The sequence below is a fragment of the Corynebacterium sp. CCUG 65737 genome (assembly GCF_024454115.1).
GTDB classification, from domain to species: domain Bacteria; phylum Actinomycetota; class Actinomycetes; order Mycobacteriales; family Mycobacteriaceae; genus Corynebacterium; species Corynebacterium genitalium.
The window spans coordinates 224,141-280,112 of sequence record NZ_JAGPZB010000001.1; the positions used below are offsets into that span (position 1 = coordinate 224,141).

General features: G+C 63.2%; 60 protein-coding genes and 1 pseudogene (2 of these 61 cut by a window edge). 52 read left to right on the forward strand and 9 right to left on the reverse strand.

The window, feature by feature from the left end; genetic code table 11:
• The 20 genes and pseudogenes from rpsH to eccB form a co-directional block, all read left to right on the forward strand.
• Positions 1-153, forward strand: partial view of a 30S ribosomal protein S8 gene (rpsH, locus tag KBX17_RS01185; protein ID WP_005286671.1) — the end only. 246 nt of this gene lie to the left of the window's left edge; 153 of the gene's 399 nt are visible here — the last part of the coding sequence; its start codon lies beyond the left edge, outside the window; its stop codon occupies positions 151-153.
• Between the two features lie 17 nt (positions 154-170).
• Positions 171-707, forward strand: a complete 537-nt coding sequence (gene rplF, locus KBX17_RS01190) for a 50S ribosomal protein L6 (protein WP_255994423.1) — start codon at positions 171-173, stop codon at positions 705-707.
• Between the two features lie 3 nt (positions 708-710).
• Positions 711-1,115, forward strand: coding sequence for a 50S ribosomal protein L18 (gene rplR / locus KBX17_RS01195; RefSeq protein WP_005286666.1), 405 nt, complete (start codon positions 711-713; stop codon positions 1,113-1,115).
• A 46-nt stretch (positions 1,116-1,161) separates the two neighbouring features.
• Positions 1,162-1,884, forward strand: a complete 723-nt coding sequence (gene rpsE, locus KBX17_RS01200; protein ID WP_005286663.1) for a 30S ribosomal protein S5 — start codon at positions 1,162-1,164, stop codon at positions 1,882-1,884.
• 6 nt (positions 1,885-1,890) lie between these two features.
• Positions 1,891-2,076 (forward strand): 50S ribosomal protein L30, encoded by a 186-nt coding sequence (gene rpmD, locus KBX17_RS01205; RefSeq protein ID WP_005286661.1) that lies wholly within the window; start codon positions 1,891-1,893, stop codon positions 2,074-2,076.
• Positions 2,077-2,078: 2 nt separating this feature from the next.
• A pseudogene (rplO, locus tag KBX17_RS01210) lies at positions 2,079-2,522 on the forward strand (50S ribosomal protein L15); the annotation flags it as partial.
• Positions 2,523-2,969: 447 nt separating this feature from the next.
• Positions 2,970-4,298: a preprotein translocase subunit SecY gene (gene secY / locus KBX17_RS01215; protein WP_005286656.1), complete on the forward strand. Its 1,329-nt coding sequence runs from the start codon at positions 2,970-2,972 to the stop codon at positions 4,296-4,298.
• A complete protein-coding gene (locus tag KBX17_RS01220; RefSeq protein WP_256002255.1) occupies positions 4,298-4,843 on the forward strand; it encodes an adenylate kinase in 546 nt (181 codons plus the stop codon). Before secY ends, KBX17_RS01220 begins: the two co-directional genes overlap by 1 nt.
• On the forward strand, positions 4,844-5,641 hold the full coding sequence (gene map / locus KBX17_RS01225; protein ID WP_256002257.1) for a type I methionyl aminopeptidase: 798 nt from the start codon (positions 4,844-4,846) through the stop codon (positions 5,639-5,641). It begins immediately after the preceding gene.
• A 79-nt stretch (positions 5,642-5,720) separates the two neighbouring features.
• On the forward strand, positions 5,721-6,131 hold the full coding sequence (locus tag KBX17_RS01230; protein ID WP_256002258.1) for a hypothetical protein: 411 nt from the start codon (positions 5,721-5,723) through the stop codon (positions 6,129-6,131).
• Between the two features lie 94 nt (positions 6,132-6,225).
• A complete protein-coding gene (locus KBX17_RS01235; RefSeq protein ID WP_256002260.1) occupies positions 6,226-6,987 on the forward strand; it encodes a L,D-transpeptidase in 762 nt (253 codons plus the stop codon).
• Positions 6,988-7,166: 179 nt separating this feature from the next.
• A complete protein-coding gene (gene infA, locus KBX17_RS01240; RefSeq protein ID WP_040423423.1) occupies positions 7,167-7,385 on the forward strand; it encodes a translation initiation factor IF-1 in 219 nt (72 codons plus the stop codon).
• A 180-nt stretch (positions 7,386-7,565) separates the two neighbouring features.
• On the forward strand, positions 7,566-7,934 hold the full coding sequence (rpsM, locus tag KBX17_RS01245) for a 30S ribosomal protein S13 (protein WP_005286639.1): 369 nt from the start codon (positions 7,566-7,568) through the stop codon (positions 7,932-7,934).
• A gap of 3 nt (positions 7,935-7,937) precedes the next feature.
• A complete protein-coding gene (gene rpsK, locus KBX17_RS01250; protein ID WP_040423422.1) occupies positions 7,938-8,342 on the forward strand; it encodes a 30S ribosomal protein S11 in 405 nt (134 codons plus the stop codon).
• A gap of 29 nt (positions 8,343-8,371) precedes the next feature.
• Positions 8,372-8,977, forward strand: coding sequence for a 30S ribosomal protein S4 (rpsD, locus tag KBX17_RS01255; protein WP_005286633.1), 606 nt, complete (start codon positions 8,372-8,374; stop codon positions 8,975-8,977).
• Between the two features lie 45 nt (positions 8,978-9,022).
• Entirely contained in the window at positions 9,023-10,036 is a 1,014-nt protein-coding gene (locus KBX17_RS01260) for a DNA-directed RNA polymerase subunit alpha (RefSeq protein ID WP_005286632.1), read from the forward strand.
• Between the two features lie 52 nt (positions 10,037-10,088).
• The gene (gene rplQ / locus KBX17_RS01265; RefSeq protein ID WP_256018130.1) at positions 10,089-10,733 is read left to right on the forward strand and encodes a 50S ribosomal protein L17; all 645 of its coding nucleotides are present in this window, start codon (positions 10,089-10,091) and stop codon (positions 10,731-10,733) included.
• 344 nt (positions 10,734-11,077) lie between these two features.
• Positions 11,078-11,989 carry a tRNA pseudouridine(38-40) synthase TruA gene (gene truA / locus KBX17_RS01270; protein ID WP_256018132.1) on the forward strand — a complete coding sequence of 304 codons (912 nt, stop codon included), beginning with the start codon at positions 11,078-11,080 and terminating at the stop codon, positions 11,987-11,989.
• Between the two features lie 36 nt (positions 11,990-12,025).
• A complete protein-coding gene (locus KBX17_RS01275; RefSeq protein WP_256018134.1) occupies positions 12,026-14,263 on the forward strand; it encodes a DUF6541 family protein in 2,238 nt (745 codons plus the stop codon).
• A 41-nt stretch (positions 14,264-14,304) separates the two neighbouring features.
• Entirely contained in the window at positions 14,305-15,612 is a 1,308-nt protein-coding gene (eccB, locus tag KBX17_RS01280) for a type VII secretion protein EccB (RefSeq protein WP_256018135.1), read from the forward strand.
• A gap of 16 nt (positions 15,613-15,628) precedes the next feature.
• On the opposite strand, the gene KBX17_RS01285 is transcribed toward eccB, so the two are convergent.
• The 4 genes from KBX17_RS01285 to eccD form a co-directional block, all read right to left on the reverse strand.
• Complete coding sequence (locus tag KBX17_RS01285; protein ID WP_256018137.1) at positions 15,629-15,862, reverse strand: hypothetical protein; 234 nt, start codon at positions 15,860-15,862, stop codon at positions 15,629-15,631.
• Between the two features lie 72 nt (positions 15,863-15,934).
• Entirely contained in the window at positions 15,935-16,444 is a 510-nt protein-coding gene (locus tag KBX17_RS01290) for a hypothetical protein (protein WP_256018139.1), read from the reverse strand.
• A 59-nt stretch (positions 16,445-16,503) separates the two neighbouring features.
• Positions 16,504-17,721, reverse strand: a complete 1,218-nt coding sequence (gene mycP, locus KBX17_RS01295) for a type VII secretion-associated serine protease mycosin (protein WP_256018141.1) — start codon at positions 17,719-17,721, stop codon at positions 16,504-16,506.
• The gene (gene eccD, locus KBX17_RS01300) at positions 17,721-19,043 is read right to left on the reverse strand and encodes a type VII secretion integral membrane protein EccD (protein ID WP_256018144.1); all 1,323 of its coding nucleotides are present in this window, start codon (positions 19,041-19,043) and stop codon (positions 17,721-17,723) included. Before eccD ends, mycP begins: the two co-directional genes overlap by 1 nt.
• 164 nt (positions 19,044-19,207) lie before the next feature.
• On the opposite strand from eccD, the gene eccCa reads away from it, so the two are divergent.
• From eccCa to KBX17_RS01350, 10 genes are all read left to right on the forward strand, one after another.
• A complete protein-coding gene (eccCa, locus tag KBX17_RS01305; protein ID WP_256018145.1) occupies positions 19,208-22,840 on the forward strand; it encodes a type VII secretion protein EccCa in 3,633 nt (1,210 codons plus the stop codon).
• On the forward strand, positions 22,837-23,853 hold the full coding sequence (locus tag KBX17_RS01310) for a type VII secretion-associated protein (protein ID WP_005286600.1): 1,017 nt from the start codon (positions 22,837-22,839) through the stop codon (positions 23,851-23,853). Before eccCa ends, KBX17_RS01310 begins: the two co-directional genes overlap by 4 nt.
• Before the next feature lie 205 nt (positions 23,854-24,058).
• Entirely contained in the window at positions 24,059-24,376 is a 318-nt protein-coding gene (locus KBX17_RS01315) for a WXG100 family type VII secretion target (protein ID WP_005286596.1), read from the forward strand.
• 38 nt (positions 24,377-24,414) lie between these two features.
• Complete coding sequence (locus KBX17_RS01320; protein ID WP_256018147.1) at positions 24,415-24,702, forward strand: WXG100 family type VII secretion target; 288 nt, start codon at positions 24,415-24,417, stop codon at positions 24,700-24,702.
• A 344-nt stretch (positions 24,703-25,046) separates the two neighbouring features.
• Positions 25,047-25,490, forward strand: coding sequence for a 50S ribosomal protein L13 (gene rplM, locus KBX17_RS01325; protein ID WP_005286590.1), 444 nt, complete (start codon positions 25,047-25,049; stop codon positions 25,488-25,490).
• Positions 25,490-26,056, forward strand: coding sequence for a 30S ribosomal protein S9 (gene rpsI / locus KBX17_RS01330; RefSeq protein WP_256018148.1), 567 nt, complete (start codon positions 25,490-25,492; stop codon positions 26,054-26,056). Before rplM ends, rpsI begins: the two co-directional genes overlap by 1 nt.
• Before the next feature lie 106 nt (positions 26,057-26,162).
• Positions 26,163-27,506 (forward strand): phosphoglucosamine mutase, encoded by a 1,344-nt coding sequence (gene glmM / locus KBX17_RS01335; RefSeq protein WP_256018150.1) that lies wholly within the window; start codon positions 26,163-26,165, stop codon positions 27,504-27,506.
• Positions 27,507-27,637: 131 nt separating this feature from the next.
• Positions 27,638-27,958: a hypothetical protein gene (locus KBX17_RS01340; protein WP_256018152.1), complete on the forward strand. Its 321-nt coding sequence runs from the start codon at positions 27,638-27,640 to the stop codon at positions 27,956-27,958.
• Positions 27,951-29,615, forward strand: coding sequence for a hypothetical protein (locus tag KBX17_RS01345; RefSeq protein WP_256018154.1), 1,665 nt, complete (start codon positions 27,951-27,953; stop codon positions 29,613-29,615). Before KBX17_RS01340 ends, KBX17_RS01345 begins: the two co-directional genes overlap by 8 nt.
• Entirely contained in the window at positions 29,615-29,869 is a 255-nt protein-coding gene (locus tag KBX17_RS01350) for a hypothetical protein (protein WP_005286575.1), read from the forward strand. The genes KBX17_RS01345 and KBX17_RS01350 overlap by 1 nt, the downstream gene beginning before the upstream one ends.
• Before the next feature lie 33 nt (positions 29,870-29,902).
• Here KBX17_RS01350 and KBX17_RS01355 read toward each other — a convergent pair whose 3' ends face one another.
• Complete coding sequence (locus tag KBX17_RS01355) at positions 29,903-30,754, reverse strand: dienelactone hydrolase family protein (RefSeq protein ID WP_256018155.1); 852 nt, start codon at positions 30,752-30,754, stop codon at positions 29,903-29,905.
• Positions 30,755-30,841: 87 nt separating this feature from the next.
• Between KBX17_RS01355 and glmS the strand changes: the two genes are divergently transcribed.
• The 11 genes from glmS to groL all read left to right on the forward strand — a co-directional run bounded on the left by glmS (position 30,842) and on the right by groL (position 40,602).
• Entirely contained in the window at positions 30,842-32,704 is a 1,863-nt protein-coding gene (glmS, locus tag KBX17_RS01360; RefSeq protein WP_256018302.1) for a glutamine--fructose-6-phosphate transaminase (isomerizing), read from the forward strand.
• 9 nt (positions 32,705-32,713) lie between these two features.
• Entirely contained in the window at positions 32,714-33,373 is a 660-nt protein-coding gene (locus tag KBX17_RS01365; protein WP_255998060.1) for a hypothetical protein, read from the forward strand.
• A 175-nt stretch (positions 33,374-33,548) separates the two neighbouring features.
• On the forward strand, positions 33,549-34,676 hold the full coding sequence (gene alr, locus KBX17_RS01370; RefSeq protein WP_256002281.1) for an alanine racemase: 1,128 nt from the start codon (positions 33,549-33,551) through the stop codon (positions 34,674-34,676).
• The gene (gene tsaE, locus KBX17_RS01375) at positions 34,660-35,139 is read left to right on the forward strand and encodes a tRNA (adenosine(37)-N6)-threonylcarbamoyltransferase complex ATPase subunit type 1 TsaE (RefSeq protein ID WP_256018157.1); all 480 of its coding nucleotides are present in this window, start codon (positions 34,660-34,662) and stop codon (positions 35,137-35,139) included. The genes alr and tsaE overlap by 17 nt, the downstream gene beginning before the upstream one ends.
• Before the next feature lie 10 nt (positions 35,140-35,149).
• Positions 35,150-35,686, forward strand: a complete 537-nt coding sequence (locus KBX17_RS01380; RefSeq protein ID WP_255994442.1) for a hypothetical protein — start codon at positions 35,150-35,152, stop codon at positions 35,684-35,686.
• Entirely contained in the window at positions 35,687-36,373 is a 687-nt protein-coding gene (tsaB, locus tag KBX17_RS01385; protein WP_256018159.1) for a tRNA (adenosine(37)-N6)-threonylcarbamoyltransferase complex dimerization subunit type 1 TsaB, read from the forward strand.
• Positions 36,374-36,859, forward strand: coding sequence for a ribosomal protein S18-alanine N-acetyltransferase (gene rimI, locus KBX17_RS01390; RefSeq protein WP_256018160.1), 486 nt, complete (start codon positions 36,374-36,376; stop codon positions 36,857-36,859).
• Positions 36,856-37,908: a tRNA (adenosine(37)-N6)-threonylcarbamoyltransferase complex transferase subunit TsaD gene (gene tsaD / locus KBX17_RS01395; protein WP_256018162.1), complete on the forward strand. Its 1,053-nt coding sequence runs from the start codon at positions 36,856-36,858 to the stop codon at positions 37,906-37,908. The genes rimI and tsaD overlap by 4 nt, the downstream gene beginning before the upstream one ends.
• Before the next feature lie 105 nt (positions 37,909-38,013).
• Positions 38,014-38,463, forward strand: a complete 450-nt coding sequence (locus KBX17_RS01400; protein WP_005286548.1) for a hypothetical protein — start codon at positions 38,014-38,016, stop codon at positions 38,461-38,463.
• Between the two features lie 209 nt (positions 38,464-38,672).
• Positions 38,673-38,975, forward strand: coding sequence for a co-chaperone GroES (gene groES, locus KBX17_RS01405; protein ID WP_040423912.1), 303 nt, complete (start codon positions 38,673-38,675; stop codon positions 38,973-38,975).
• Positions 38,976-38,994: 19 nt separating this feature from the next.
• On the forward strand, positions 38,995-40,602 hold the full coding sequence (gene groL, locus KBX17_RS01410) for a chaperonin GroEL (protein ID WP_256018163.1): 1,608 nt from the start codon (positions 38,995-38,997) through the stop codon (positions 40,600-40,602).
• Positions 40,603-40,679: 77 nt separating this feature from the next.
• Here the strand turns inward: groL and KBX17_RS01415 are convergent, their stop codons facing one another.
• The gene (locus KBX17_RS01415) at positions 40,680-40,994 is read right to left on the reverse strand and encodes a WhiB family transcriptional regulator (RefSeq protein WP_040423419.1); all 315 of its coding nucleotides are present in this window, start codon (positions 40,992-40,994) and stop codon (positions 40,680-40,682) included.
• Positions 40,995-41,240: 246 nt separating this feature from the next.
• On the opposite strand from KBX17_RS01415, the gene KBX17_RS01420 reads away from it, so the two are divergent.
• On the forward strand, positions 41,241-41,852 hold the full coding sequence (locus tag KBX17_RS01420) for a sigma-70 family RNA polymerase sigma factor (RefSeq protein ID WP_256018165.1): 612 nt from the start codon (positions 41,241-41,243) through the stop codon (positions 41,850-41,852).
• Positions 41,853-41,854: 2 nt separating this feature from the next.
• Positions 41,855-42,799, forward strand: a complete 945-nt coding sequence (locus tag KBX17_RS01425; RefSeq protein WP_005286535.1) for a hypothetical protein — start codon at positions 41,855-41,857, stop codon at positions 42,797-42,799.
• Positions 42,800-42,821: 22 nt separating this feature from the next.
• Here the strand turns inward: KBX17_RS01425 and KBX17_RS01430 are convergent, their stop codons facing one another.
• Positions 42,822-43,193, reverse strand: coding sequence for a DUF5319 domain-containing protein (locus KBX17_RS01430; protein WP_040423417.1), 372 nt, complete (start codon positions 43,191-43,193; stop codon positions 42,822-42,824).
• Between the two features lie 114 nt (positions 43,194-43,307).
• Between KBX17_RS01430 and guaB the strand changes: the two genes are divergently transcribed.
• The 5 genes from guaB to KBX17_RS01455 all read left to right on the forward strand — a co-directional run bounded on the left by guaB (position 43,308) and on the right by KBX17_RS01455 (position 48,938).
• Positions 43,308-44,840, forward strand: a complete 1,533-nt coding sequence (gene guaB, locus KBX17_RS01435) for an IMP dehydrogenase (protein WP_256018167.1) — start codon at positions 43,308-43,310, stop codon at positions 44,838-44,840.
• A gap of 36 nt (positions 44,841-44,876) precedes the next feature.
• Entirely contained in the window at positions 44,877-46,115 is a 1,239-nt protein-coding gene (locus KBX17_RS01440) for a GuaB3 family IMP dehydrogenase-related protein (protein WP_256018168.1), read from the forward strand.
• A 266-nt stretch (positions 46,116-46,381) separates the two neighbouring features.
• Positions 46,382-47,260, forward strand: coding sequence for a metal ABC transporter substrate-binding protein (locus KBX17_RS01445; RefSeq protein ID WP_256018307.1), 879 nt, complete (start codon positions 46,382-46,384; stop codon positions 47,258-47,260).
• A gap of 8 nt (positions 47,261-47,268) precedes the next feature.
• A complete protein-coding gene (locus tag KBX17_RS01450) occupies positions 47,269-48,042 on the forward strand; it encodes a metal ABC transporter ATP-binding protein (protein WP_256018170.1) in 774 nt (257 codons plus the stop codon).
• Complete coding sequence (locus KBX17_RS01455; protein WP_256018171.1) at positions 48,039-48,938, forward strand: metal ABC transporter permease; 900 nt, start codon at positions 48,039-48,041, stop codon at positions 48,936-48,938. The genes KBX17_RS01450 and KBX17_RS01455 overlap by 4 nt, the downstream gene beginning before the upstream one ends.
• On the opposite strand, the gene KBX17_RS01460 is transcribed toward KBX17_RS01455, so the two are convergent.
• On the reverse strand, positions 48,888-49,574 hold the full coding sequence (locus tag KBX17_RS01460; protein WP_256018173.1) for a metal-dependent transcriptional regulator: 687 nt from the start codon (positions 49,572-49,574) through the stop codon (positions 48,888-48,890). The two genes, KBX17_RS01455 and KBX17_RS01460, sit on opposite strands and share 51 nt — an antisense overlap.
• A 119-nt stretch (positions 49,575-49,693) precedes the next feature.
• Between KBX17_RS01460 and guaA the strand changes: the two genes are divergently transcribed.
• Positions 49,694-51,286: a glutamine-hydrolyzing GMP synthase gene (gene guaA, locus KBX17_RS01465; RefSeq protein ID WP_256018174.1), complete on the forward strand. Its 1,593-nt coding sequence runs from the start codon at positions 49,694-49,696 to the stop codon at positions 51,284-51,286.
• A gap of 134 nt (positions 51,287-51,420) precedes the next feature.
• Here the strand turns inward: guaA and KBX17_RS01470 are convergent, their stop codons facing one another.
• On the reverse strand, positions 51,421-52,572 hold the full coding sequence (locus KBX17_RS01470; protein ID WP_256018176.1) for a PspC domain-containing protein: 1,152 nt from the start codon (positions 52,570-52,572) through the stop codon (positions 51,421-51,423).
• A 112-nt stretch (positions 52,573-52,684) separates the two neighbouring features.
• Between KBX17_RS01470 and KBX17_RS01475 the strand changes: the two genes are divergently transcribed.
• The 3 genes from KBX17_RS01475 to KBX17_RS01485 form a co-directional block, all read left to right on the forward strand.
• Positions 52,685-53,911 carry an ATP-binding protein gene (locus tag KBX17_RS01475; protein ID WP_256018177.1) on the forward strand — a complete coding sequence of 409 codons (1,227 nt, stop codon included), beginning with the start codon at positions 52,685-52,687 and terminating at the stop codon, positions 53,909-53,911.
• A gap of 45 nt (positions 53,912-53,956) precedes the next feature.
• Entirely contained in the window at positions 53,957-54,619 is a 663-nt protein-coding gene (locus tag KBX17_RS01480) for a response regulator transcription factor (protein WP_256018179.1), read from the forward strand.
• A gap of 132 nt (positions 54,620-54,751) precedes the next feature.
• Positions 54,752-55,972: the 5' portion of an ATP-binding protein gene (locus KBX17_RS01485; RefSeq protein WP_256018181.1), read on the forward strand. The gene runs 171 nt beyond the window's last position; 1,221 of the gene's 1,392 nt are visible here — the first part of the coding sequence; it begins with the start codon at positions 54,752-54,754; the stop codon falls past the right edge of the window.

Sequence of the window (55,972 nt, forward strand, 5' to 3'; positions counted from 1 at the left end):
CCTGGTCTGCGCGTCTACGCGAAGTCCGGCGACCTGCCGCAGGTTCTCGGCGGCCTGGGCGTGGCCATCATCTCCACGTCCCAGGGTCTGCTGACGGACCGCCAGGCCCAGGAGAAGGGTGTAGGTGGGGAAGTCCTCGCCTACGTCTGGTAAGGGAGGTTTGTTAAAACATGTCTCGTGTAGGTAACGCACCCATCGCTATCCCCAGCGGCGTCGAAACCAAGATCGACGGCCAGCACGTCGAGGTCAAGGGCCCGAAGGGCACCCTGTCCGTGGACGTTCCGGAGCCGATCACCGCTGCTGTTGAAGACAACCAGATCGTGGTCTCCCGTCCGGACGACCACCGCACCAACCGCTCCCTCCACGGTCTGTCCCGCTCGCTGATCAACAACTGCGTTGTCGGCGTGACCGAGGGCTACAAGATCAACATGGAGATCTTCGGCGTCGGTTACCGCGTGCAGCAGAAGGGCAAGGACCTTGAGTTCTCCCTCGGCTACTCGCACCCGATTCTGATTCAGGCACCGGAAGGCGTCACCTTCGCTGTCGACGGCAACACCAAGTTCTCCATCGAAGGCATCAACAAGCAGCAGGTTGGCCAGATTGCCGCGAACATCCGCCGCCTCCGTAAGGATGACCCGTACAAGGGTAAGGGCATCCGCTACGAGGGTGAGCAGATTCGCCGCAAGGTCGGAAAGACGGGTAAGTAAACAATGAGCACTGAAGCAAACACTCAGAAGCGCACCCCGGTCGGCCGGGACATTGCTACCCGCCGCCGCGAAGCACGCGTCCGCCGCCACAACCGCATCCGCAAGACCCTGCGTGGCACCCCGGAGACCCCGCGTCTCGTCGTGCACCGCAGCTCCCGCCACATGCACGTCCAGGTCATCGACGACCTGGCAGGCCACACCCTGGTCTCCGCTTCCTCCATGGAAGAGGACGTGCGCGGCGTTGAGGGCGACAAGAAGGCCAAGGCAGCGAAGGTCGGCGAGCTGATCGCCGAGCGTGCCAAGGCAGCTGGCATCGACGAGGTCGTTTTCGACCGCGCCGGTTACAAGTACCACGGCCGCGTCGCAGCGCTTGCAGACGCAGCCCGCGAAGGTGGTTTGAAGTTCTAATGATCACCGCAGCAAAGTTCGCAAACATCAACGGAAGGATCGCGTAATGGCCGAGCGTGAACAGCGTGAAGGCGGAGCATCCGCCGAGGACCAGAACCAGAACGCTGCAGCAGACAACGCTGCAACGGACAACAACGACAACCGCGGTCGCGGCGACCGTAACGGCCGCGGTGACCGTAATGACCGAGGCGACCGCGGTGGCCGCGGCCGCCGTGACGACCGCCGCAACGATCGCGGTGGCCGCGACGACGAGCGCGACAAGTACATCGAGCGCGTCGTGACCATCAACCGTGTGGCCAAGACCGTCAAGGGTGGCCGCAACATGTCCTTCACCGCACTCGTGGTCGTCGGCGACGGCCAGGGCATGGTCGGTGTCGGCTACGGCAAGGCCAAGGAAGTTCCGGCCGCAATTCAGAAGGGTGCTGAAGAGGCTCGCAAGAACTTCTTCCGCGTCCCGATGATCGGCGGCACCATCCCTCACCCGGTCCAGGGCGAGGCCGCAGCGGGCATCGTCATGCTCCGCCCGGCAGCTCCCGGTACCGGTGTCATCGCCGGCGGCGCTGCCCGCCCGGTGCTCGAGTGCGCTGGTGTCCAGGACATCTTGGCCAAGTCCCTCGGTTCCGACAACGCCCTCAACGTGGTCCAGGCCACCGTTGCAGGCCTGAAGGAACTCGTCCGCCCCGAGGAAGTTGCCGCACGCCGCGGCAAGTCCATCGAGGAGGTCGCCCCGGCCCGTATGCTGCGTGCACGCGCAGGACAGGAGGCGTAACCCACCATGGCACTGAAGATCACTTTGAACCACGGTCTCGTCGGTGAGAAGCCGACGACCCGCAAGAACATTGAGGCTCTGGGTCTGCGCAAGATTGGCCACTCCGTGGTCAAGAAGGACAATGACGCTACTCGCGGCATGATCCTCAAGGTGCGCCACCTGGTCACCGTCGAAGAAGTAGCAGGGGAGTAAACATGGCTGAAGTAATCAAGCTCCATGATCTGCGCCCGGCTGAGGGTGCAAACAAGGCGAAGACCCGTGTCGGCCGCGGTGAGGCGTCCAAGGGCAAGACCGCTGGCCGCGGTACCAAGGGCACCAAGGCCCGCAAGCAGGTGTCGGCAGCATTCGAAGGTGGCCAGATGCCGCTTCACATGCGCCTGCCGAAGCTGAAGGGCTTCAAGAACCCGAACAAGGTCATCTACCAGGTTGTCAACGTTTCCGACCTGGCAAAGGCCTTCCCGGAGGGCGGCACCATCACCACCGCTGACATTGCTGACGCTGGCCTGGTTCGCAAGAACCAGCCGGTGAAGGTGCTCGGTGACGGTGAGATCAGCGTCAAGCTGAACATCACCGCCGAGAAGTTCTCCAAGTCCGCGTCGGAGAAGATCACTGCCGCTGGTGGCACCACCACCGAGGCAGTGTCCCGCGCCACGGCTGTCCAGACCGACGCCGCGGCTGATGCCGCTGACGCTCAGGGCGTCAAGGAGTCTGACCCGTTGACGGGCACGGCCTCCATGACAAGGCCGGCAGCAGACGAGGCTGACGAGGAGAACTAAACCCTCAAAAGCTCCACGTCCATCCCCGCGATGACGGATTCATTTCCGCCGTCGTGGGGATTTTTCATGCCGCGGGATCATTGTGGCGCCGGGGTCTTATCGCATGGTTCGCAGGCAGGGGAGTGCCACGGTCGCGGTGAGAAGCCCACAGAAAAGGCCTTGTACTAGTTGCCGTTTCATGGTTTGCCCGGCGCACCTGCTAGGGTGGACGAGTCAAATATGCCCCGGTGTGTGTGCCGGGTGCGAACCGTACGTAACTGTCCGCAATCTTCTCTGCTGCTGCCACGGCCAGAGGAGCCAGGAGGCCACGTGTCAGCCATTGTTCAAGCGTTCAAGGACGCCGATCTACGCAAGAAGATCCTGATCACCATTGCGCTGATTGTTCTGTACCGCATAGGTGCGCAGATCCCCACCCCGGGAGTCGACTACGCGATCATCGCGGAGCGTCTCTCCGCTCTGACGGAGAGCGGAGAGTCGAACATCTTCTCCGTGATCAGCTTGTTCTCGGGGGGCGCGCTGCTGCAGCTATCCATCTTCGCCATCGGCATTATGCCGTACATTACGGCGTCGATCATCACCCAGCTGCTGACAGTGGTCATTCCGCGCTTCGAGGAGCTGAAGAAGGAAGGCCAGGCCGGCCAGACCAAGATGACGCAGTACACGCGTTACCTCACGGTGGCGCTCGCACTGTTGCAGTCTGCCGGCATCGTGGCACTGGCGGACCGTGAGCAGCTCTTGGGTAGCGGCGTTCCGGTGCTGGTGGAGGATCGCACCATTTGGACGCTGATCATGATGGTCATTGTGATGACCTCCGGTGCGATCCTGATCATGTGGCTCGGCGAGATCATCACTGAAAAGGGTGTGGGTAACGGTATGTCCCTGCTTATCTTCGCCGGTATCGCCACCCGCCTTCCCACGGACGGTGCGTCCATCTACAGCCAGTCCGGACCGGTCGTGTTCGCAGTGGTCGTCGCGGCTGTGATTCTTCTCGTGGTCGGCATCGTGTTCATCGAGCAGGGCCAGCGCCGCATTCCGGTGCAGTACGCAAAGCGCATGGTGGGCCGCCGCCAGTACGGTGGTACCTCCACCTACCTGCCGCTGAAGGTCAACCAGGCCGGTGTGATCCCGGTGATCTTCGCCTCCTCGCTGATGTATGTCCCGGTTTTGATCACCCAGATTGTCAACTCCGACAAGCCGGTTCCGCCGGACAACTGGTGGATGTCCAACGTTATGGCGTGGTTGCAGAACCCGGGATCCTGGCAGTACATCCTGATCTACTTCACCCTGATCATCTTTTTCGCCTACTTCTACGTGTCTATCCAGTACGACCCGAACGAGCAGGCCGACAACATGAAGAAGTACGGCGGCTTCATCCCGGGCATTCGTCCGGGCCGCCCGACTGCGGAGTACCTGGCATTTGTGATGAATCGTCTGCTCTTCGTTGGTGCCATCTACCTCGGCCTGATCGCCATTCTTCCGAACATCGCTTTGGATCTGGGTGTCGGCGGTAGTGGCAACATGGGCATGTCCGCGTTCGGTGGTACGGCTATCCTGATTATGGTGTCCGTGGCACTGACCACGGTGAAGCAAATTGAATCCCAGCTACTGCAATCCAACTACGAAGGACTGTTGAAATAATGCGTCTCGTTCTCCTTGGCCCTCCCGGTGCCGGCAAAGGTACCCAAGCAGCAATTCTCTCCGAGAAGCTGAACATCCCCCACATCTCCACGGGCGATCTGTTCCGCGCGAACATCGGCGAAGGCACTCCGCTTGGCGTGGAGGCGAAGGAGTACATCGACGCGGGCAAGCTGGTGCCCACTGAGGTCACCGCGCGCATGGTCGAAGAACGTTTGGCCGAGCAGGACGCGGACAACGGCTGGCTTCTCGACGGCTTTCCTCGCACCGTCGAGCAAGCCGAGATCCTCGCTGAGCTACTTGACCGTCAGGGCCAACAGCTCGACGGTGTGATCAATTACCAGGTGGACGAGGATGTTGTCGTTGAGCGCATGCTCGCCCGCGGGCGCGCCGATGACAACGAGGAGACCATTCGCACCCGTCTGCAGGTCTACCGCGATGAGACCTCCCCGCTGATCGATCACTACGGTGACGCCTTGATCAACATTGATGCGGACGGTGAGGTCGAAGAGGTCAACGCCCGCACTATGGAGCGTCTGGGCCAGTAAATGCTGTTCGGCCGGAAGCGGGCGATCCCGGCGAAAACGCCGGGTGAGCTCGATGCGATGGAGGAGGCCGGCAAGATCGTCGGCATCGCGCTGCAAGAAGTGCGCAAGGCGGCAGTCGCAGGCTCTACCACGCTGGATCTAGACACTGTGGCGGAGCAGGTCATCCGCGACCACGGTGCCATTCCGACGTTCAAGGGATACAACGGTTTTCCTGGATCGATCTGCGCGTCCGTGAACGATGTCGTCGTCCACGGCATCCCGGGGAAGAACATCGTTCTGGCTGAAGGTGATCTCGTATCCATTGACTGCGGCGCGACATTCGACGGCTGGGTCGGTGACTCGGCGTGGAGCTTCGGGGTGGGGGAGCTGTCTGCGGACGTCGATAAGCTCAATCGCGCAACCGAGCAGGTACTTGAAGAAGGCCTGCAGGCGATGGTGCCGGGTAACAGGCTTACCGACGTCTCCCACGCGCTCGAGCAAGCCACCCGTCGTGCTGAACAGGAATTCGGTGTTGAATTGGGAATTCTCGCCGGTTACGGTGGCCACGGTATTGGCCGCGCGATGCACGAAGACCCGTACCTGGAAAATGAGGGTCGGCCTGGCCGCGGCCCGCTGATTCAGTCAGGGTCGGTCCTGGCGATTGAACCGATGCTCATTCTGGGGGGTGGGACCGATTCGGTCGTCCTGGAGGATGGCTGGACGGTCGTTACCGCTGATGGCTCACCGGCTGCTCACTGGGAGCACACTGTCGCTGCGACTGAAAACGGACCGCGAATTTTGACGCCGCGGACAGGGTAAAACCAGCAAAGTTATTCAACGTGAATACAATTTCGCGTTTATGTATGCGTTTAGTATGTCTAGGCGTTAAGCTTTTAGCATGTTCACTTCTTCCCGTAAACATCGCACTTTCGTCATTGCTGTCAGTACTGCCGCAGCCGTGTCTGCGGCACCCGCCGTTGCCGAGGCGGATGCCGCGTCAGCTCAGAGCTCTGGAGCCCAGATAAGCGCATCGATCGGCCGCGAAGGCTCTTCCAGCAACCTCGATGCCGTTGAAATCTTGGGGGCTGCTCGAGAGTTTGCGCGTGATCAGGCTTCCGCCATTGCCTCCGGCAACCCTGCAGTAGAGGGGCTGCTGCACGGGGCGATCGACAACATTGTTGAATTCATCCACCCGGGCTTGATCGGGGAGCCGGCCGAGGAGAACCCCACGCCAGTTCCACCCGAGCCGGAACGCCCGCTCACGCCTGAAGAGCGTGGTGGCAAGCCGATCTTCCAGATTTCGTGGTAGGCGACAAGCTTAATCACAGCCTTTCTGCGGCTCGCGGACAAGTATCTCTCCGTTGCACTTCACGTAGCTAATAGTTTCGGGTTATACTTTCCGCATGCAGAAACCATCCTTCCGTTCCGTGCGGGCCCTTGTGGCCGGCGTCGGCGTAGCAGCTGCTCTTGTCGCGGCTCCCGTTCCGGCGCAGGCTCAGCCCGCCCTCCCGCAGGTCAACGTATCCAGCTCTCCGTTCCTGCAGAATGCGGAAACGGCTCTCCAGGCAGCAGCCATGCAGATCAACCGTGATGCCCGCAACGCGGTGTGGGACACTCGCAATGCGTTGCGTAGCGCGGCCACCACAGTCTCCGGTGGCAACAGGGCACAGGAAAAGAAGCTTCACGACGGCATTGACCGCCTCGTCGATGCCATCGCCCCGGGGCTGATCGCCGAGAAGACCCCGAAGCCAAAACCTGCCCCGGCTCCCGCACCGAAGCCGGCTCCGGCGCCGCGCCCGGCCCCGGCTCCGCAGCCGGGTGGGTGTGCGCCGTCGGCACGCGCGTGCGTTGACTTGAAGAACCAGCGCACGTGGCTGCAGCGCGGCGGCAAGGTCAGCTACGGTCCGGTCCGCATGGGCTCCGGCAAGCCGGGCCATGAGACTCCGAAGGGATTCTTCTACGTCAACCGCAAGGTCAAGGACGAAATCTCTTGGGAGTTCAACAACGCCCCGATGCCGTTTGCTACCTACTTCACTTTCAACGGCATCGCGTTCCACCAGGGCGACCCGTCCATCAAGTCCCATGGTTGTGTCCGTATGTACCGCCAGGACGCGGAGCAATACTTCAACTCCCTGCAGATCGGTGACCAGGTCCACGTTTTCTAAACGAGTACCCGCACCCACGAGCTTGCTCCCCAACCATACGGTTGGGGATTTTGCTTTTATGCAGGTAGAAGGCTAAAGTTGTGCGATGGTGTGGGGCATGATTGCCACCGCACTATGTAGTAATGGTCGAAACGTCAGGTGACCAGCATATTTTCACTGTCACCAGGAAAGCGGAGTGTATGGCTAAAGAAGGCGCAATCGAGGTCGAGGGCCGCATTATCGAGCCCTTGAAGAACGCAATGTTCCGTGTCGAACTGGACAACGGGCACGAAGTTCTCGCCCACATCAGCGGCAAGATGCGCCAGCACTACATCCGCATCCTCCCCGAGGACCGTGTCGTTGTGGAGCTGTCTCCCTACGACCTGGAACGCGGGCGCATCACCTACCGCTACAAGTAAAACGAGAAGCCTCCTTATTCACGGCATGCCCCAAGGTGGGCATGTTTTCTCACCTCCGGCTGCGGTGGCTGGAGCCGCGTGAACCACGACCCAAGTGTCCGGCCGGACCGGACCCAAGCGTCGACTGACGTGGACGAATAGGGAGAAAACCACCGAAACAACCTGAAAGGCACGTCCAACATGGCACGTCTCGCTGGTGTGGACCTTCCGCGCAACAAGCGCATGGAGGTCGCACTGACCTACATTTACGGAATCGGGCCTGCCCGTTCCAAGGAACTGCTCGAAAAGACCGGCATTTCTCCCGACCTGCGCACCGACAACCTGACCGACGATCAGGTCGCAGCTCTTCGTGATGTCATTGAGAACTCGTGGAAGGTTGAGGGTGACCTCCGCCGCGAAGTTCAGGCTGACATCCGCCGCAAGATTGAGATTGGCTCCTACCAGGGCCTGCGCCACCGCCGTGGACTTCCCGTCCGTGGCCAGCGCACCAAGACCAACGCGCGTACCCGCAAGGGACCGAAGAAGACCATCGCAGGAAAGAAGAAGTAATACATGCCTCCGAAGACTCGTTCCACTACGCGTCGCTCTGGTCGCCGCGTAGCCAAGAAGAATGTGGCCGCAGGCCACGCGTACATCAAGTCCACCTTCAACAACACCATCGTGTCCATCACGGACCCGAACGGTGCTGTCATCTCCTGGGCCTCCTCCGGCCACGTCGGTTTCAAGGGCTCCCGTAAGTCCACGCCGTTCGCCGCACAGATGGCCGCAGAGTCCGCGGCCCGCAAGGCAATGGACCACGGCATGAAGAAGGTCGACGTTTTCGTCAAGGGCCCGGGCTCCGGCCGCGAGACCGCAATCCGTTCCATCCAGGCCGCCGGCCTGGAGGTGTCCTCGATCTCCGACGTGACGCCGCAGCCGTTCAACGGCTGCCGTCCGCCGAAGCGTCGTCGCGTTTAACAGGCTGAAAGGAAAAGAGGTAACTACACATGGCTCGTTACACCGGCCCTGCTACCCGTAAGTCCCGTCGCCTCCGCGTCGACCTCGTCGGCGGCGACATGTCCTTCGAGCGTCGCCCCTACCCTCCGGGGCAGGCTGGCCGCGCCCGCATCAAGGAGTCCGAGTACCTGCTCCAGCTGCAGGAGAAGCAGAAGGCACGCTTCACCTACGGTGTCATGGAGAAGCAATTCCGCCGCTACTACGAGGAGGCTAACCGCCTCCCGGGCAAGACCGGCGACAACCTGCTGGTGCTCCTGGAATCCCGTCTGGACAACGTTGTGTACCGTGCTGGTCTGGCGCGCACCCGCCGCCAGGCACGTCAGCTGGTTTCCCACGGCCACTTCACCGTCAACGGTGTGAAGACCAATGTGCCGTCCTACCAGGTGACCCAGTACGACATCATCGACGTCCGCGAAAAGTCCCGTAACATGCTCTGGTTCGAAGACGCCCAGGACAACCTGGTCGACTCCGTTGTCCCGGCCTGGCTGCAGGTCGTTCCGGAGACCCTGCGCATCCTCGTGCACCAGCTGCCCGAGCGCGCTCAGATTGACGTTCCGCTGCAAGAGCAGCTCATCGTCGAGCTTTACTCGAAGTAACCCCCTACCGGCGTCATATAGCGGTCGCCGAAAAAGGAGAAGTTCATGCTCATCTCACAGCGTCCTCAACTCACCGAGGAATACATCGACACCAACCGTTCGAAGTTCGTCATCGAACCGCTCGAGCCCGGTTTCGGCTACACCCTCGGTAACTCTCTGCGCCGTACGCTGCTGTCGTCCATCCCGGGCGCTGCAGTGACGTCCATCAAGATCGAGGGTGTGCTCCACGAGTTCACCACGATCAACGGCGTCAAAGAGAACGTCTCTGAGATCATCCTCAACATCAAGAACCTGGTGCTGTCCTCCGATTCCGATGAACCGGTGGTCATGTACCTGTCCGCACAGGGCCCGACCGACGTCACTGCCGCAGATATTGATCTGCCTGCCGACGTCACCGTGCACAACCCGGACCTGCACATCGCTTCTCTGAACGAGAGCGCACGCCTGGACATGGAGCTCGTTGTCGAGCGTGGCCGCGGTTACGTCCCGGCTATGACCAACTCCGGCGGCGAGATCGGCCGTATCCCGGTCGACCAGATCTACTCGCCTGTGCTGAAGGTGTCCTACAAGGTTGAGGCAACCCGTGTTGAGCAGCGCACTGACTTTGACAAGCTGATCATCGACGTGGAGACCAAGAACTCCATGAGCGCCCGCGACGCCCTGGCGTCCGCTGGCTCCACCCTGGTCGAGTTGTTCGGTCTCGCACGCGAGCTGAACACTGCCGCCGAGGGCATCGAGATCGGCCCGTCTCCGCAGGAGACCGAGTACATCGCTGCATACAACATGCCGATCGAAGACCTGAACTTCTCTGTCCGCTCCTACAACTGCCTGAAGCGCCAGGAGATCCACACTGTCGGTGAGCTCGCTGAATGCACCGAGTCCGACCTGCTGGATATCCGTAACTTCGGCCAGAAGTCCATCAACGAGGTCAAGATCAAGCTGGCTTCCCTGGGCCTGACGCTCAAGGATGCTCCGGAAGACTTCGATCCGACCCAGATTGAGGGCTACGACGCGGAAACCGGCGATTACGTTGACGGCGGCTTGGACGACGCTGAGTAAAGAACTGAGCGCCGCACGCGCACACACTTTTTAATCCACGAGGAGTACAACAATGCCTACCCCGAAGAAGGGCCCGCGTCTCGGCGGCTCGGCTGGGCACCAGAAGCACATTCTGGCCAACCTGGCTAGCCAGCTGTTCGAGCACGGCGCCATCACCACCACCGACGCTAAGGCGAAGGTTCTGCGCCCGTACGCGGAGAAGCTGATCACCAAGGCAAAGTCCGGCACGGTCAACGACCGTCGCGCCGTGGCTGCCGAGATCCCGAACAAGGACGTCGTTACGTACCTGTTCAACGAGCTTGCTCCGAGGTTCGAGAACCGCCCCGGTGGTTACACTCGCACCATCAAGCTGGAGAACCGCAAGGGCGACAACGCCCCAATGTCCCAGATCTCCCTCGTTCTCGAGGAGACTGTCTCTGCTGAGGCGACCCGCGCTACCCGCGCAGCAGCGTCCCGCGAGAAGGCTGCCCAGGAAGCAGCCGCTGGCCAGGATGCAGCCGCACCGGCTGAGGCTGAGGTGACCGAGGTCAACGAGGCTACCGAGGCTGCCGCTACCGCCGCAGCTGAGTCTGAGAACACGACCACTGTCGTCGCTCCGGAGAGCGAAGAGACTGTTGTGAACATTAACGAGGTTGAGACTCAGGCTGACGCGACCGAGGTCGTCGAGGAAGAAGCTGAGGCTGAGGGCGACAAGTAAGCCCGTCATGTAGGGCTATAGGCCCGTTCGTGAAAACCGCCTGTTGAGGAGACGCCTTCTCGACGGGCGGTTTTCTTTTTTAAGGTTTATTTGAGTAGCGCTCTTCTAGTCCCAAGCCGTAGTTCTGGAACCCCCGCGCCCCCCACCCGCTGCGCCGCATTGAGGTAAGTTCGAAATCGCCGTTCCAGAAGAGCTTCTAGCAGATAGATTGCATCCCCCAAGATGTAGTATGAAACCCGAGCGCAGGACGAGCTCCTCGCATATACATCGCACCGCCCGAAGGTTCGCTTTCGGGCGGTGTTGTCATATCGGGGTTAGGCCGCTGATTGGTACGGTAAGCCCCGATGAAACATCAAGCATCCAACCCTGGTTTAGATGAAGAGCAAGCGGGCATTGTCCGCCTCCGCCTCGACATCGCGTATGACGGCACTCGGTTCCACGGCTGGGCCCGCCAGGCGGCTGCCCCGGGGGAGGAGACCCCAGTACGGACGGTGCAGGGGGAACTGGAGGATGCGCTCAGCCTCATCTTGCGTCATCCTGTGGAGCTCACCGTTGCGGGGCGCACGGACGCCGGGGTGCATGCTACAGGCCAAGTCGCGCACGCGGATGTGCCCAAACACGCGCTCGACCGGCGGTCGATCGACGGGGAGCCGGAGAAGCTCACCCGCCGCCTCGCCCGGCTGCTAGAACCGGATCTTCGGGTCACCGCCGTCACCGAGGCACCACGAGATTTCGATGCCCGGTTCTCTGCGCTGACGCGCACCTACCGCTACCGGGTGACCACCAATACTGCTGGTCCGAACCCGCTCAGGCGCACGGACACCGCGGCGTGGACCAAGAAGATTGACCTTCACGCCGTGCAGGAGACGGCGACAGCCTTGGTCGGGCTGAATGACTATGCGGCGTTCTGTAAGCCCCGGCCTCACGCCACCACGATCCGCGACATTCACTCTTTCAGGTGGGCGGATGTCTCCACGGCGGAGGAACCGGAGCTCTACGAAGCTACGATCACGGCTGATGCGTTTTGCTGGCACATGGTTCGGGCCCTCGTCGCTACGTGTTTGGACGTCGGCTCAGGTGCTCGTGAAGTCTCATGGGCAAAGACGTTGCTCGCCGCACATGAGAGGGATCCGTTGGTCAAACTCGCGCCGGCGAACGGGCTTACCCTCATTCGCGTGGACTACCCAGAGGCCGCTCAGCTGGGGGAGAGGGTGTTGGTGACCAGGGATCGTCGTAAAGCGAAGGATGTGGAATAGACTGCTCTGATGGAACAGGGAAGAAAGTAGGGCCGCATGGATGTAGTCGGAGCTGTTTGGCTCGTCATTGCGGTGTTCACTCTGCCGGGACTCATCGTGGCCTGGGTTGCGGGAGCGAAGCTGCCAGCGGCGGCTGCGGCGAGTTTGCCGGCAACCTTCGGGCTGATCGGGTTCGGTAGCTGGCTGCTGGGCGCGCTGGGGATCCGTTTCGGGTGGCCGTCGTTCATCTTCTTCCTTGTGCTCGTGCTGGTGCTCGCCGGCGTGTGGCGTTTCATGTTCGCGCGGAAAGCCAAGCGTGACGGCGCCGAAACGTGGCTGCGTGCTTTGTGGCCCGGAGATTGGCGGCGGAGAAGCATCCTGGATCCGTCGTGGGTGCTCCCAGCTGCCGGTGTGACGGCGGGCGCGTGGATGCTCATCGCGAAGATGCTGGAGCTGCAGGACAACGTTCCGCACAAGATGGAAAACATCGTGCAGGGCTGGGACACGCAGTGGCACGCCAATGCGGTGCGCTTCATCATGGAAGAGGGCGTTGCCTCGCCCACGCGCATGGGTGAGCTGCAAAGCCCGGAGACACACGTGGACTTGTTCTACCCGTCAGGCTTCCACGCAGCGACGGCACTGTTCGCCCATGCTGGCGGGTGGGAGCCAGTGCCGGCGATGAATCTCGCTTCCATTGTCGCGACGAGTCTCGCGGTCGCTGGCGGTGCGGCGGGTCTGGCGTGGGCGATCGCTCGCGGTCAAGGCATGGTCGCGCAAATCGCCGCTGGGCTGGCTCCAATCGCCATTTACGCGTCGCCGTCTGTGGTGTGGATCAGCGATTACGTGGGCATGCGCCCCTACATCGTGTCCATCGGCTTGTCCGGGATTGTGGTCGCGCTGTTCATGCAGGTTCCGCGCTACAGGGCCCTGAGCTTTGCGACGCTTTTTGCCTTCCTCGGCGTCCTCCAAGTCCATCCCGCTGCCGTGACCGTCGTGGTCCTCGCAGTTCTCCTGTACTGGGCGACGTACCTTGTGTGGCGCCCCGACCGCACCCGTGTCAGCGACGTGCTGTGGCTGGCCATTCCTGCGCTGGGTGGCACGCTGTCGTTCCTGCCGCAGTTGCTCGCCGGCCGGACTCAGGCGGAGGAGGTTCAAGCCTGGGACAACCGGGAGGCCGTGACCTCCACAGAGGCATGGCACAGGGCGTTTTACATGCAGGCCCGCCACACCGACGAGTTCTTCCCCACATTTGACCCGACGATGCTGTTCTGGCTCGCCGGCTTCGGCGCCATTGTCATGCTGCTGTGGCGCGGGCAGGTATGGGCGCCGATCTTCTACGGGCTCATGGTGTCCACGACAGCCAACGCGATGCGACCGGTGGACAATCTCTTCGAGCCATTGCTGGCGTTCCTCGGCTCGGCCCACTACAACTCGGCTCACCGCGTCGCCACAATCGTCGCCCTGACACTCTTTGCTGGGGCTGCCGTGGGAGCGGCTGTGATCATCCGGGTGCTGTGCCTGGCGCCGGTCGCGGTGCGTAGGCCGAAGCGCCCGTGGCAGTGGGGGACCGCTATTGCTTCGGCTGTCCTCGCAGGCTTCACCGGCTGGGGCACGGGAGTGTGGGCTGCCACAGCCGCCGCTGAGGGTGCCAAGGAATCCTACGAGGCCTCCCGTGTGGATGACCGGATGATCGATGAAGACCAGCTGGAGGCGTTCGAATGGCTCGCCTCCCGCCCGGAGGCGCAAGAGGGCTTGGTCATGGGTGAATCCACGGAAGGGTACTCCTGGATCTACTCCATCGAGGGCGTGCCCACCGTGAGCCGCCACTACCTGTGGCCCTCGGGTGGTTTGGGCACCAACTCGAGCATCCTGAGTGACCATGCCGCCCTGCTCGGCGCGGGTCAGCGCGGCAAGCCGGATGAGGGCAATGTTGTCGATGCGGCCGCCGCCCACCTAGACGTGCGGTTCATCATCTCCACCGGAAACACCTTCTGGGGCGAACCGAGCAACTGGCAGGTGGACACTGCCCTGTGGACCTCGCCGGGTGTCACGCCCGTCTACCAGCTCAACCGTGTGACCATCTTCGCTGTGAACGAGAAGTTCAGCGCCGAAGAGCTGCGCGAGCTCCAACAAGACGCGGTGGACAACGGCGGATCCACGGAGCTTCCATCCCTCCAGCCTGTCGCCCCAGGGGCCGATACGTCAGAGTCCGGCTCTGCAGAATCCGGCACCCCGGCCCCCGAGGGGCGCGGTCCTGCCGCCCGTATGCTTGAAGCCCCGGGGTGGGCGCTCTAAACTCCGAGGGAGTATTTGGGGGGAATTGATCGGGGGGTCACGTGTCCCGCACACACGACGAGAAAACGAACACAGCGCAGCGGCTGCTGCCAACAACGCGCTCACAGGTCTCGGGGCACCGCTTCATGCGCCGACGGGTGGAGCACGGGCTCATCTACGGTGACATCCGGATGATCCACGATCCACTGGCGTCGCGCCGACGTTCCGCAATCTTCGGCCTCATTGCGGTCGTGCTCATCGCCGGCGGATGCGGGCTGTTCGCCTGGCTCAAACCGAATCCTGATCCGGGGTCGGCGGCGATCATGCGCGCGGCCGACGGCTCGCTCTACGTCCGGGTAGGCGAGGTGGTGCATCCGGTGACGAACTTGACGTCGGCACGCTTGATCGCGGGTAGCCCGGACGAGCCGCAGCGTGTCGGGGACGAACGTTTAACGGATTATCCTCGCGGGGTGCCGCTGGGCCTGACCACCGCGCCCGCGATGTTCGCGCCCGAGGGGAGCAACGACATCGCGTGGAGTGCATGTTCGCTTATCGACGCCTCCCGTACCCCCGCCCTCACCATCCACGCCGGCCCCGCTCCTGAATTGCTTGCACAGCGTGAGGCGATTCTTGTCGCCCACGACGGCGACGACTGGCTGGTGACGCAGGCTGGCCGCGCGAAACTCCCGCCTGCCACAGACCCGGCGGGACGGCTGATCCGGCGCGAGCTCGGCATCGATGCGGCCACGCCGCGCCGGGAAATGCACAGCGGTGTTCTCGGCGCATTGCGTGAATTGCCGCTGATCGGCTTGCCACACCCGTTGCCGCGCGTGCTGGAAACGGGTGCGGAGGCGTGGATACTCACCGGCCACGGCGGCGTGCAACAGATCACCCCGCTGCAACGGGATGTGCTCGTGGCGGCAGGCGCGCACACCGAACGAACTGATACGGCTGCGATCGCGGCCTATCCCGACGCCGATCCACCGCTGACGTTGTCGATCCCGGACGAGAAACCGGAATGGGGTGACCCAGCTGCCACCTCCGGTGCTGTAGAGACCGCCGTCTGCGCGGCAGAGAACGGTCAAGCCGGTCGGCGCCCAGCCGATGCACTCACAAGGGGAGCGGTCGAACTGTCAGGGGCAGGCCCGGCTACCCACTTCATCGGGTTGTCGGACGGGGCTGTCGGGGTCGATACCGGATTTGGTTACCACGTTGTGTCGGGTGCAGGGCAGCGTCACGGTGTTGACCAGCAGGCAGTTCTGGAGATGATCGGGGTGGCGCATATGGAAAAGGCCCCGTGGGCAATCATTGGTCTGTTGCCCGCGGGGCCGGATCTCACGCGCGAAGCTGCACTGACCGCGACATACTGAACGGGCGCCGGCTGGCCTAGCGGTCTGACTGAAATTTGCTACCCGTTTGGTTCTTGCGGATTCCGCGCACAACCAAAACAATCCCCGCGATCCAGCTGGCGAGTGCTGTCATGTAGGAAATCGTGCCCCACGCAGTGGCAACGGCGAGGAACCCAAGCAGAAAGACAATCACGCCAATGATGATGTCCTGCTGCCCGGTGGTGCCGGAAGAACGCGAGTTGCCCGAATCGTGGGGCATCTGGGAAGTCATGACTGCCAGTGTGCCAGGAAAGCGAACGGCCCTGCCAGGGCAGGGCCGTGAAGAGTCGGGGATGCTGAAGTACTAGAAGCCAGCCTCGAGGTGCAGGGTCGGGCCATCGGAGTCACCCATGTCATCGGCGAAGGTGTCCTCGTTCATGGTGTCCTCGGTCGGCGATGTGTCGTAAGTCTCCTCGTCCGTCCCGATCTCCGTGGTGGTGCCCTGGAAATCGAAGGGGTCCTCAGACTCCTCGTCTGCCCCCTCAGCCTTTTCGGTATAGTCCTCGACGTTGCCCAAGCCCTCGACGTAGTCATCGTCGGCGCTGATCTTCGTTTCCAGAACACCGTCGGCGTTCTCAGAGTCGATGAACATCTCGTCGAATTCGCCGTCACCGTCAACGTCGACAAGCACTGTGTTGGCGTAGCCGTCGCCGTCAGAGTCGAGCACGACGGTGTCGATGGTGCCGTCGCCGTCCAGATCCACCAGTGCGGTGTCTATGGTGCCGTCGTTGTCGGTGTCCAGAACAGCAGCGTCAAAAGTCTCTACGTTCTCGTCGATGGTGTTCGGGTCCTGCGGGTTGTTGGGGTTGGTCATGATTGCGTCCTTCCTGGTGTGTTGAGTGGTGTTTTCATGCGTTTAATGCGCACGCTACGTCAAATGTTCCTGCGCGAGACCACCAAAGAACCTACGGCGGTGCTGAGCAGTGCAAACAAGCCCAAAATTGTAAGGACAACACCGGTCTTGCGGGGTGCGGTGGCCACGGTTTTCTCTACGGGAGTAACTGTCATTGGGCCCGTATCGTCATCGCGACCAGGGCGGTGAGATTCGGGCGGGAGATGCGTCAGCGCGGTGAGCGTATCGACGGCCCCTCCGCTCGGCTCCGCAGCTCCATCCACCATCGCGCGAATCTGCGCCGGGGTGGCATCGGGGTAGCGCTGCCGCAACAACGCCACCGTTGCGCTGACTACCGGAGCAGCAAAACTGGTGCCCTCGTACGGTTGAGCGTCCCCGCGATCGCCCGCAACTCCACCGGTGAAACCGTTTCCGTCGGACGACAAAGCAGCCTGTGGGCGGCCCGGTGCGGAAACAGCTAAGTACTCGTCAGGTACGGGCAGGGAGTACTGGGCCATGGTGTGGCTGTCGGCTCGCGACCCGACGGTGATGACGGTGGGGAAGTGCGCCGGGTACACCGTGGAGCCCGGCGGGCACTCGTGGTTCGCATTGCCCGCGGCGGCGACAACGACAACACCGTCCGACTCGGCGCGCCCGAGTGCAAGACGCAGATCCTGGGTGTCCACCCGTGCGGCGAGCTGCGGTTCCACGCAAGAGACGACTGACATATTGATCACGTCGGCGCCCAAGTCGATCGCGTTGTGGATGGCGCGCGCAAGGGTGTCCAAATTCCCCGCACCGGGGATGTCCTCTGTTTCCGGCGAGCCATCCGGTACTGGGGCCGTAGTTGTGCGGAAGTGCGCGGAGGATTGGCGGATCGCGATGATCTCCGCATCAGGGGCGATGCCCGTTGTCGTGCCCGCGATGATGCCGGCGACGACGGTGCCGTGCGCGTCGCAGTCGTCGAATGGACGTGGATCATCTGGGGTGACGTAGTCGTTGCCGGGGATGAGCTGGTTGAGCTCTGGGTGCTGGGCAACCCCGGTGTCGATCACAGCCACTTTCACTCCCGCGCCGGTGGCGATCTTACGCACCTGGTCGAGATCGGCCGCAGCGGCGGGTGGATCCGCAGGAACCGGGACTGCGCAGGCGACATCTTGGGCGTGGGCAGGTGGGGTGGCAACAAGAACGGGCTGGGTAGAGAAGAGGATGAGGGTTAGGGCCGGGATGCACGTGGACGTCGACAAGCGAAAGCGCACTACAGGCCCCTGATCAGCGTGAAGAAACCGGTGAGGTAGACAGCCAGCGGCAACACGGCAATGATCGCGGCAGCCTCGGCGCGCTCGAGCCACACGAGTGTGGTGGGCTCCAGATCGGGGACGAAACGGGCCCAGATCGTCGCGCTTGCCGCAGCCACCGCGAGGACTCCGGCGAGCACGAGTAGCGCTGGATGCGGGCTATCCATCTGTGCGACGGCTATAACAGCACAGGTAACGGCCGTCATGGCAGAAAGTGCGAGGCTCAACCGCGGCGCGGTCGAGTGGTGGCGTGACGCGTGCACGATGAGCGCTCCAGCGACACAGAGACAGAACGCAATGATCCAGGCTCCGCCCGCGAAGGCGATGGTGATCAGCGCCGGGATCATGCACACGGCGGTGCCGATGCCCAGACCGTCTGTAATACCGCGGGCTTTTTGCGTGCGCAGGTCAACGTCATCCTGGTAGTCGTCCGCGATGGAGAATTCCTGCCCAGCAGTGGGCACGCGGGGAATGCGTAGACCGGCACCGCGGGTCGCCACAGCAGGTGTGAGCATGATGGCGGTCAACCCCAGCAGCACGACCGTCGCTGCGGGAGCGTGCGGGGACGGTAACCACGACCCCAACGCGCCACCTGCACTGAGTGCACTCACCGTGAGTACCGCAGTACCGCATCGCGTGCCGACGAAGCCCAGCACCGCCCCGCCGCCTACCAGGACTGCCACCGTCGCCGACGAAGCGATCACACCAAGTGCTGCGCTGCTGTTGAGCGGCCACGCGAGTGCTTCCTCGCCCCCGGCCCAGGTGCCGCATGCGATACCCGCAAGCACAGCGCCGGCGGGGAACACCGCGCGGGAACGGGAGATGACACCGATCGCGAGCGCGACAAGAGCAGCTGCCCCGACACCGATAACCGGGTTGGTCAGGGCAGCAACAAGAAAACCGACGGCGACGATACCCGCGAGCGATGACGCCGTATCGATCCCGGCGCGCGGGCCCCCATCAGCCGACACCGCCGCGAGTGATTCCGCAGCGTCGCGCACGACCGGGGGATCGACCTCCTCCTCCGGGCGCAGAGCAAGCACCTGCCCGTCCCGCACTCGCATGTGGTGCAGGGGAGTGTGCGGATCCAAGGGAGCGCCTCCAGCAGTGGTGAACTCCCACGGTCGTCCGATTTCCGGAAGCTCGACGAGCCGGGCAAGCTCCGGCAGGACCTCAGCGAATGTCGACGCTGTTGGCAATGTCACGTCAATGGAGCGGTGGTACGTCACGGCACTGACACGCACGGTGACGCGGACGACATGGTGAGTCGATGCGGCGACCACAGTTTTCTTCCCCCCCCCGGGTTGCACGTGTGCAGGCCCCCGCCTGCACACGTGATGAGCTGTGCTGGCGTTCACGCTACACGCAATCGCTGACGGCGCGCTACACTAACGCTCAACACCTGCGGTTGGGGGAACCAGCGGGGATGGTTCGAGGGGGGACATTCATGCTCGGATTGGACAACAACCCTGTCCAAACGCCGGTCAGTGCTGGACACAGTGCTGGAGATGCGCCGCCACTGCCCGGTGGAAACCTCGTCGCGGAGCCCGTCCCGCAGGCGGTACGGCGTCCGCCGGAGCCAATGATGAAAATCATCATGCCGGTGGTCATGGTCGCAGCTATCGGAGCAATGGTGGCCATCATGGCCTTGTCGGGCCGGGGTGTTAGCCCCATGATGATGGTGTTTCCGCTCATGATGGTGATGGGCATGCTCACAATGCTCAACCCTCCTGAGCGGGCTGGAGACATCGACGAATCCCGCCGTGTGTACTTGCGCCACCTCGACGCGCTGGCAGAGCACGCTCGTGGAAATGGTGACAAGCAGCGAGCGCATGTTGAGTTCTTCCACCCGCATCCGCACGCATTGGTCAGCGCGGTCCCCACAGAGCGGGTCTGGGAGAGGGTGCACGATGATTCTCGTGCGCTGGAAGTGCGTGTGGGAACAGGAATGTCCGCTTTGTGCACGCCTATCGACGTGCCTGACCCCGGCTCGCCCGAAGATCTCGACCCCGTATGCGCTGTGAGTCTGCGCCGCACCGTAGCCGCTGTGAGCGCGGTGCCGCGGGTTCCGATCATCATCCAGTTGGAAGCGTTTCCACTGGTCACCCTCGCTGGGCCGAAAGCACGCACAGTGGCGCGGTCCATGCTGGCGCAGCTGGCGTTCTTCCACGGACCGGAGCTGCTCGGCCTTGAGGTTGCCGCAGAGGGGCTCGAGTTCTCCAAGTGGTTGCCCCACACCCGCGATCCCGAGTCCGCAGCGTTCTCGGTCGCGTTTGTGGATGCTGGCTCCCCGGATGCACTTGTACGCACCGATCACGACTGCGTTGTCGTGGTCACGGAGGATGAGGATGCCTTCGTTCACGAGGATGCGCTGCACTTGGTGTGCGGCGAACGCATTAGCGCGGTCACGGCCGCTGGCACGGAGCCGCTTGGGGAGCCTGACGAGTTCAGCGACGGTGCCGCAGAATACATCTGCCGGAATCTCGCCTTCTACCGCCGTCCTGAGGGCCAAACAGGAACTGCCAATAGCGGGGACCTGTTAGAGCTGTTGGGGTTCGAAGACGTAGACCAGCTGTCTGGGCCGGCAATGTGGCCTGGGCGGGAGGGGACCCGGCAACGGTTGACGGTACCGATCGGCACGGAAGGTCCGGGATCGGGCGGGGCGCCCGTCTACCTAGACTTGAAGGAGTCAGCGCACGGCGGAATGGGCCCGCATGGGTTGTGCATTGGCGCGACAGGTAGCGGTAAGTCTGAACTACTCAGAACACTCGTTGCAGCGCTGGCAGCGACACATTCGCCCGAGGAGCTCAACTTTGTCCTCGTTGATTTCAAAGGCGGCGCCACGTTCCTCGGATGTGAAGGGTTACCCCACACATCCGCGGTGATCACCAACCTGGAAGACGAGGCGGTCCTGGTGGAGCGCATGTTCGATGCGATCTCCGGCGAGCTCAACCGCCGCCAAGAACTGCTGCGCGCATCGGGTAATTTCGCCAACGTCACCGACTACACCGCGGCACGCATGAGCACGCGTCCAGACATGGATCCGCTGCCGGCGTTGCTCATCGTGGTCGACGAGTTCTCCGAGCTCCTCGGCCAACACCCGGACTTCGCGGATCTCTTCGTCGCTGTCGGACGGTTAGGGCGCTCGTTGGGTGTGCATTTGCTGTTAGCCTCACAACGGCTTGAGGAGGGCAAACTGCGCGGCCTGGATTCGCACCTGTCCTACCGCATCGGTCTGCGCACGTTCTCAGCCACCGAGTCGCGCCAGGTACTGGGCATCCCCGATGCTTACGAGTTGCCGGCTGACCCTGGCTCGGGCTACCTCAAGGCCGCATCCAGTGAGGTCACGCGTTTCAAAGCGGCGTATGTCTCCGGTCCACTCATGCGAAAAGACGTTGCGGCGCACGGTTCCCATACCGCAGCGAGCATCCCGGCAGTACGCATTTTCGACGGCTGGGATCCGCCCGAGGTGACCCCGGTCGTCGCAGGTACGCCGGATACATCGACAACCGTGCTGGCGGCTGTTGTTGAGGCCGCCGGCGAGACTGCTCAGTTGCGCGGGCACAGCGCTCACCGCGTGTGGCTGCCACCACTGCCGCGCCGGGTAGGGATCCCTGCCGTCGTCACGCGAGCGGGAATGCTCACCGCGGGCATTGGGCTTATCGACGACCCCTACCACCAGCGCCAAGATCCCCTCATCCTCGACTTGAACGTCTCCGGCGGCCATGTGGCGATCGCCGGTGGGCCGCAAACGGGCAAGTCGATGGCCGTGCGCACGCTGATCACCTCTTTGGCTGCCACCCACTCGACTGAGCAGATCGGCTTCTACATCGTCGATGCCGGTAGCGGCGACTTCGCGGACCTTGAAAGTCTGCCCCACGTTGCCGGCGTGGCAGAACGCAGCGACGAGGAGCGGGTCCGCCGCGTCGTCGATGAAGTCTTGGGCATCATTGAAAACCCGCGTGGCGCACCGCGACCGCAGCACACGGTGTTGGCGGTCGATGGGTGGCATTCATTGTTGGCGACCGATTCGAAACTGGAGGATCTGCGGGAACCGCTGGCGACCATTGCGGCTGAGGGGCCGGCGGCTGGGGTGCACCTGGTGGCCACCACCCAGCGCTGGGGCGCGATCCGTCCCAACGTGCGCGACATCATCGGCACTCGAGTGGAGCTCAAACTCACTGAGTCGATGGATTCTGTAGTCGACCGCAAAAAGCAGGAGAAACTTCCCGCATTGCCCGGCCGCGGACTCACTCCCGACGGGATGAGCATGCTGGTGGCGGCAACCGCAAAGGAAGATATCGCACACATTGCAGCCACGACTGCGCACCAGCCGCGTGTACCTGCCTTGAGGGTTCTGCCGGAGAGGGTGACGGTGGGGCAGGCGCGCCAGACTCAGACGTCGATAAGCGACACGCCGCTGTTGGGCATTGGTGGACGTGCACTGGAACCTGTGCACCTGGATGGCCAGCATCTCGTCGCTATCGGCGCGGCGGGCTCTGGCAAATCGACGCTGGTGAACACTGTGATCACACAGATCGCCGAGCTCCCGCGGGAACAGGCGCGCATGGTGGTCATCGATCCACGGCGTGTCCACCTGCGCCACGCGGACCACCCCATGGTCGCAGCGTATGCGGGCTCTTCTGACGCGGCCGCTACAGCGGTGACCGACACCGTGGCCACGATGTCGTCGCGTCTGCCGGGGCCAGATGTCACGGCCGAGCAACTCGCCGCTCGCAGTTGGTGGACTGGTCCAGATATCTACCTTGTGATCGACGACCTAGAACTTGTTCCCGACGAGCACCTGCGTCCGCTCGTCGCGCTCCTTCCTCATGCCCACGACATTGGGCTGCACATCATTGCCGCCCGCAAGTTCGGCGGCAGCGCCCGCGCTTTGTTCTCTCCGTTCTTGTCCACGTTGAAAGATCAGCTTCCTGACGCTGTTCTGCTCTCCGGGAACCGGGAAGAAGGACAGCTTTTCGGTGTTCGACCGATGCCGCTTGCGCCGGGACGCGGGATCCTCGTGCGCGACAACGACAACGCCGGCCCAATCCAGATCGCAGTAGGTGACGCAGCATGACCACACGGTTGACCACACCGCAGCTCACGGTGACTATCCGCCCCGACAGCGTCGTTTTCGAAGGTGCTGCCAACGTGCATCGCCACGACAGTCCGAGCACCAGCGAGATCGCCGCCGCGATCTGCAAATGTTTGGGTAGTGATCCTGCCGGTGCCCACGTGCACATTGTCGGGGATGAAGAAACCATCGACGACCTCGTTGTTCTGATGAGCGGATACGACGTCGTGCTCACCAGCGAGACCACGAAACCGCGCGGAAAGCATGCCCTGCGCCCCAATGCGAAAGCGGGCGCTGCCGAAACGGCGGATTCGAGTACGGACTCCGAAACTGAAACAAATCCGTCCACAAACGAATGGGAGGAAATCACGCTGCGTCGCCCGACGCTTTACGACGGCTCACGCGACACCTTCCTACCCGCACGCCCCCTCCTCATTGTGGCGGTGGTCGTCATCGGCGCACTCTGCGCTGCCGCTGTGTGGGCCGTTGCGCGGTCTGGTTCCGATGCGTTAGAGCACGCGGCCGGATCTGGCGCCTCCATTGGCGCGACGACGAGTGAGGTGACATCGGCTCCTTCGCTTGATTCATCCGCGCCTTCTACGCAGCCAGCCCCGCAGCCCGAGTTCGTCACTCTCACCCAGGACGGTCTGAGCGTGGAGGTGCCGGTCGGCTTCACCCTCGAGCCCGATGAAGATATGTGGCGCGCGACCGGCCCTGATCCGGATTTCCGCTTGCAGCTTGCCGTTGATCCGCTCTACGGAGTGGCAGGAGAAGCCGTGATCGCCCAGATTGAGCAGGAGATTCTCGGCGACCCCGAGTTACGCCTCATCGAGCGTGATGAGCACAGCATCACCTACAGGCACTTGCTTCCAGACGGCTCCCAAGCCCACTGGCGCGCCTGGGTCGATGCAGACCACCAAATCTCCATTGGTTGCCACACCCGGAAAGCTCCCACGTCAGTCCAGCAGGCCACATGCACCATGGCTAACGACTCGGCCCGGTACAGCCCTCCTTAACCGTCTCACCAAAGGGGCAGGTACCGGCCCGCACGGAGAAAAACTCCAAGAATTTTCACCGCCGAGGGAACCGAACAGGGGCCTGCGGCAGTCCAATAAGGGTGGAAAGGTCACGAACGGCTCGCAAAGGTGCTTCACCGACTACGCGCCACGTGCCCGGACCGGCCTTTGTCCGTTAAGTCACACACCGATATCGGGGGAACACATGAGCAACATGCAAACAGAAGCCGACGTGATGCGCGCCGCCGCCAAGGAAGTCGAAACGACCAATGAAGAAATCAACGGTGAACTCAACCGTCTGCAGACTCTCGCGGAGGGGGCGCGCAGCCACTGGGGTGGCACCGCACAGGTCAGTTTCAACGAGCTGATGATGCGTTACGACGACGCCGAGCGCCGTCTCGGGGAGGCACTGACCGCCATCGCAATGAACATCCGCGATAACGCGGGCAACTACGAAGACGTCGAGGCCACTAACGCGGATAGCTTCTCGTCGATCGCGCCGTCCTCAGGCCTGGCCCTGTAAGCCCACGAAGAGAATTCAGAGAGTTAAAGGAGAGCACCATGACTGTCATCAAGTACCAATTCGCCTCGATCTCAAATACATCCCAGGACATTCTGCAGTCGGCACTCACGATCGACGGCCAGCTCGAGGACCTGAAGGCGCGGTTGCGCCCCATGGTGGACAGCTGGGACGGTGAAGCAGCTGAGGCGTACCAGATCCACCAGGCGAAATGGGATGCCGCGGCAGAGGAGCTGAACGGAATCCTCACCGTCATCGGCAACACCGTCGAAAACGGCAACTCCCGGATGAAGGCGGTCAACACTGCCGCTGCCAACAGCTGGGCCTAAGTACGCCACACACTGCCGTTCCCTTGCTGCAAGCGCCTCAAAGTCGCACTGACCGTTCCTATTCGGTTGGCGTGGGCGGACGCGACGTTGGGCACCGACGCGTGGCGCGGACAGAAGGGGATCAGGTTGTGCCGCGCCGCCGCAGGGAAACTTCTGCGGCGGCGTTTTGGTGTTTCGGCAGGTGGTGCTCTAGTGTTAACGGTCTGTGTGTTGTCTCCGACCGGCACTCGCTCTGCGGTAGCTGGTCACCTCACATCCGGGTCTCCACCGGCCGCCGGAATGTGAGGGGGGAGCGGGCGCACGTGGCCGGCAGCCTCTAGATACAGACTTCAAGGAGTCCATGTATGTCTACTTACCACCCGAAGAGCGGTGACATTACCCGTCAGTGGTACGTCATCGACGCTACCGACGTGGTGCTGGGCAAGCTTGCTTCTACCGTGGCAGACCTGCTGCGCGGTAAGCACAAGCCGCAGTTCGCACCGAACGTCGACACCGGCGACCACGTCATCGTGATCAACGCCGACAAGGTCCACATTTCGTCTAACAAGCGCGATCGTGAGATGCGCTACCGCCACTCCGGTTACCCGGGTGGTCTGAAGTCCATGACCCTGGGCCGTGCTCTCGATGAGCGCGCGGACCGCGTCATCGAAGAGGCTGTCAAGGGCATGATGCCGCACAACCGCCTCTCCCGTGAGTCCATTAAGAAGCTTCACGTCTACGTCGGTGCCGAGCACCCGCACGAGGCGCAGAAGCCCGAGAACTTCGAGCTTAAGCAGGTGGCGCAGTAATGACCGAGCCGAACAACACCCCTGAGAACATCGCTGACGCAGCTCTCGAGGCTGACGTCACCGACATCGACGCCGCAACCGCAGCGACCGAGGAGTTCAACTACACCATCGGCGACGCCGTGGCAGTCGAGGATGAGACCGCTGGCGCTGAGGAGACCGTCGAGGTCGCGTCCTTCCACGAGGGCCCGATCCAGACCGTCGGCCGCCGCAAGCGCGCCATCGCCCGTGTCACCGTCGTCGAAGGCGAGGGCAAGATCACGGTCAACGGCCGCGAGTTCGAGGACTACTTCCCGAACAAGCTGCACCAGCAAGACATCCTGTCCCCGCTGACGCTGCTGGAGCGCGAAGGCCAGTTCGACATCAAGGCCAACATCAACGGTGGTGGCCCGACCGGCCAGGCCGGTGCTCTGCGCCTGGCCATCGCCCGCGCCCTGAACGTGTATAACCCGGCTGAGCGCCCGACCTTGAAGAAGGCTGGCTACCTCACCCGTGACGCACGTGCCGTCGAGCGCAAGAAGGCTGGTCTGCACAAGGCCCGCCGTGCACCGCAGTACTCCAAGCGTTAATCGCGGTTACTGCTTCACAAGCGCCGTCACCCTTTGCGGGTGGCGGCGTTTTTCGCTTATCGACGCATTACCAACCTGAAAATCCCCTAAGGCATAATGGACTGTCATGACTCGACTGTTTGGAACTGACGGTGTCCGTGGCTTGGCCAATGAGGCTCTGACCGCGCCTTTGGCGCTGAAGCTGGGCCAGGCAGCGGCCACGGTGTTGACGCAGACGAAGCGTTCCGACCAGCGTCGTGCGACCGCCATCATTGGCCGCGACCCGCGCGTGTCGGGGGAGATGCTGGCGGCGGCAATGGCAGCCGGTATGGCATCGAAAGGTGTGGACGTGCTCCGCGTCGGAGTCATCCCGACGCCGGGCTTGGCGTTTCTCACCGACGACTACGGCGCCGACATCGGCGTGATGATCTCCGCGTCCCACAACCCCATGCCGGACAACGGCATCAAGTTCTTCTCCGCCGGCGGCAAGAAGCTTCCTGACGACGTGGAGAACGACATCGAGGAGGAGATGGCCCACATCGATGAAGGCGGACCGACCGGCACCGGCATTGGCCGCATCATCGAGGAGTCCCCGGAAGCCCACGACCGTTACCTGGACCACCTCAACGCCTCGGTGACCACCCGACTCACCGGCCTGAAGGTCGTCGTGGACTGCGCAAACGGGGCCGCCTCCCGCCTAGCTCCGGAGGCCTACGCCGAAGCAGGGGCGAAGGTCATCCCGATCTTCAACAAGCCCAACGCCTTCAACATCAACGACAACTGCGGATCCACCCACATTTCCCAGGTGCAGAAGGCCGTTGTCGAGCACGGCGCCGACTTGGGCTTGGCTCACGACGGCGATGCCGATCGCTGCCTGGCTGTCGATGCCGAGGGCAATGTTGTCGATGGCGACCAAATTATGGCGATTTTGGCTTTGGGGCTGAAAGAGAAGTCGTCGTTACGCAAAAACATGCTGGTGGCTACCGTGATGAGCAACCTCGGGCTGAAGCTTGCCATGGAGCGCGAGGGCATCGCTGTGCGCGAGACGAAGGTGGGCGACCGCTACGTACTCGAGGAACTCGCACGCGGTGATTACTCACTCGGCGGCGAGCAGTCCGGCCACATCGTGTTGCCGTCCCGCGCGACGACGGGCGATGGAACGTTGAGCGGCCTGATGATCATGGAGCGCATGGCCGAAACCGGCGCGACACTGAAGGAACTGGCCAGCGTGATGACGGTGTTGCCGCAGGTGCTTATCAACGTGCCTGTGTCCGACAAGTCGCTCATCCTGGACAACCCCGAGGTCAAGGAAGCCACCGCCGCCGCAGAGGCCGAGCTTGGCTCGAGTGGCCGTGTGCTGCTGCGCCCCTCTGGTACCGAAGAGCTCTTCCGCGTCATGGTGGAAGCAGCGGAGGAGGAGCACGCGCGCAAGGTAGCTGGCAAGCTCGCCGCCACTGTCGCCTCTGTCTAGCGCGAGTGCGCTGAAAATGCCTTAAAGTAATTGGGGCAGCAGGGAACCAAAGGGGGGTCCGCGGCAGTCTAACTCTGTGTGAGGAATTCGACTGCCGCATGCGCGGCTTCATTTACGCGGGGGGATTGAACGTGAATGCACCTTTAGAGCTGGACACGGGTGAGATGCGGGAAGCGCTACGGGGCGCGATATCCCGGTATACCGAAGCGGTGGAGCTGCTCCGCCAGCAGCGGCCGAGCGTGGATCCGGCCTGTTTGGGGGAGGGGTTCACCAGCGACGCGGAACGCTTGGGGGCAGCCATGACCGCGGTCCATGAGAATACTCTCGCGCGCTTGCAGGAGAGGATACGCCATTACGAGTCGATTCTCACGCTCACCGACGATGTCGAGTCCACGGATGAGGACAACGCCGCACCGATGGAGGCCGTGTTGAGGAGGTTCACCCGTGAGTAACGCGCAGGTCAAAGACCGCCTCAACGCTGTCACGCGGGAAGCAGCCGCAATAAATGGTGTCTCCTCCGGAGACCTGAACAAGATCAACGCCAAGGTGAGTGACATCTCGGCGAAGTTGGACTATACCAACGGGAAAGACACCAGCGCCCTGTCCACCGAAGCCGCGCGGTTCAACCCCAAAGGGGACCAGCCAGGCGGCAAGTCACGCCCTGGCGGCCGCTCGGGCGGCTGGGGCATTGTGGGCCTTCTCGTTGATCTAGCGCCATTGGCGTTCGGCGCGTTCAATTCCGCAGGCGACTGGCTGCGGGATATTGGGATCACCGGCCATGAGGATGACCTCGATGAGGGCCAGCGTGAACTAGACCGCTGCCTTGAGGATCTGCGTACCGAAACAGGAGAGTGTGTCGATGCCGTCGATGAGATCGATTCCAACGCGGAAGACGGCGTGCTGGCGATCCTGGATACGTTGCTCAGGTTCCTCCCCTTGGCGCGTGCAGTATCGTCGCCGGAGAACGAGGCCGCCGTGCTCTTGCCCGTCGTCAAAGCGCTGATGTACGTCGAGAAAACCATCGACGACCGCAATGAGTGCATGCGCCAATGCTACGAGCACCTGGAGCCTCTCTACGACGAAGTTGGCCAGCTCCCATCCCCGTCCGTGAAGGAGTACTACCCGCCTAACGACGGCGCACCTGCTAGCCCAGAGGGCGAACCGGACGCGCCAAAACAAACCGAACAGCCCGAGCAACCGAAACAGAAGGAACCGCCGGTAGTGAAACCACCGGTCGAGGGGCCGCCAGTTGATGGACCACCGGTGAAGGAGCAGCCCCCGACTGGAGCGGCGGAAGCGCCCGTGAAACCGGCTGGCCCCCAGGCAGCACCACCTGCTCCTGGGCCTGCCCCAGAGCCCGCCCCGGGACCTGCTCCGGTTGCTGCACCTGCCCCGTCGGTCCAGGCCGCGCCCCCGAATGCCGAGTCTTTGACTATGCCGACTAATCCGGCGAGCGTGGCGACGGCGCCCGCAGGGTTCACCGCGGGTGCTGGCGGAGCGAACCTCAACGTGAATATCAACGTCGGACTGGGTGGTGATCTCGGAGGGGTCTCACCCGCTCCTGCGGCTCCAACGGCACCTCCCGTGCTTCCTGCACCGCCCTCGCTTCCTGCCGTCCCGCCGGTGGGGCCGGTGGGCCAAGCCGCAATCGGCCAGTTCATTGCTGGGGTGGAGGAGTTCAAGAACATGGTGATGGACTGTCTCTCCGCCACAGAACTCCCGCCGGCAACGGGCTGCGAATGCCCGCCGGAGGCACCAGAGGCGGAATCGGACAACCTGCCTGAAAAACCGGCACCGGAACAACAGACACCCGAACAACAGGCAACGGAAAAACCAGCAGCTGAAGAACCCGCAACTGAACAGTCCGAGGACAAACTGGCACCGCCGCCCGAGCTTGCTGAGGTCAAGGAGCCTCCGCCGCCACCGAAACAGTCAGTGGCACCCGCCGGTGCGGGCGAGCTGGGCCAAACGAGCGGCGCAACCGACGTTGCCCCAGCGGAGCCGCACAAGCCGGCCGAACCTGCAGCGCCGCACACCGACTCCAGCGGCACTGACACCGGTTCTGACACTGACACAAACGAGCGCACGAGGAAGACGAGGACGTGGTGATGGACTTCAAGGATTTTGTCGACCAGTTCAACCAGCGCACCGCGCGCCGCATGGCGGAGTTCGAACTGGTGCTGCAGCAAACTCAACAGCAAATGGAGCAGACTGCACGGCAGCAGGCTCTCGCCAAGGAAATGAATATTCAGAAGCCGCCGACCACCACCCCGCGCGGAGGTTACCGTGGCGTCCGCCACGGCAAAGTGCAGGGTGTGCTGCGGAGGGAAGGGCCGACAGGGGCCGGATCCGAACAGGGCTAACGCCAGGCGGCGGGGCGAACCCGCACGCTGGAGTTAGAAGATGCTCTTCGTGTCCGAGCGTGCGAAGCCGGCGTGATCGGCAAGGTCCTTGCCCACGATGGATTCCACGCCCTTGCCAGCGGCATCCATCTCGGAGAAGTCTGCGTACTTCTTCTCGTCAGCGAGCTGGTGCAGGAAGAACCCGGTTAACAGGCCGCGGATGGTCTCTTGGACGCTGGTCTTGGACTTGCCCACGCCCAGCAGCATCTTGCGGAAGTTGTCCTCGCTCAGTGCCTGCTGGTTGCCCTTCTTCACCGTGCGGTACGCGACGGGGCCAGCCCAGTTGTAGGCCAGCTTGGCGGGGTTGCCCGGATCGAAGATCGCGTCCGAGTCCTCATCGGGGCCGATGATCATGCCCGGCTTGAACATAGTGCGGGACGCCTCAACGGCGGAAGGGGCGACGGATGCCGGGTAGACAGGTGCAACTGCCTTGACCTTGTCGTTGTCCACGCTGGCGAGGACGGCGCAGCCGCCGCCCATGCCGTGGCCGGCCACACCGAGCTTGCCCGGGGAAATGGTGACGTTGCCGTTGCCCATGCGCACCCCACCCAGGATCTGCAGGCAGGTCTCCAGGTCGGCGGCGTAACCGGCGTGGTTCGGGTTGAAACCGCGCTCCGTGTCCGGCACGGCGACTGCGATGCCCCAGCTAGCCAGGTGGCGCAGCGTCTTCTCGTAGTTGGCGGCGCTCTTCATCCAGTCGTGGCCGAATGCCACGCCGGGGATGGCAGTGCCTTCGGCAGGCAAGTAGACCTTGCCGGGCAGGCCGGTGTATCCAAGGTCGCCCTCCATGACGCGGTAGGGGCCTCGCTTGGACAGTTCGCTGAGCTTCTTCAAGTTCGCAGACACGCCCCCAAGACTACTGCATACGCCGGGCGGAGGGTGCAGCTGACGTTGGTTAGTAGTGATGGGTCAGACATGGCTATCCTTAAGCGCATGTGTGGAATCGTGGGATACGTAGGAGACCAGCAGGCACTCGGCATCGCGCTCGACGCCCTGAGGCGCATGGAGTACCGCGGGTATGACTCCGCCGGTATCGCTGTAGTGGGTCAAGGCAGCTTGGACGTCGCAAAGCGTGCGGGCAAACTGCAGAACCTCGAGGACAGAATCGTGGAAATTGGCGCAGAGAACCTGGCTGGCACCACGGCGATCGGGCACACCCGCTGGGCTACGCACGGCCGCCCGACGGATGAGAACGCGCACCCCCACATGTCGTTCGACGGCAAGGCTGCCATCGTCCACAACGGCATCATCGAGAACTTCGCGTCCCTGCGTGAGGAGTTGGAGCGCTCCGGGATTGAGATGCAGTCCGAAACGGACTCGGAGGTCGCTGCCCACCTGCTCGCTCTCGCCTATAACGAGGGGGAGACGGCGGGGGACTTCAAGGAGTCGTCGTTAAGCGTGCTGCGCAAGCTCGAGGGCGCGTTCACCATTCTCTTTGTGCACGCCGACCACCCGGACCAGATCATTGCCGCACGCCGCTCGACCCCGCTCATGGTCGGTGTGGGCGAGGGCGAAATGTTCCTCGGCAGCGACGTCGCCGCGTTCATCGAGTACACGAAGAACGCCGTGGAGCTCGAATCGGATTCCGTCGTGGTGATCACGAAGGACGACTACGAGGTGCTGCATTTCGACGGCACCCCGGCCCAGTCCAAGCCCTTCACCATCGACTGGGACTTGGAGGCTGCAGAAAAGGGCGGCTTCGATTCCTTCATGATGAAGGAGATCTACGAGCAACCGGCAGCTGTGCGCGACACCCTGGCCGGCCACTGGGACGGCGAGCGCGTCATCCTCGATGAGAACAGCATCTCTGAGCGTGAACTGCAGTCCTTCAACCAGGTCTTCGTGATCGCCTGCGGTTCCGCCTACCACTCCGGACTGGCTGCGAAGTACGCCATTGAGCACTGGGTGCGCATCCCGGTGCAGATCGAGGTGGCGTCCGAGTTCCGCTACCGCGACCCGGTGCTCGACGAGCGCACTCTGGTGCTGGCCATCTCCCAATCCGGCGAGACCGCCGACACCCTCGAGGCTGTCCGGCACGCCAAGACGCAGGGCGCGAAGGTGCTGGCGGTGTGCAACACCAACGGCTCCCAGATCCCGCGCGAGTCCGACGCTGTGCTCTACACCCACGCCGGACCGGAGATCGGTGTGGCGTCGACGAAGGCGTTTTTGGCGCAGGTCGCCGCGAACTACATCGTCGGTCTCGCACTCGCCCAGGCGAAGGGCACGAAGTACCCGGATGAGATCCGCGATATCTGGGCGGAACTCGAAGCCATCCCGGAGAAGATCGAGGCCGCGCTGGGTAACCACGACACGTGCAAGCACATTGCGGAAACCCTCGGTGCTGTGAAGACCATGCTCTTCCTCGGCCGTGGCGTCGGTTTCCCGATCGCGCTCGAGGGTGCGCTCAAGCTCAAGGAGCTGGCGTACATCCACGCCGAAGGCTTTGCCGCCGGCGAGCTCAAGCACGGCCCGATCGCGCTGATCGAAGACGACCTGCCCGTCGTGGTCATCGTCCCGAGCCCGCGCGGCGTGTCCCAGCTGCACTCCAAGATCGTCTCCAACATCCAGGAGATCCGCGCCCGCGGCGCCAAGACGATCGTCATCGCGGAAGAAGGCGACACCGCCGTCGAACCGTACGCGAACTGGCTCATGCGCATCCCGCAGTCGCCGACGATCATGCAGCCGCTGCTGGCCACCGTTCCGCTGCAGTTCCTCGCGGCGTTCATTGCACGCGAGTGCGGCAACGAGGACATTGACAAGCCGCGCAACCTGGCCAAGTCGGTCACTGTCGAGTAGCGCTTACAGATGCTTTCGGCCCTCGGGTTCGCCTTCGTCGACTCGATCAACCTTCTGCTCATTGGGGTGATCGTGGCGGTGGGCATCATTGTGCCGCGCGGCAGCAGCCAGTACGCGCGCACGGTGAGTCTGCTCATCGCCGGGGACTGGCTGGGTGTGGCGTCGCTCGCCTTCATCATGCTGGTGCTTTTCGACGGTCTCGGCTCGGTCGTCCACCGCTTCGTCGAAGGTCCGATCTTCGGGATCTTGTTGATTGCCACCGGCCTGGTCACCGGGCTCTTGGCTCTGCGCGGCGGGGACAACTCCGCCCTGGTGTCGCGCATTCTGGAACCGCTGCGCACCCCCTCGCCGACGACTGTTGTGGTCGGTTTCATCCTCGGGTTGATCCAGTCGGCCACGTCCGTGCCGTTCTACGGCGGATTGGCCGTGCTGTCGACGGCGGGGGTTGAGCTGGCGACCCGGTACACCTTCCTCATTCTCTACGCCACCGTTGCGTTGAGCCTGCCCACCGTGTGCGCTCTGCTCGTGGGGTGGGTGCGACGGGCCCCGCTCAGCCCCGCTGGCCGCGCCTTCGACTGGGCTCGCGACAACTCCGAAAAGGTCTCTCTTGGCGCGACCTGGTTCGTGGCGGCACTGCTGGTCTTGCTCGGTGTGATCCACTTCGTGTAGCCCGTGCGGGTGCGTGTGCGTACGCGGCGGGCCCTAAGCCTGCTCGCGGCGCCTAGAAGACTGCTGGCGCTTATTAGCCGCATCGCATACTTCTGACCAGCAGGTTCAGTTGAGCAGTATTCTGAAAAAGCCCGAGCAGTATTCCGGCAAGCGGGCCTTTGGCACAATATTCCCCATGAGTCCCGCCACACTCCACATCGACCTGGACGCGATCGCGCACAACACCGCCCTGCTCAAACGGGGTGCCGGTGCCGCGAAACTGATGTGCGTGGTCAAGGCGAATGCGTACAACCACGGGGTGGAGCGCGTCGTTCCGGTCATGGACAAGGCTGGAGCGGACGCGTTCGGGGTGGCCACCCTCGCCGAAGCCGCCCAGGTCAAACGTCTCACCGACAAGCCGGTCCTCGCATGGATGTGGGCCCCCGGCGAACCCATTCCTGCAGGCATCGAGGTCGGTGTCCCCACACTGACGCACCTGCGCACGCTTATCGACGTTTCCCCCCACACCCCCGTCCACCTCATGCTCGACACAGGCATGAACCGCTCCGGAATTGACGAGGAGGACTGGGCCGATGCGTTCGCGATAGCCACGAACGCTGGCCTCACTGTCAGGGGCGTGATGTCCCACCTTGCCTGCGCTGATGAACCGGGCAACCCGTTCAACACGGAGCAGTACGAGTCCTTTCAGCGTGGCATTGCCCTGGCCCGCAGCATGGGGCTGGACGTGCCGTGTAACCACCTGGCGAACTCTCCCGGCACGCTGTCCCGCAAGGAGCTGGCCTTCGAGCAGGTCCGGGCAGGAGTGGCGCTGTACGGGCTTGACCCCGTCGCGCCGGAAACAGGGCCGGAAGCAGCGCCCGGAACCGCGCCGAACACCGACTTCGACCGCGCCCAGCTGCGCCCGGCGATGACGTGGTCGGCGGAGATCGTCGCCGTGAAACGCATCGGAAAGGGTGAGGGTGCGAGCTACGGGCTGACGTGGACTGCGCCGGAGGACGGGTACACGGCGGTCGTGCCTGTTGGGTATGCCGACGGGCTTCCGCGCGCCTGGCAGGACGCGGTCGAGGTGACGGTGAACGGTGCGCGTTATCCGCAGGTCGGACGGGTGTGCATGGACCAGTTCATCGTTTGGCTCGGTGACAACGCAGCCAATGTGCAACCAGGAGACGCAGCTGTCATTTTCGGCGAGGGCGGCATGAGTGCGGCGGAGCTGGCGGACCGTGCTGGGACGATTCACTATGAGGTGGTGTGCTCCCCGTGCGGGCGAGTTGAGAGACAATACAGCCATGAAACCTCCCTTTGATCAGCCCGGGCGCACGGAATGCGCTACCGTCGAGGACACCCGCGCGTTCGGTAAGCAGCTCGGTGCGAGCCTGGAAGCAGGGGATATGGTCATCCTCGACGGCCCACTCGGGGCGGGCAAGACCACGCTGACGCAGGGAATTGCTCAGGGGATGGGGGTAAAAGGCCGGGTGACCAGCCCGACCTTCATCATCGCCAGAGAGCACAAGAACAACGGGGACGGCCCAGCGCTCGTGCACGTGGACGCCTACCGTCTGCTCGACAGCGTCGGTGGAACTGGCACGGCAGACCCGCTGGGAGAGCTCGACGCGCTCGACCTCGATTCGGAGTTGGAAGACGCGGTCGTGGTGGCGGAATGGGGTAGTGGGCTGGTGGAACAGTTGACCTCCCGCTACCTGGTGGTCACCCTCAACCGCGACGCTCTCGACGAGGGGCGGGTTATCTCGTGGGCGCCAGCGGGGTAGGGTTGGACGCATGCAAAAGCTCTCAGCAAGCCAGAAGGGCTGGACGGGAATCGTCATCGCGCTGTGGATCATCGCGTTGGTGGCCATGATGTTCCTCATGCCTAAGTCCTCGTCGTCGAAGAACGCTGCCGGGGAATCGACGCCCGTGTCGGAGGCGGATGCATCCGGTTCGCTTGTTTCTACGTTGGAGGAGATGGAGCCGTCGACAAGCGATGCGGTTGCAGCCGAGGTGATTGACCTGCGCTACGTCTACGGTGAGGACATCACGGCGTTCATTCCGCTGTGCAAGGAAGAGCCGCAGGAGCTTATCGACGCAAAGTTGAAGGCCGCTGAGAGCGTCAAGGACCAGATCGATCTCGAGTCCGGCAACAGCTACGTCCTGCTCACCTCGGATGTGGAGAAGGGCTTCGAGGCCGTGGACACCATCCCGAACGACGTGATGGACTTGTGCAACGGCAACTACTTCAACCAGTACGTCAGCACCGAGAACGGGTTCCCGGTGCACTGGGACGGCGACAAGTGGCGCTTCGGGCCGCGCGTGCAGTAGATGAACGTTCTGGCGATCGACACTGCGACGACGGATCTTGTCGCCGGGATCGTCGACACGGATACCGGCGGTGACGCCCGCGTTCTCGCGGAGGCGGTGACGGAAACCCGCGCGCACAACGAGCTGCTGGTGCCCACCGTCATGGAGCTGCTCTCACAGGCAGGGCTCGAGTTCAGTGATCTCGACGCTGTGGTTGTCGGCTGCGGCCCCGGCCCATTCACGGGCCTGCGCGTGGGCATGTCCACGGCCTCTGCTTTCGGGCAGGCACTGGGCATTCCGGTGCACGGTGTGTGCACCCACGATGCGGTCGCGGCTCTTGCGCAGCAGGAACACGGGGAGGGCAGCAGCCTGATCGTCACCGATGCCCGCCGCCGCGAGGTGTACTGGGCCCGCTACGAAGCCGCGCGGCGCGTGGCGGGGCCAGATGTCGTCGCACCCGCCGCGCTGAACGTGGCCCGTGCAGACGTGATCAGTTGCCCGGAAAGTTTGCGCGGACAGTTGCCCGCCGAGCTTATCGACGTCGCCCGCCACATCACCTACATCCCCCCGCATCCTGCGGGCCTCGTCGCAGTGGCTGACTTGGCCGCAACTCCCGAGCCGCTGGTGCCGCTGTATCTGCGTCGTCCGGACGCGAAGGAACCGGCTCCGAAGCCGAAGTCGCCGGCGATCCCGGACGTGGACGTGTAGATGTTCCTGCGTGAGTTGAAAAAGGCTGACGCGTCTGCCGTCGCCGCAATCGAGGCCGACCTGTTCGCTGACGAGAGTCCGTGGTCGCGTGATGTTTTCTTGGTGCAGTTCGCGCACCCGCACACGTTCTACGTCGGAGCGTTCGCAGGGGCTGAGAACGCGGAGGCGGAGCTGGTGGGCTACGCGGGCCTGGCCAAGCTCGGTCCCCGCAACGATCCCGAGTTCGAGGTGCACACCATCGCTGTAGCCCGCGAGCACCAAGGTGAGGGCATCGGCACGGTGCTCATGGAGCAGCTCGTGCATGTCGCGGACGCCTACGATGGGCAGATGTTTCTCGAGGTTCGCGTGGACAACACCGCGGCCATTAGGCTTTATGAGCAGTTCGGTTTCACCGAGATCGGCCTGCGCAAAGGCTACTACCAGCCGTCTGGCGCGGACGCGTACACCATGATGCGGCACAGTCTGAGCGAAAGGAGCGGAGCATGATTGTTCTCGGGATCGAGTCCTCCTGCGACGAGACAGGTGTCGGCATCATCCGTCTCGCGTCGGACGGAACGATGGAGGTGCTTGCCGACGTCGTAGCCTCATCGATGGCTGAACATGCCCGCTTTGGCGGTGTCGTCCCGGAGATTGCTTCGCGCGCCCACCTGGAGGCTATGCCGCAGGTGATGGAGGAGGCGCTGGGGCAAGCGGGCGTCGATAAGCCAGATGCTGTCGCCGCGACTGTCGGCCCAGGGCTCGCCGGCGCTTTGCTCGTGGGGGCCTCTGCCGCGAAGGCGTACGCCGCAGCGTGGGGTGTGCCGTTCTACGGGGTCAACCACCTCGGCGGGCACGTCGCGGTGGCCAACTTGGATGGGGCTGAGGAATTGCCGCACTCCATCGCGCTGCTTGTCTCCGGCGGGCACACGCAGCTTCTTGAGGTGGATGCCGTGGGCAAGCCGATGCGCGAATTGGGCAGCACGCCTGACGACGCTGCTGGCGAGGCCTACGACAAAGTCGCCCGGCTTTTGGGACTCGGGTATCCGGGCGGGCCGGTGATCGACAAGCTGGCGGCGCAGGGAAATCCGGACGCGATCCGGTTCCCGCGCGGGCTGTCGCGTGCCGAGGATCTGCGCGGCGAGCACCGCTACGACTTCTCCTTCTCCGGATTGAAAACTGCTGTAGCGCGGTACGTTGAGGCGGCGGAGCGGGACGGCGCCGTCATCTCCATCGAGGATGTGTGCGCCTCGTTCCAGGAGGCTGTCGTCGACGTGCTCACCGCGAAAGCAATGATGGCCTGCGAGGACACCGGTGCGCGCACGCTGCTGCTTGGCGGGGGAGTCGCGGCGAACTCCCGCCTGCGGGCAGTAGCTGAGCAACGCTGTGCGGCGGCCGGAGTTGAACTGCGTGTGCCGCGATTCAAGCTCTGCACGGACAACGGGGTCATGATCGCGGCGTTGGCCGCACAGCTGATTCACGAGGGTGCAGAACCGTCGCCGCTGTCGACGGCCACAGACACTGCCCTCGAGGTGGAAACGCCACTGGTCACCGGCTAGGTGGTGCCAGCGATGCGCTTGCCGAGCGCACGTGGGCATTTAGAGCTAACGTGAAGATGATTCACGCAGAAACACCACCCATAAACTGTGAAAGGACCTCTAGCTATGAGCTCTCGTAAGGACCACGAGCGTTTCGGTTTCCTGGTGTACCCGGACCTGACCTACCACCGCATTGTCTTCGGCACCGGTAGCGCCGAGCAGTTCCTCGGCCCGACCGTGCAGGAGCAGGTCGAGGTCGCATTCGTCCAGCAGGACAACGAGTTCCAGGCGATCTACTCCCCGGAGGCCCGTGAGCAATGCGCAGCCCCGAACCCGGTCGCGTCGATGGCCCGCAACCAGGCAGCCACCGACAACCCGAACTTCCTCACCGACCCGGTGCACGCTATCTCCGGTCCGGTGATCTTCACCGGCCGCGGCGGCAAGAGCATTGACGACGAGATTGTCACCCAGATCAAGCAAGCCATCCGTGCTGTGCGCAACTTCATCAACGACAACGGTGAAGAGTACGAGCTGTGGCGCAACGCCGTGCTCAACATGGGCTCCCCGCAGGAGTAGACCTGCTGTAGAGCTTCGGGCCTTAACCCTCGGGCCGGGTAGACGTGGAGTTCGCTGCAGGCGGACACTGCGGACTCGGCCCTTGTTGTTACCTAGCACTCGCGAGGGTAGAGTGCTAACCAGGTTTTGGGCACAGTTTGTTCACCCGCGACGACGGCTGCGCACCGACCGAAGAAGAAACCAAGTCTGAAACGAAAGGTTTTCAAACCGTGGCAAACGTCAACATCAAGCCCCTGGAGGACAAGATCCTCGTCCAGATCGTCGAGGCTGAAACCACCACCGCCTCCGGCCTGGTCATTCCGGACTCCGCTCAGGAGAAGCCGCAGGAAGCGACCGTCATCGCCGTCGGCCCGGGCCGCTGGGACGACGAGGGTGAGCACCGTATTCCGGTGGACGTCAAGGAAGGCGACACCGTGATCTTCTCCAAGTACGGCGGCACCGAGCTGAAGTACGACGGCGAGGAGTACCTCCTGCTGTCTGCTCGTGACCTGCTGGCCGTCGTCGAAAAGTAAAAGGCGGGATTAATCCCCAATGGCAAAACTGATTGCATTTGATCAGGAGGCCCGCGAGGGCATCCAGCGCGGCGTGGACACGCTGGCTGACTCCGTGCGCGTCACGCTCGGCCCCCGCGGCCGCAACGTCGTGCTGGACAAGGCTTTCGGCGGCCCCGTCGTGACCAATGACGGCGTGACCATCGCCCGCGAGGTCGACCTCGAGGATCCCTTCGAGAACCTCGGTGCGCAGCTGGTCAAGTCCGTCGCTGTGAAAACCAACGACATCGCCGGTGACGGCACCACTACCGCGACACTGCTCGCTCAGGCCCTGGTCAACGAAGGTCTGCGCAACGTCGCTGCCGGCGCCAACCCGATTGAGTTGAACAAGGGCATCTCCGCAGCCACTGAGAAGGTTGTCGAGGAGCTCAAGGCCCGCGCCACCGACGTCTCCTCCAGCGAGGAAATCGCGAACGTGGCCACCGTCTCCTCCCGCGACCCAGAGGTCGGCGAGATGGTCTCCGGCGCCATGGACAAGGTGGGCAAGGACGGCGTTCTCACCGTTGAGGAGTCCCAGTCCATCGACTCCTACGTGGACGTTACCGAAGGAATCTCCTTTGAGAAGGGCTTCCTGTCCCCGTACTTCATGACCGACCCGGAGGCCGGCCAGGCTGTCCTGGAGAACCCGCTGGTTCTGCTGGTGCGCAACAAGATCTCCTCCCTGCCGGAGTTCCTTCCGGTGCTGGAAAAGGTCGTGGCCACCTCCCGTCCGCTGCTCATCATCGCCGAGGACGTTGAGGGCGAGCCGCTGCAGACCCTCGTGGTCAACTCCATCCGCGGCGCCCTCAAGGTCGTCGCCGTGAAGTCCCCGTACTTCGGTGAGCGCCGCGCAGCATTCATGGACGACCTCGCTGTGGTCACCGAGGCCACCGTGGTCGATCCGGAGCTGGGCATCAATCTCAAGGACATCGAGCTCGACGTCCTGGGTAGCGCTCGCCGCGTCGCCGTGGACAAGGATGACACCGTCATTGTCGACGGCGCAGGTTCCGCCGAGGCAGTGGAGAACCGCCGCGGCCAGATCCGCCGCGAGATCGAGAACACCGACTCCACCTGGGACAAGGAAAAGGCCGAGGAGCGCTTGGCCAAGCTCTCCGGCGGCATCGCCGTCATTCGCGTCGGCGCGCCGACCGAGACCGAGGTCAACGAGCGCAAGCTGCGCGTCGAGGACGCTATCAACGCTGCCCGCGCCGCCGCACAGGAAGGCATCATCGCCGGCGGTGGTTCCGCACTGGTGCAGATCGCGAACGAGCTGCAGAAGTATGCGGAAGAGTTCGACGGCGAGCAGAAGGTCGGCGTCCAGGCTGTCGCCCGCGCACTGACCAAGCCCGCTTTCTGGATCGCCGAGAACGCCGGTCTGGACGGATCCGTGGTCGTGTCCAAGATCGCTGAGCTGCCCAACGGTGAAGGCTTCAACGCCGCCACCCTCGAGTACGGCAACCTCATCGAGCAGGGCATCATCGACCCCGTCAAGGTCACCCACTCCGCAGTGGTCAACGCTGCGTCTGTGGCACGCATGGTGCTCACGACCGAGGCATCGGTCGTGGATAAGCCTGCCGAAGAAGACGAGCACGCAGGGCACCAGCACTAGAGCTGCACGCCCGCGCGTGATCGCGCAGCAAACGCCCCATCGGAACACGGTGGGGCGTTTTGCTGTGCCGGACGCGCCTAGCGTGCGGCGACGGCGACCTTCTTGCCGCCGCGGCTGCGGTTGCCGCGCAAAGTGGCGTGACGCTCAGACTCGCTCATACCGCCCCAAATGCCGTACGGCTCAGCGACAGCGAGAGCGTGGGCGCGGCACTGCTCGAGCACCGGGCAGCCCAAGCAAATAGCTTTCGCCCGGTTCTCGCGCTGGGTGCGGGCACGGCCGCGCTCCCCGTCCGGGTGGTAGAAGACATCGGACGCCTCTCCGCGGCAAGCGCCGTGGAGCTGCCAATCCCAAAAATCAGCGTTGGGGCCGGGCAGTTGCGAAGGCATGGACATCGTAGGCATTCTTTGCGGTCTCCTGAGGTAGCGATCCGTTCGTGCTTTGCTTGATGGGGAGCCAAGCACCGACAAGGGAGTGTTCACTGTGCGGGTAAACAACGGGTTTCTGTCAGGTGTCGCCCAGTTTGAACACAGAGAGTTCGGCATTCTGGCGCGTCGATAAGCAGCGAAAATGTGCCAAGGTTAAAGCTCGGTGAATTATTCTTAGTTTTCCAGTTGGGGGTGTCGGGGAGTATGCGTACGATGGACGGGTCCCTGGCAACGAGCGAGCAAAGGAGAGGCGTGTCAGGAGTAGACACCGACAGCCGGCTGGCTCACCTTGTACCGCGAGCACAAGAGGGGGACCGTCGAGCGTTAGAAGACATCATTCGAGTCGTGCACCCCATGGTGCTGCGGTACTGCCGTGCGCGCATCAACGGCGGCCGCACACCCACGGCGGAAGACGTCGCTCAAGAGGTGTGCCTCGCTGTGGCAACGTCTGTGGACAAGTACAAGGACACGGGCAAGCCGTTCATGGCTTTCGTTTACGGCATCGCGTTCAACAAAGTCACGGACGCTCATCGGGCTCTTTCGCGCGACAAAGCAAACCCCACAGATGAGGTTCCTGACCAGGAGTTTTCCGGTCTCACGCCCGAGGATGCGGCGATGCAGATGGAAGGTAGTAACGCTGCGCGTGAATTGCTCGATCAACTAAGTGAGAAGGCGCGTGAGATTATCGTTTTGCGCGTGTTTGTCGGTCTTTCCGCCGAAGAGACAGCGGAAATCACCGGCAGTACAGCCGGTGCAGTCCGCGTCGCCCAACACCGAGCCTTGGCCACCCTGCGCAAGGCTCTCGAGAAGAAGCAAGGAGGGTAGCCGTGAAACCTCAAGATGCACACCGCAGCGATGAATTCCTGACAGCGCTGTCCCACGGTATTGACCCGTCCGACGGCCAAGACCAGCTGGCTACTCTCTTCTTGGAGCTGCGCGACGACGTTGAAGCGCCGATGCCGGAGGCTCCGACGTTGGAGGCCCCAGCGACGGAGGAGCTGATGCCGGTGGCCCCGATGCCGGAGGACCCGACGGTAGGGGAGCCTCTGGCGGGGGAACCGTTCTTGGACGAGTCGCTCTCGGACGAGCTGCTTGACGACGACTTGCTTGATGACGACGTGGATGCGGCCGTCGCCCCGGTACCGCTCGACGTTGAGCGCAAGAAGCGCCGCAGTTACCGCACCAGCCCATGGATGGCAGGTCTGGTCGGTGCAGCCGCCGCCACGGTCATGGTGGCCGGCACCGGTGCTGCGCTGTACAACGCCACCCCGGATTCACCGCTGTGGGGCCCGTCCCAGAAGCTGTTCGGTGGAAATACCGATTATGTGGAGCTGGCCAGCACGCTCGATGAGATCGACTCGAAGGCTGAAGAAGGCGACATCGAAGGTGCCCGCAGCCTGATCGAGCAACTGCGCTCGAGTTTGAAGGCGGAGCGCAGTGACCGCGGCGATCGCGGCAACTCGCAGCGCGGTACCACCTCGACCCCGCGTCCGGACAAGGAAACGGTCACGGTCACCACTGAGCGGAAGAAAGACGACGCAGAACGTCCGGCTTCCCAGCCGCCTGCACCAGATACCGTCACGGTGACAGTCGTGGTCACCGAGCCAGCAGCGACTGCGAACCCGGGCACTCAGCCGGCACCATCCAACGCTGCAACGCAAGCCCCGGCGCCGGCGCCGGCACCTGCGCCAGCTCCGTCTTCGGCCCCATCCGGGCCAGCACCGTCAGCGGCCCCGTCGAGCCCGGCCGCATCCTCCGACCAGGCAGGCTAACTAGCTGCGGTCTCGTGCTGCGTTAGCGCGCGTCGAGTCCGTCCAGGTAGCCCAGGGCGTAATCCCACGGCACATAAGCACGCTCGTTCGGTTCCGCGCTCGGCTCGTGGACCGGCGGCAGCTCGTTGTTGAGGTTGGCGATCATGTTGTTGATCATGATGTCCCAGTCATAGAAATGCACTTCATCGCAGTCTTCGCACATGAAGTAGATGCCTAGGATTCCGCGGGGGCCCAAGACTTCCTTGAACTCGCGGGTCTGGGCGAGGTCGCGGATGACGGCCTGGCGCTCCTCGGGCGTCAGTGGCTCCACGACCTCGTCGTCTTCGATGAAGGATGCCGGATCGTTGGGATCGTCGGCGAAGGGGTCGCGCGGCATCATGGAGTCAAAGTTCACGCCTTTCACCCTATTGCGGATCGGGGCGGAAGGACAATCGCGGGGTGTGGGCGCAAGGCACTATGCTATCTGCGTAAGTGCTTGAAGCGGTTGTAAGAAAGGGAGCGATAGGGCATGTCCAGCGAAGCCAATCAGCGAGTACACACCGGTGGGGACGACCCGAACAAGATCGCCCTGCGCGGCCTGACTTTCGACGACGTGCTGCTGCTCCCGGCAGAGTCCCACATCGTTCCCGGTGAAGTGGACACCTCCGCCCAGTTCAGCCGCAACATCCGCCTGGGCATCCCGGTTGCTTCCGCCGCAATGGACACCGTCACCGAGTCCCGCATGGCTATCGCCATGGCCCGCCAGGGCGGCATCGGCGTGCTGCACCGCAACCTGTCCGCCGAAGATCAAGCAGAGCACGTCGATGTGGTGAAGCGTTCGGAATCCGGCATGGTCACCGACCCGGTCACCGCGTCGCCGGACATGACCATCGCTGACGTGGATGCGCTGTGCGCCCGCTTCCGAATCTCCGGCCTGCCGGTCGTCGACGGCGACGGAGTGCTCGTCGGCATCATCACCAACCGCGACATGCGTTTCGAGCCGGACTTCTCCCGCCCGGTTGCCCAGGTCATGACTCCGATGCCGCTCGTCGTCGCCGAAGACGGCGTGAGCAAGGAAGAGGCGCTGAAGCTGCTGTCCGCCAACAAGGTGGAGAAGCTGCCAATCGTCGATAAGCAGGGCAAACTCACGGGCCTGATCACCGTGAAGGACTTTGTGAAGACCGAGCAGTTCCCGAACGCGTCCAAGGACTCCGAGGGGCGTTTGCTGGTCGCTGCGGGCATCGGCACAGGCGAGGACTCCTACTCCCGCGCGGGGCTGCTTGTCGACGCTGGCGTGGACGCCCTCATCGTCGACTCCGCCCACGCCCACAACAACCGGGTTTTGGAAATGGTGGCGCGCGTGAAGAAGGACTTCGGCGACCGCGTCGATGTCGTCGGCGGCAACCTAGCCACCCGCGAAGCCGCCGCCGCAATGATCGAAGCCGGTGCGGACGCCATCAAGGTCGGCATCGGCCCGGGCTCCATTTGCACCACGCGTGTTGTCGCCGGTGTGGGCGCCCCGCAAATTACTTCCATCCTGGAAGCGTCCGTTCCTGCCCACCAGGCTGGCGTGCCCATCATCGCCGACGGCGGTATGCAGCACTCCGGTGACGTGGCCAAGGCGCTCGCGGCTGGTGCATCGACCGTCATGCTCGGCTCGATGCTCGCCGGCACGAAGGAAGCCCCAGGCGAGATCGTCGTTGTGGGTGGCAAGCAGTACAAGCGCTACCGCGGCATGGGTTCCATGGGTGCGATGCAGGGCCGCGGCCTGACAGGGGAGAAGCGTTCCTTCTCCAAGGACCGCTACTTCCAGGCTGACGTCACCAGCGAGGACAAGCTCGTGCCAGAAGGCATTGAAGGCCGCGTGCCCTACCGCGGCGAGCTGGACTCCATTACCCACCAGATCGTCGGCGGCTTGCGCGCAGCCATGGGCTACACCGGCTCCGCCTCCATTGAGGAACTGCAGACCAAACGCTTTGTGCAGATCACCGCCGCTGGCCTGCGCGAGTCCCACCCGCACGACATCACGCAGACTGTCGAAGCTCCGAACTACCGCGGGTGAGGGCGGCAGTTCGGCGGAGAAAAGAGAGAAAGACGCATGCGCGACTACGTTGAGATCGGCATCGGCCGCGAGGCCCGCCGCGCCTACAATCTGCGGGATATCGGGATCGTGCCCGCGCGCCGCACTCGTTCCTCGAAGGACGTGGACCTGAGCTGGCATATCGACGCCTACACTTTCGACATCCCTTTCGCCTCCCACCCAACCGACGCTCTGGCTAGCCCTGAGTTCGTCATCGAGATGGGCAAGCAGGGTGGGCTCGGCGTGATTGACGCAGAAGGTCTGTGGGGACGCCACGCCGACCTCGACTCTGCGATCAAGAAGGTCATTGCTCCGCTGATCTTCGCCGACCCCGATCCGATGGATCTGCGTCAGCCCGGCGTGGCTGAGCTTCAGGAGCTGCATTCCGCCCCCATCGACACCGACTTGCTGACCGAACGCATCGCCCAGGTGCGCGACTCCGGCGTCACCGTCGCCGTCCGTGTGAGCCCCCAAAACGCCCGCGAGCTCGCACCGGTCGTGGTCAAGGCCGGCGCGGAGATCCTGTTCATCCAGGGCGAGATCATTTCCGCCGAGCATGTCCAGGAGGGCGGCAAACCGCTCAACCTCAAAGAGTTCATCGGCTCCCTCGATGTTCCCGTCATCGCCGGCGGTGTGGCCGACTACACCACCGCGCTGCACCTCATGCGCGCCGGCGCGGCCGGCATCATCGTCGGACAGGGCGCGACCACCTCGTCGGTCGCTTTGGGCATCGACACGCATCTGGCTACCCAGATCGCCGACGCGGCAGCCGCGCGCCGCGAATACCTCGACGAGACCGAAGGCCGCTACGTGCACATCATCGCCGACGGCGACCTTGCCACCAGCGGCGAGATCGCACGCGGCGTCGCGTGCGGCGCCGACGCTGTCATGCTCGGCAGTGCGCTCGCCGGCGCCGCTGAGGCGGCGGGCCGCGGCTACTACTGGCAGCCGCAAACCGCTCACCCGCGCTTTCCGCGCGGCACGATTTCCAACGCCGTGGACGGCTCCGGTTTCGGTTTCGGCCTCGGGTGGTACTCCACGGAAGGAGACACCCCCGCAGATCAAGAGCGCGCCCGCGAAGAGATGTTGGACAAAATCGGCGAAGGCCGTCCGAGCCTGGAGTCCATTCTCCACGGGCCGAGCACCAGCACCTGGGGCCACTCCAACTTCGTCGGCGGCCTGCGCCGCGCGATGGCGAAGTGCGGGTACACAGACATCAAGAGCTTCCAAAAAGTCGACATCGCAGTCGCCAACTAGCTGCACGCTTTCGTAGCCGACAACGCCCGGTGGATCTCCAATGATCCCCGGGCGTTTTCATGTCTGCGGGGTATGTCACAGCCGAATCATCTTGACTCTCCTGAAAGCACGACTAAAGTATGACCAAAATAAAAAGTACGCCAAAACGTAACTTTTAAAAAAGTCTTGACGGAATACATTTTCAGGAAAGGAAAAACTCAATGGTTCGGTCGGGAAATCAGACGTCACGATCAGCGCTGTTTGCGGCGGCAGCCGCGATGATGGCGATGATTCTCGCGGCGGCGCTCACAGCGTGCGCGCCGGAGGAGAATCGCGCGGACGGCGGAAAGCCGAAAGTGCTGACCACCTTCACCGTGATCCAGGACATCGCCCAGAATGTCGCGGGGGAGCACTTGACCGTGGAGTCTTTGACGAAGCCGGGGGCGGAGATCCACGGCTACGAGCCCACACCGGCTGATATCCGCCGCGCGTCTGATGCCGACCTCATTCTCGATAACGGGCTGAACTTGGAGAACTGGTTCGCGCAATTCGTCGAGGGAGTCGACGCGCCCCACGTCACCGTCAGCGACGGCGTGGACCCGATCGACATCACCGAGGACGAGGGCGCAGGCAAACCGAACCCGCACGCGTGGATGAGTCCGGTTGAGGTGAAGAAGTACGTGGACAATATGGTCACCGCCTTCAGCGAACTCGATCCGGACCATGCTGAGGACTTCACGCAGAACGGCGAGCAGTACAAAAAGCAGCTGCAAGAGGTCCAGGACGGCATGGTCAACGAGTTGGCGAACTTGCCTGAGCAACATCGCGCACTGGTGACGTGCGAAGGCGCATTCTCCTACATGGCACGCGACGCTGGTTTAGAGGAACGGTTCATTTGGGCCGTGAACTCCGAGAATGAGGCAACCCCGCAGCAGATCACTCGCGCCATCGAATTCGTCAAGGAGAACGACGTGCCGGCCGTGTTCTGCGAATCCACGGTCTCGGACGCACCGATGCAGCAGGTGGTTGACGCGACCGACGCCACCTACGGTGGCACCCTGTACGTCGACTCCCTTTCGGAGAAAGACGGTCCGGTTCCGACCTACCTCGACATGATTAAGCACGACGCCGACGTGATCACGCAGGCGTTGACGGGTAAGAAGTAGGCGTCGCGGTGCAACAGGAAACGTCAACACCCGCGGCGGCCGTGCCGTCGAACGCGACTCCCGCGATATCCGTGCGCGATGTCACCGTTCACTATGGGAGCGTGCTCGCGCTCGACGGCGCGTCCCTCGAGATCGCGCCGGGACGCGTGTGCGGACTCGTCGGAATGAATGGATCCGGGAAATCTACGCTATTCAAAACGATTATGGGGCAGACCCGGCCAGATTCCGGGACCGTCGCCGTGAACGGAGATGACCCCGCTGTCGCCCGCCGCACCGGTGTGCTCGGGTATGTGCCTCAGCGCGAGGCAGTGGATTGGGATTTCCCGGTCAGCGTGCGGGATGTGGTCATGATGGGCCGCTACGGACAACTCGGTTTCACTCGCCGGCCTCGCCGGGTTGACATCGAAGCCGTCGACCATGCACTCGAGCGTGTGGAGCTCACGGACTACGCCTCCCGTCAGATCGGTCAGCTTTCCGGCGGCCAGCGGAAACGCGCCTTTGTCGCCCGGTGCATTGCCCAGGGGGCGAGGATCATGCTGCTGGACGAGCCTTTCGCGGGCGTCGATAAGCGCAGCGAAGCGACAATGACCCGGCTGTTCCGTGAGCTTGCTGACGGCGGTGCCACCGTGTTCGTGTCGACGCACGACCTCCCCGCGTTGCCCGAGCTGGCTGATGAAGCGATGCTGCTCAACCGGCATGTGCTCATGCACGGCTCGCCCAAAGATGTCCTGCAACCCGATAATCTCGCTGCTGCCTTCGGGCTGGATGTGATGAAACGATGATCTCTTTTCTTCTCGACCCGTTCGCCTACGACTTCATGGTCCGCGCGTTCGCCACGAGCCTGATTTCCTCCATTGTGTGCGCGGTGCTGTCGTGCTGGCTGGTCCTCGTCGGTTGGTCGCTGATGGGCGATGCCGTGTCCCACGCGGTGTTCCCCGGCGTGGTGCTGGCGTATATCGCGGGCGTTCCCTTCGCCCTCGGGGCAGTGGTCTTCGGCTTCCTCGCCGTGGGTTTGATCGGCGTCGTGCGTGATACAAGCCGGGTGAAAGAAGACGCTGCGATCGGAATCGTCTTCACGACGCTCTTCGCGTTCGGGCTCGTGCTCATCTCCGTTACGCCCTCGCACACCGACCTCAACCACATTATCTTCGGCAACTTGCTCGGCGTCTCCAAAGCTGATCTTGTGCAGATCTTCGTTTTGGGCGTGGCCACGCTGGCTGTGCTCGTGCTCAAGCGCCGCGATTTCACGCTTTTCGCTTTCGATCCCGTGCATGCCCACGCGATTGGCTTGCGGCCGAAGCTGATTGGGGCAGTGTTGCTCGCCCTGCTCGCGCTCACCTGCGTGGTGGGGTTGCAGGCTGTCGGGGTGATCCTCGTGGTGGCGATGTTGATCATTCCGGGCGCGACCGCGCACCTGCTGACCGACAGTTTCGGCCGCATGCTGCTGATCGCCCCTGCGGTGGCCACCGTATGCTCCGTCGTGGGGTTGTACACGAGCTACTACCTCGACGCTTCGCCTGGCGGACTCGTGGTCATGGCGCAGGGGGTCGCATTCCTGCTGGTGTACCTGTTCAGCCCGCGCCAGGGGATCATCACAGCGCGTGCGCTCCGGGGCGGAACGGCGCGTCTAACTGGAGACGAACAGCGCGCCGGAAGCGGTGCGGCCGAGCGGAACTGAGTTCTTTGCCCCGTCCACCTTCACATCTAGCGACTCGGAAAACGGCGCACCTTCTGAGACCGTGAGGACGGCACCGACAACGATGCCGTTCTCCTCGAAAAACTTCAGCAGGGTCGGGTCCGAATCGGAGATCCGCTCGACAGTGACCGTCGTCCCCGCTGCGCCGGCGCCCACCCCAGCATCCGTGAGGCGGCGCGCGTCCAAAGCGAGCACCGTACCGTCGGCGGCCGGGATCGGATCCCCGTGCGGGTCGCGGGTGGGATGGCCGAGCAGCTTGTCCAGCCTGTCCACCAGGTAGTCAGAGACTGCGTGCTCCAAGTGCTCCGCTTCGTCGTGCACTTCGTCCCACGTGTACCCGAGAGTCTCCACCAAGAACGTCTCGATGAGCCGGTGGCGCCGAATCATGTCCACTGCGTATCCGTGGCCCTTCTCGGTCAATTCCACCGAGCCGTAGGGGGCGTGCACGATCAACTCCTGTGCGGCGAGCTTGCGCACAGCATCCGAGACCGACGACATCCGCAGCCCCGTCTGCTTCGAAATCAGGGTCGCCGTGACGGGTTCCGTCGACCATTCCGTGAGACTCCAGATGACCTTCAAATAGTTCTGGGTCGAGGTGGATAATTCGCTCACCGACATGCGTTCAACTCTACTTATCTTCCGGGAGCATGCTTATCGACGTCGCCCTGAACCCGCAATTCACCCCGCACAGTTGCGACTGTTCGGTCTTTTCAGGCCATGAGTTAGACTCTGAAACCGTGACTACCTCCGCGAACGCACCAGAGCAGACCCCGCCCGCAAACGCCCACCCGCGTCCCGTCCTCGTTGTGGACTTCGGCGCGCAATATGCGCAGCTGATCGCACGCCGCGTGCGCGAGGCCCGTATCTACTCGGAGGTCGTGCCGCACACGATCTCCGCCGCGGAGCTCAAGGCGAAGGACCCGGTTGCGCTCGTGCTTTCCGGCGGCCCGTCCTCCGTCTACGAGGATGGCGCGCCGCAGCTCGACCCAGAGATCTTCAAGTTGGGCTTGCCCACCTTCGGCATTTGCTACGGCTTCCAGGTGATGACGCAGGCGCTCGGCGGCACCGTGGCCAAGACCGGCTCGCGCGAGTACGGCCGCACGAACATGGACGTGCGCGGCGGCGTGCTCCACTCCGGCCTGAATGAGCAGCACCCAGTCTGGATGAGCCACGGCGATTCCGTGACCAAGGCGCCCGACGGTTTCGATGTCACCGCTGCGACCGAGGGCGCTCCGGTTGCGGCTTTCGAGAACGCGGAGTCGCGCATGGCCGGTGTCCAGTACCACCCGGAGGTCATGCACTCGCCGCACGGCCAGCAGGTGCTCACGCGATTCCTCACCGAGATCGCGGGCTTGGAGCAAACATGGACCGCGTCGAACATCGCCGACCAGCTTATCGACGCGATTTCCGAACAGATCGGCCCCGACGGCCACGCGATTTGCGGCTTGTCCGGAGGAGTCGACTCCGCCGTCGCGGCGGCCTTGGTCCAGCGTGCGATCGGCGATCGTCTGACCTGTGTCTTCGTTGACCACGGCCTGCTGCGCAAGGGCGAACGCGAGCAGGTAGAGACCGACTTCGTCGCTGCGACCGGCGCACGTCTGGTCACTGTGGACGAGCGCGAAGCCTTCCTGAGCAAGCTCGCCGGTGTGACCGACCCGGAGGCGAAGCGTAAGGCCATCGGTGCGGAATTCATCCGGTCCTTCGAGCGCGCGGTCGCCGGCGTCCTCGAAGGCCAGGATGTCGGCTTCCTCGTCCAGGGAACGCTCTACCCGGACGTTGTGGAGTCCGGCGGCGGCACGGGTACCGCGAACATTAAGAGCCACCACAACGTCGGCGGCCTGCCTGATGATGTTGAGTTCGAGCTCGTCGAGCCCCTGCGCACCTTGTTCAAGGACGAGGTTCGTGCTGTCGGCCGCGAGCTGGGCCTGCCGGAAGTGATCGTGAACCGCCAGCCCTTCCCGGGCCCGGGCCTGGGCATCCGCATCGTTGGTGAGGTCACCGCTGAGCGGCTGGAAACCCTGCGCGCGGCTGACGCCATTGCGCGCGAGGAGCTCACCCGCGCTGGCCTCGACGACCAAATCTGGCAGTGCCCGGTCGTCCTGCTCGCCGACGTCCGCTCCGTCGGTGTCCAAGGCGACGGGCGCACCTACGGCCACCCGATCGTGCTGCGCCCGGTGACCTCCGAAGACGCGATGACCGCGGACTGGGTCCGCGTGCCCTACGAGGTCTTGGAGACCATCTCCACTCGCATCACCAACGAGGTCGAGGACGTCAACCGCGTGGTTGTGGACATCACGTCCAAGCCGCCGGGAACCATCGAGTGGGAGTAGTGAGCGGCCTCGCCGCTCACCCGACGAGGCCAGTCTTAAGATCTCGATTGCATTTTTGCCCCGTCAATCAAAATCGACCAGGGCTTTTATCGCGTGTTTGACGCGGTGATGTAATCGAGATCTTGGGGTTTGGTCTACTTCGCCCACGCGACCTGAATCGAGCCCACGTTCTGGTGGATGTTGATGGTCAACAGTTCGCCATCGCCGTCGATTTCCTCTGGCGGGCAGGCCGTGTCACCGACATCGACATCGCAGTTCACACGAGCGCGGACTTTCTCGTCGGGCATGAGCACTTCAACCGAACCGACTTTCTGGCTGATATCGAGAGTCACCGGTTCCTTCATCGGCTGCAGGTCCGTCAGATCGACGGTGAGTTCACCAACGTAGGTATTGACCGGGTGGATGCCCTCTGCGTCAGGGAAGGCGATGATCGTTTGCCCGAAGCGGGACCAGTCGCGGTTGCGGATTTCGCTTGCGGCCGCCATCGCCACGAATGTCGCAATGGTGAGCAATAAAGCTACGGGAATCCACACCCACAGTGGCCGGTTCCTTTTCGTGCTCGGCTGTTGGGGCGGTTCGTACCCGGGGTCCGGCAGGTGCCACAATTCCGGAACAGTCCCCAACGGGTCCCACGACGGCGGCCCCGTGTGACCGTGGGCCGGGTGCGGATAACCCTGCGGAGCGGTGAATCCACTCGTGACCAGGTTGCGCGCCGAAGCCGTGGCGGGCTGGGGCTCCGGATCCCCAAAGCCAGGCTCCCCAAAGCCTGGCTCCCCAAAACCAGGCTCCCCGGACTGAGGCTGGCTGCTCTGTCGCTTCTCGGGTTGTGCGATCACCCCCGGAGGCGGCTCCGGGAGGCGGCGGTAGAGCGCCCACCACGCGACGGCGCTGAGAAGGAGCCAGCCGATCGTGGAGGCGAAAGCTTCACGGGGAGTTCCTACTGAGATCGTCGGGAAGAAGAGGACGAGGAGAATCAGCAGGCCCCAGCCGGTGCCGCGCTCTTTGACTTCGACGGGGTCGAGCTGGCGTTTGGGGATTGCGATGGCTTGGGAAGGTGACGTCGATAAGCCAAAGCGCGGCATGAGGAAGCCGCACAGCACGTACATGAAAATGCCGACACCGAACGCGAGCGACAGCGCCGCGAACGCGATGCGCACGAGGCTCGCGTCGATCTGGTAGCGCACACCGATGCCTTCGCAGACGCCGGAGACCATTGCGTCGCCGCCCTGCTTTTTCGGGATGCGCGGCGGGCGGGTGTCCCACATGAGGTGCAGTGTCTCGTTCATGTTTCAAGTATGCGATTTGGCTGGGCTGGGCGGTATCGGGATTCACCCTGAAATCGCAAGTTCAGGGTTTGCCCTGATCCGCCTGCGGGCCCTGCGTGCCATGATGAATAGCATGCCCCAGCACTATGCCCCTGAGCAGCCCCGGCCCTACCCGCGCTTTGTCCGCGAACGGGAGCACCGGGTCATTGCTGGCGTTGCGGCTGGTTTGTCTGCGCATCTGAATATTGAGGTTGTCTACATTCGCCTTTTCCTGTCTCTGAGCTCCCTCATTGGGGGTCTGGGCATCCTGTGTTACGCGGCGCTGTGGATCTTCATGCCGCTGGGTGTGCCGGCGCAGCCTGTCGTGGACGCTAAGAAGGCCGGCGGGTTTGTGAACTTCCTCCTCGTCATTGCGGCGTTTGTGCTGTGGTCGATGTCGACATCTGCGGTGGGGGATCCCGGCAACGGCGCGTTCGTCGCGGTGGTGGTCATGATGGCGGTCGGCGCGGTGCTGGCGTGGCGTGCGTACGACCGCGACATGCGCACTGCCGGTTCGATTGCGTCCCTGCTTGTTGGCGGTGTGCTGGTTATGGGCGGTGTCATTGTCATCGCGGTGATGGGGGACCGCGGCGGCATCATGGGCGTGGTTTTGGCTGTGCTGGCGGCGGTGCTGGGGGTGGGCATTCTTGTGGTGCCGCTCATTGCGCGCCTGTTGCGCTCGCTTGTGGAGGAACGTCAGGACAAGGCGGTCGCCGATCAGCGCGCCGACATCGCCGCTCACCTGCATGATTCTGTGCTGCAGACGCTTGCGCTCATTCAGAAGCGCGCCGACGACTCTGAGGAGGTCGCCCGCCTTGCGCGCCGCCAGGAACGCGAGCTGAGAGCATGGCTTTACGACGCTTCGCCCGCCCCCGGCTGGACCACCCACACCACCAATCCCGAACCCGCGCCGACTGCTGCTGCGCCACCCACGCCGGCTACCTTCTTCGCCGCGATCAACACCGCCGCCGGAGAAGTCGAGGACCTGTTCAACCTGAGCATCCGCCCCGTGACCGTCGGTGAAGACACGGCCTTCGGCGACAGCGTCGAACCCATTGTTCTGGCGGCCCGGGAAGCCATGGTGAACGCGGCGAAGCACTCGGGAGCGGCAGGGGTCGATGTGTATGCCGAAAACCTCGCCGGTGAGCTCTCCGTGTTCGTCCGCGACCGCGGCGCTGGGTTCGACCCGGCGGCGATCCCGTCCGACCGCCACGGCGTGCGCGATTCGATCACCGGCCGCATGGAACGCGCTGGGGGCACAGCGACGATCAAGACTGCGCCGGGCAAAGGCACCGAGGTAGCGCTGACTCTGGCTGCGTGACCCAGTGTGATCCAGCGTGATCCGCCTAACGGTAGTGTCGGGTTCATGGCAGTCAAGGTGTTCCTCGTCGACGACCATTCGGTTTTCCGCTCCGGCGTGCGCGCGGAGTTGAGCGCCGCGCCGGGCATCGAGATCGTCGGCGACGCCGGAACGGTTGCTGAGGCTGTTGCGGGGATCGGTAAGGAACAGCCTGACGTCGTGCTTCTCGACGTCCACATGCCCGACGGTGGCGGCCTCGCCGTGATCACCCAAGCGCCTGGGCCGCAGTATTTAGCTTTGTCCGTTTCCGACGCCGCAGAGGATGTCATCGCGCTGATCCGCGCCGGCGCCCGCGGCTACGTGACCAAGAATATCGACGGGCCTGAGTTGGCGGAAGCAGTCGTCCAGGTCCACGGCGGGGATGCGTACTTCTCGCCGCGACTGGCCGGTTTCGTGCTCGACGCGTTCGCGTCGGGCGGGGTTGTCGAGGATCCTGCGGGGGAGCCGGAGAAGGCGGGGGAGGATGAGGCGGTCGTCGATAAGCTGACGCGGCGCGAGCTGGAGGTGCTGCGGCTGCTCGCGCGCGGGTACACGTACAAGGAAATCGCGTCTGAGCTGTTCATTTCGGTGAAGACGGTGGAGACCCACGCGTCGAATGTGCTGCGCAAGACGCAGACGTCGAACCGGCACCAGCTGACGCGGTGGGCGTCTGAGCGCTCGCTGGACTAAACGGCAGTGTAGCGCTCGCGAGGTACTCGAAAGCTACTCGAAACGTACTCGAAACACGTTGTATCTAGTCTGACCTGCGCAGACTGTCCTACTTGAAACCTACTCGAAACGGTTTCAAGTAGAATTGTTGCTGTGAAAGAAAGTCCCTCTTTTCAGGATGATCCCGCGCTGCTGTTGACTCTTGACGAGGATCAGTGGTTTGAGCGGAAATCGTTCCGCATCGCCCCGAAGGACCTTGCCAAGACAATTGTGGCGATGGCTAACGCGGAAGGCGGTGTGATTGCGGTTGGAATCACTGATCGCCGGTTTGATGGTCAACCGACCTCTGTGCAGCAAAATGACCTGCACCAAGTGACGTTCGATCACACGGATCCGACCGTTCGTGTCGATGTAGAAGCTCTCGACGTGGCAGAGGGGGCATCTGTCCTCCTTTTCAATGTTCTGCCGAGCGACAGGGTGCACTATCTGAAATCGGGGGAGTGCTTCTTGCGCGTCGGCGACGAGTCCAAGCGTCTCAAGGCGGACGACATTCTCGAGCTCCGGTACACGAAGGGAGAGCAGCAGTTCGACGCATCGGTGCCGCCCCGCGCGATCGCCGAGGACCTCGACTGGGAGTTGGTGGAAGACTACGCCGAGGCTATAGGTTCATCGTCTGCGGTAGATGTGTTGAGGGCCCGGAACTTGGTTGACCGCGATGGTCGACCTCGCACGGCGGCGATTCTTCTGTTTGGTAAGAACCCGCAGGAGTATTTCCCGAATGCGCATGTGCGTGTGCTTCAGTTCGGGGACGATGAACGGCTTTCCGGCTACCAACAACAACTCATGGCTGATCGGCGTTTTGATGGCCCGCTGCCGCAGCAGATCGCTCACGCCCAGAATGCGATCGGCGAAATGCTGCCCAAGGTCCGCAGGTTGACCGGGGAGGGGCTGTTTGAAGATGAGAATCTGATCCCTCACGATGTGTGGCTTGAGGGCTTGGTTAACGCGGTGATCCACAGGTCCTACAGTATGAGCGGCGACCATATCCGTTTCGAGATGTATCCGGGCCGGATCGAAGTCTCGAGTCCTGGCCGTTTTCCGGGGTTTGTGGATCCGGATAAGCCGGAGTCGATTGCGCGGTTTGCCAGGAATCCTCTCATTGCGAGGGTCACTGCGGAGCTCCGCATCGGTCAGGAGCTCGGCGAAGGCATTCGCCGCATGTTCGCCGGTATGCGCCGGGTTGGTTTCACGGATCCTGTGTACAGGCAGACTAGTGGAAGTGTGATTCTCACCTTGAATGCTGTTCAGCGCCTGAACTTAGAAGCCGTTGACGCTTTGCCGCCGCATTCTGCGGATGTGCTTTCCGTTCTTCAG

Bases quoted from the DNA above. Each gene is read 5' to 3' on its own strand.
- rplF (WP_255994423.1), top strand. From the start codon at position 171: ATGTCTCGTGTAGGTAACGCACCCATCGCTATCCCCAGCGGCGTCGAA.
- rplR (WP_005286666.1), top strand. From the start codon at position 711: ATGAGCACTGAAGCAAACACTCAGAAGCGCACCCCGGTCGGCCGGGAC.
- rpsE (WP_005286663.1), top strand. From the start codon at position 1,162: ATGGCCGAGCGTGAACAGCGTGAAGGCGGAGCATCCGCCGAGGACCAG.
- rpmD (WP_005286661.1), top strand. From the start codon at position 1,891: ATGGCACTGAAGATCACTTTGAACCACGGTCTCGTCGGTGAGAAGCCG.
- KBX17_RS01220 (WP_256002255.1), top strand. From the start codon at position 4,298: ATGCGTCTCGTTCTCCTTGGCCCTCCCGGTGCCGGCAAAGGTACCCAA.
- map (WP_256002257.1), top strand. From the start codon at position 4,844: ATGCTGTTCGGCCGGAAGCGGGCGATCCCGGCGAAAACGCCGGGTGAG.
- KBX17_RS01230 (WP_256002258.1), top strand. From the start codon at position 5,721: ATGTTCACTTCTTCCCGTAAACATCGCACTTTCGTCATTGCTGTCAGT.
- KBX17_RS01235 (WP_256002260.1), top strand. From the start codon at position 6,226: ATGCAGAAACCATCCTTCCGTTCCGTGCGGGCCCTTGTGGCCGGCGTC.
- infA (WP_040423423.1), top strand. From the start codon at position 7,167: ATGGCTAAAGAAGGCGCAATCGAGGTCGAGGGCCGCATTATCGAGCCC.
- rpsM (WP_005286639.1), top strand. From the start codon at position 7,566: ATGGCACGTCTCGCTGGTGTGGACCTTCCGCGCAACAAGCGCATGGAG.
- rpsK (WP_040423422.1), top strand. From the start codon at position 7,938: ATGCCTCCGAAGACTCGTTCCACTACGCGTCGCTCTGGTCGCCGCGTA.
- rpsD (WP_005286633.1), top strand. From the start codon at position 8,372: ATGGCTCGTTACACCGGCCCTGCTACCCGTAAGTCCCGTCGCCTCCGC.
- KBX17_RS01260 (WP_005286632.1), top strand. From the start codon at position 9,023: ATGCTCATCTCACAGCGTCCTCAACTCACCGAGGAATACATCGACACC.
- rplQ (WP_256018130.1), top strand. From the start codon at position 10,089: ATGCCTACCCCGAAGAAGGGCCCGCGTCTCGGCGGCTCGGCTGGGCAC.
- truA (WP_256018132.1), top strand. From the start codon at position 11,078: ATGAAACATCAAGCATCCAACCCTGGTTTAGATGAAGAGCAAGCGGGC.
- KBX17_RS01275 (WP_256018134.1), top strand. From the start codon at position 12,026: ATGGATGTAGTCGGAGCTGTTTGGCTCGTCATTGCGGTGTTCACTCTG.
- KBX17_RS01285 (WP_256018137.1), bottom strand. From the start codon at position 15,862: ATGACTTCCCAGATGCCCCACGATTCGGGCAACTCGCGTTCTTCCGGC.
- KBX17_RS01290 (WP_256018139.1), bottom strand. From the start codon at position 16,444: ATGACCAACCCCAACAACCCGCAGGACCCGAACACCATCGACGAGAAC.
- eccCa (WP_256018145.1), top strand. From the start codon at position 19,208: ATGCTCGGATTGGACAACAACCCTGTCCAAACGCCGGTCAGTGCTGGA.
- KBX17_RS01310 (WP_005286600.1), top strand. From the start codon at position 22,837: ATGACCACACGGTTGACCACACCGCAGCTCACGGTGACTATCCGCCCC.
- KBX17_RS01315 (WP_005286596.1), top strand. From the start codon at position 24,059: ATGAGCAACATGCAAACAGAAGCCGACGTGATGCGCGCCGCCGCCAAG.
- KBX17_RS01320 (WP_256018147.1), top strand. From the start codon at position 24,415: ATGACTGTCATCAAGTACCAATTCGCCTCGATCTCAAATACATCCCAG.
- rplM (WP_005286590.1), top strand. From the start codon at position 25,047: ATGTCTACTTACCACCCGAAGAGCGGTGACATTACCCGTCAGTGGTAC.
- rpsI (WP_256018148.1), top strand. From the start codon at position 25,490: ATGACCGAGCCGAACAACACCCCTGAGAACATCGCTGACGCAGCTCTC.
- glmM (WP_256018150.1), top strand. From the start codon at position 26,163: ATGACTCGACTGTTTGGAACTGACGGTGTCCGTGGCTTGGCCAATGAG.
- KBX17_RS01350 (WP_005286575.1), top strand. From the start codon at position 29,615: ATGGACTTCAAGGATTTTGTCGACCAGTTCAACCAGCGCACCGCGCGC.
- glmS (WP_256018302.1), top strand. From the start codon at position 30,842: ATGTGTGGAATCGTGGGATACGTAGGAGACCAGCAGGCACTCGGCATC.
- KBX17_RS01365 (WP_255998060.1), top strand. From the start codon at position 32,714: ATGCTTTCGGCCCTCGGGTTCGCCTTCGTCGACTCGATCAACCTTCTG.
- alr (WP_256002281.1), top strand. From the start codon at position 33,549: ATGAGTCCCGCCACACTCCACATCGACCTGGACGCGATCGCGCACAAC.
- tsaE (WP_256018157.1), top strand. From the start codon at position 34,660: ATGAAACCTCCCTTTGATCAGCCCGGGCGCACGGAATGCGCTACCGTC.
- KBX17_RS01380 (WP_255994442.1), top strand. From the start codon at position 35,150: ATGCAAAAGCTCTCAGCAAGCCAGAAGGGCTGGACGGGAATCGTCATC.
- tsaB (WP_256018159.1), top strand. From the start codon at position 35,687: ATGAACGTTCTGGCGATCGACACTGCGACGACGGATCTTGTCGCCGGG.
- rimI (WP_256018160.1), top strand. From the start codon at position 36,374: ATGTTCCTGCGTGAGTTGAAAAAGGCTGACGCGTCTGCCGTCGCCGCA.
- tsaD (WP_256018162.1), top strand. From the start codon at position 36,856: ATGATTGTTCTCGGGATCGAGTCCTCCTGCGACGAGACAGGTGTCGGC.
- KBX17_RS01400 (WP_005286548.1), top strand. From the start codon at position 38,014: ATGAGCTCTCGTAAGGACCACGAGCGTTTCGGTTTCCTGGTGTACCCG.
- groL (WP_256018163.1), top strand. From the start codon at position 38,995: ATGGCAAAACTGATTGCATTTGATCAGGAGGCCCGCGAGGGCATCCAG.
- KBX17_RS01415 (WP_040423419.1), bottom strand. From the start codon at position 40,994: ATGTCCATGCCTTCGCAACTGCCCGGCCCCAACGCTGATTTTTGGGAT.
- KBX17_RS01420 (WP_256018165.1), top strand. From the start codon at position 41,241: ATGGACGGGTCCCTGGCAACGAGCGAGCAAAGGAGAGGCGTGTCAGGA.
- guaB (WP_256018167.1), top strand. From the start codon at position 43,308: ATGTCCAGCGAAGCCAATCAGCGAGTACACACCGGTGGGGACGACCCG.
- KBX17_RS01440 (WP_256018168.1), top strand. From the start codon at position 44,877: ATGCGCGACTACGTTGAGATCGGCATCGGCCGCGAGGCCCGCCGCGCC.
- KBX17_RS01445 (WP_256018307.1), top strand. From the start codon at position 46,382: ATGATTCTCGCGGCGGCGCTCACAGCGTGCGCGCCGGAGGAGAATCGC.
- KBX17_RS01455 (WP_256018171.1), top strand. From the start codon at position 48,039: ATGATCTCTTTTCTTCTCGACCCGTTCGCCTACGACTTCATGGTCCGC.
- KBX17_RS01460 (WP_256018173.1), bottom strand. From the start codon at position 49,574: ATGTCGGTGAGCGAATTATCCACCTCGACCCAGAACTATTTGAAGGTC.
- KBX17_RS01470 (WP_256018176.1), bottom strand. From the start codon at position 52,572: ATGAACGAGACACTGCACCTCATGTGGGACACCCGCCCGCCGCGCATC.
- KBX17_RS01475 (WP_256018177.1), top strand. From the start codon at position 52,685: ATGCCCCAGCACTATGCCCCTGAGCAGCCCCGGCCCTACCCGCGCTTT.
- KBX17_RS01480 (WP_256018179.1), top strand. From the start codon at position 53,957: ATGGCAGTCAAGGTGTTCCTCGTCGACGACCATTCGGTTTTCCGCTCC.